The organism is Bradyrhizobium sp. MI1.4, from assembly GCF_055811315.1.
In genome coordinates this window covers 182227-227016 of record NZ_JBVVPP010000006.1, presented here as the reverse complement: position 1 = coordinate 227016, position 44790 = coordinate 182227, and the positions used below count along the sequence as shown (strand labels likewise).

50 protein-coding genes, 2 tRNA genes and 1 pseudogene are annotated in these 44790 nt (G+C 63.1%); 35 read left to right on the top strand and 18 right to left on the bottom strand.

Annotated features, from left to right (window positions below; translation table 11 throughout):
* Nucleotides 1–363: 363 nt before the first annotated feature.
* A complete protein-coding gene (locus AC0L23_RS09860) occupies nucleotides 364–537 on the bottom strand; it encodes a hypothetical protein (protein ID WP_158091562.1) in 174 nt (57 codons plus the stop codon).
* Between AC0L23_RS09860 and AC0L23_RS09855 the strand changes: the two genes are divergently transcribed.
* The gene (locus AC0L23_RS09855; RefSeq protein WP_018453086.1) at nucleotides 536–739 is read left to right on the top strand and encodes a hypothetical protein; all 204 of its coding nucleotides are present in this window, start codon (nucleotides 536–538) and stop codon (nucleotides 737–739) included. The genes AC0L23_RS09860 and AC0L23_RS09855 overlap by 2 nt on opposite strands.
* Here AC0L23_RS09855 and AC0L23_RS09850 read toward each other — a convergent pair whose 3' ends face one another.
* The 4 genes from AC0L23_RS09850 to AC0L23_RS09835 all read right to left on the bottom strand — a co-directional run bounded on the left by AC0L23_RS09850 (nucleotide 740) and on the right by AC0L23_RS09835 (nucleotide 4276).
* Complete coding sequence (locus AC0L23_RS09850; protein ID WP_085351544.1) at nucleotides 740–1243, bottom strand: DUF6496 domain-containing protein; 504 nt, start codon at nucleotides 1241–1243, stop codon at nucleotides 740–742.
* Nucleotides 1244–1311: 68 nt separating this feature from the next.
* Nucleotides 1312–2094 carry an alpha/beta fold hydrolase gene (locus AC0L23_RS09845; protein WP_085361139.1) on the bottom strand — a complete coding sequence of 261 codons (783 nt, stop codon included), beginning with the start codon at nucleotides 2092–2094 and terminating at the stop codon, nucleotides 1312–1314.
* Nucleotides 2095–2098: 4 nt separating this feature from the next.
* The gene (locus AC0L23_RS09840; RefSeq protein WP_085351542.1) at nucleotides 2099–3394 is read right to left on the bottom strand and encodes an O-acetylhomoserine aminocarboxypropyltransferase; all 1296 of its coding nucleotides are present in this window, start codon (nucleotides 3392–3394) and stop codon (nucleotides 2099–2101) included.
* 81 nt (nucleotides 3395–3475) lie between these two features.
* Nucleotides 3476–4276: an IclR family transcriptional regulator gene (locus AC0L23_RS09835; RefSeq protein WP_473356830.1), complete on the bottom strand. Its 801-nt coding sequence runs from the start codon at nucleotides 4274–4276 to the stop codon at nucleotides 3476–3478.
* Between the two features lie 132 nt (nucleotides 4277–4408).
* On the opposite strand from AC0L23_RS09835, the gene AC0L23_RS09830 reads away from it, so the two are divergent.
* From AC0L23_RS09830 to AC0L23_RS09805, 6 genes are read left to right on the top strand one after another with little or no spacing between them, the layout of a single operon-like run.
* Nucleotides 4409–5374 carry a Bug family tripartite tricarboxylate transporter substrate binding protein gene (locus AC0L23_RS09830; RefSeq protein ID WP_085351540.1) on the top strand — a complete coding sequence of 322 codons (966 nt, stop codon included), beginning with the start codon at nucleotides 4409–4411 and terminating at the stop codon, nucleotides 5372–5374.
* Between the two features lie 3 nt (nucleotides 5375–5377).
* A complete protein-coding gene (locus AC0L23_RS09825; RefSeq protein ID WP_018453091.1) occupies nucleotides 5378–5995 on the top strand; it encodes a flavin reductase family protein in 618 nt (205 codons plus the stop codon).
* Nucleotides 5996–6039: 44 nt separating this feature from the next.
* Nucleotides 6040–6900 (top strand): fumarylacetoacetate hydrolase family protein, encoded by an 861-nt coding sequence (locus tag AC0L23_RS09820; protein ID WP_018453092.1) that lies wholly within the window; start codon nucleotides 6040–6042, stop codon nucleotides 6898–6900.
* Nucleotides 6901–6903: 3 nt separating this feature from the next.
* Nucleotides 6904–7707 carry a 2-oxo-hept-4-ene-1,7-dioate hydratase gene (hpaH, locus tag AC0L23_RS09815; RefSeq protein ID WP_473356829.1) on the top strand — a complete coding sequence of 268 codons (804 nt, stop codon included), beginning with the start codon at nucleotides 6904–6906 and terminating at the stop codon, nucleotides 7705–7707.
* 25 nt (nucleotides 7708–7732) lie between these two features.
* Nucleotides 7733–8125: a RidA family protein gene (locus tag AC0L23_RS09810; RefSeq protein ID WP_018453094.1), complete on the top strand. Its 393-nt coding sequence runs from the start codon at nucleotides 7733–7735 to the stop codon at nucleotides 8123–8125.
* Between the two features lie 13 nt (nucleotides 8126–8138).
* A complete protein-coding gene (locus tag AC0L23_RS09805; RefSeq protein ID WP_085361136.1) occupies nucleotides 8139–9014 on the top strand; it encodes an amidohydrolase family protein in 876 nt (291 codons plus the stop codon).
* Nucleotides 9015–9147: 133 nt separating this feature from the next.
* On the opposite strand, the gene AC0L23_RS09800 is transcribed toward AC0L23_RS09805, so the two are convergent.
* On the bottom strand, nucleotides 9148–10143 hold the full coding sequence (locus AC0L23_RS09800) for an LLM class flavin-dependent oxidoreductase (RefSeq protein ID WP_085361187.1): 996 nt from the start codon (nucleotides 10141–10143) through the stop codon (nucleotides 9148–9150).
* A gap of 232 nt (nucleotides 10144–10375) precedes the next feature.
* On the opposite strand from AC0L23_RS09800, the gene AC0L23_RS09795 reads away from it, so the two are divergent.
* From AC0L23_RS09795 to AC0L23_RS09775, 5 genes are all read left to right on the top strand, one after another.
* Nucleotides 10376–10798, top strand: a complete 423-nt coding sequence (locus AC0L23_RS09795) for an MgtC/SapB family protein (protein ID WP_018453097.1) — start codon at nucleotides 10376–10378, stop codon at nucleotides 10796–10798.
* A gap of 135 nt (nucleotides 10799–10933) precedes the next feature.
* Nucleotides 10934–11437, top strand: coding sequence for a peptidase associated/transthyretin-like domain-containing protein (locus AC0L23_RS09790; protein ID WP_018453098.1), 504 nt, complete (start codon nucleotides 10934–10936; stop codon nucleotides 11435–11437).
* Nucleotides 11438–11448: 11 nt separating this feature from the next.
* Nucleotides 11449–12078 (top strand): ferric reductase-like transmembrane domain-containing protein, encoded by a 630-nt coding sequence (locus AC0L23_RS09785; RefSeq protein ID WP_085384265.1) that lies wholly within the window; start codon nucleotides 11449–11451, stop codon nucleotides 12076–12078.
* 191 nt (nucleotides 12079–12269) lie between these two features.
* Entirely contained in the window at nucleotides 12270–12746 is a 477-nt protein-coding gene (locus tag AC0L23_RS09780) for a Crp/Fnr family transcriptional regulator (protein ID WP_018453100.1), read from the top strand.
* A 132-nt stretch (nucleotides 12747–12878) separates the two neighbouring features.
* Nucleotides 12879–13208 (top strand): hypothetical protein, encoded by a 330-nt coding sequence (locus AC0L23_RS09775; protein ID WP_085361134.1) that lies wholly within the window; start codon nucleotides 12879–12881, stop codon nucleotides 13206–13208.
* A 212-nt stretch (nucleotides 13209–13420) separates the two neighbouring features.
* On the opposite strand, the gene AC0L23_RS09770 is transcribed toward AC0L23_RS09775, so the two are convergent.
* Nucleotides 13421–14371: a LysR family transcriptional regulator gene (locus AC0L23_RS09770; RefSeq protein ID WP_085361133.1), complete on the bottom strand. Its 951-nt coding sequence runs from the start codon at nucleotides 14369–14371 to the stop codon at nucleotides 13421–13423.
* A gap of 76 nt (nucleotides 14372–14447) precedes the next feature.
* On the opposite strand from AC0L23_RS09770, the gene AC0L23_RS09765 reads away from it, so the two are divergent.
* Nucleotides 14448–15002, top strand: a complete 555-nt coding sequence (locus AC0L23_RS09765) for a YybH family protein (RefSeq protein WP_240543314.1) — start codon at nucleotides 14448–14450, stop codon at nucleotides 15000–15002.
* A gap of 823 nt (nucleotides 15003–15825) precedes the next feature.
* Here the strand turns inward: AC0L23_RS09765 and AC0L23_RS09760 are convergent.
* Nucleotides 15826–15900, bottom strand: a tRNA-Thr gene (locus tag AC0L23_RS09760).
* Nucleotides 15901–16215: 315 nt separating this feature from the next.
* Between AC0L23_RS09760 and AC0L23_RS09755 the strand changes: the two genes are divergently transcribed.
* From AC0L23_RS09755 to AC0L23_RS09690, 14 genes are all read left to right on the top strand, one after another.
* The gene (locus AC0L23_RS09755; protein ID WP_085361131.1) at nucleotides 16216–16428 is read left to right on the top strand and encodes a hypothetical protein; all 213 of its coding nucleotides are present in this window, start codon (nucleotides 16216–16218) and stop codon (nucleotides 16426–16428) included.
* 26 nt (nucleotides 16429–16454) lie between these two features.
* The gene (locus AC0L23_RS09750; RefSeq protein ID WP_085384273.1) at nucleotides 16455–18161 is read left to right on the top strand and encodes an FAD-dependent oxidoreductase; all 1707 of its coding nucleotides are present in this window, start codon (nucleotides 16455–16457) and stop codon (nucleotides 18159–18161) included.
* Between the two features lie 237 nt (nucleotides 18162–18398).
* Nucleotides 18399–18707 carry an EthD family reductase gene (locus AC0L23_RS09745; protein ID WP_007615494.1) on the top strand — a complete coding sequence of 103 codons (309 nt, stop codon included), beginning with the start codon at nucleotides 18399–18401 and terminating at the stop codon, nucleotides 18705–18707.
* 222 nt (nucleotides 18708–18929) lie between these two features.
* On the top strand, nucleotides 18930–19439 hold the full coding sequence (locus AC0L23_RS09740) for a hypothetical protein (protein WP_085361129.1): 510 nt from the start codon (nucleotides 18930–18932) through the stop codon (nucleotides 19437–19439).
* Between the two features lie 19 nt (nucleotides 19440–19458).
* A complete protein-coding gene (locus AC0L23_RS09735; RefSeq protein WP_085348318.1) occupies nucleotides 19459–20283 on the top strand; it encodes an alpha/beta fold hydrolase in 825 nt (274 codons plus the stop codon).
* 136 nt (nucleotides 20284–20419) lie between these two features.
* On the top strand, nucleotides 20420–21079 hold the full coding sequence (locus AC0L23_RS09730) for an NAD(P)H-binding protein (protein ID WP_085384264.1): 660 nt from the start codon (nucleotides 20420–20422) through the stop codon (nucleotides 21077–21079).
* Between the two features lie 81 nt (nucleotides 21080–21160).
* Nucleotides 21161–21598 carry a DUF2948 family protein gene (locus AC0L23_RS09725; RefSeq protein WP_026232464.1) on the top strand — a complete coding sequence of 146 codons (438 nt, stop codon included), beginning with the start codon at nucleotides 21161–21163 and terminating at the stop codon, nucleotides 21596–21598.
* A gap of 152 nt (nucleotides 21599–21750) precedes the next feature.
* Nucleotides 21751–23046 carry a histidinol dehydrogenase gene (gene hisD / locus AC0L23_RS09720; RefSeq protein WP_085361127.1) on the top strand — a complete coding sequence of 432 codons (1296 nt, stop codon included), beginning with the start codon at nucleotides 21751–21753 and terminating at the stop codon, nucleotides 23044–23046.
* A complete protein-coding gene (locus tag AC0L23_RS09715) occupies nucleotides 23043–23540 on the top strand; it encodes a UPF0262 family protein (RefSeq protein WP_018453111.1) in 498 nt (165 codons plus the stop codon). The genes hisD and AC0L23_RS09715 overlap by 4 nt, the downstream gene beginning before the upstream one ends.
* 5 nt (nucleotides 23541–23545) lie before the next feature.
* Complete coding sequence (locus AC0L23_RS09710) at nucleotides 23546–24013, top strand: arsenate-mycothiol transferase ArsC (RefSeq protein ID WP_018453112.1); 468 nt, start codon at nucleotides 23546–23548, stop codon at nucleotides 24011–24013.
* Nucleotides 24014–24169: 156 nt separating this feature from the next.
* Nucleotides 24170–24799: a Maf-like protein gene (locus tag AC0L23_RS09705; RefSeq protein WP_007597557.1), complete on the top strand. Its 630-nt coding sequence runs from the start codon at nucleotides 24170–24172 to the stop codon at nucleotides 24797–24799.
* A 155-nt stretch (nucleotides 24800–24954) separates the two neighbouring features.
* Nucleotides 24955–25137 carry a DNA gyrase inhibitor YacG gene (gene yacG, locus AC0L23_RS09700; RefSeq protein WP_007597555.1) on the top strand — a complete coding sequence of 61 codons (183 nt, stop codon included), beginning with the start codon at nucleotides 24955–24957 and terminating at the stop codon, nucleotides 25135–25137.
* Between the two features lie 185 nt (nucleotides 25138–25322).
* Nucleotides 25323–25398: transfer RNA gene (locus AC0L23_RS09695), tRNA-Phe, on the top strand.
* Between the two features lie 89 nt (nucleotides 25399–25487).
* Entirely contained in the window at nucleotides 25488–26894 is a 1407-nt protein-coding gene (locus AC0L23_RS09690; protein WP_473356828.1) for a tyrosine-type recombinase/integrase, read from the top strand.
* A 15-nt stretch (nucleotides 26895–26909) separates the two neighbouring features.
* Here the strand turns inward: AC0L23_RS09690 and AC0L23_RS09685 are convergent, their stop codons facing one another.
* Nucleotides 26910–27737 (bottom strand): DUF3037 domain-containing protein, encoded by an 828-nt coding sequence (locus AC0L23_RS09685; protein ID WP_473356827.1) that lies wholly within the window; start codon nucleotides 27735–27737, stop codon nucleotides 26910–26912.
* The gene (locus AC0L23_RS09680; protein WP_473356826.1) at nucleotides 27721–28470 is read right to left on the bottom strand and encodes a hypothetical protein; all 750 of its coding nucleotides are present in this window, start codon (nucleotides 28468–28470) and stop codon (nucleotides 27721–27723) included. The genes AC0L23_RS09685 and AC0L23_RS09680 overlap by 17 nt, the downstream gene beginning before the upstream one ends.
* Nucleotides 28471–28729: 259 nt before the next feature.
* Between AC0L23_RS09680 and AC0L23_RS09675 the strand changes: the two genes are divergently transcribed.
* Nucleotides 28730–29371 carry a tyrosine-type recombinase/integrase gene (locus AC0L23_RS09675; protein WP_473356825.1) on the top strand — a complete coding sequence of 214 codons (642 nt, stop codon included), beginning with the start codon at nucleotides 28730–28732 and terminating at the stop codon, nucleotides 29369–29371.
* Between the two features lie 231 nt (nucleotides 29372–29602).
* On the opposite strand, the gene mscL is transcribed toward AC0L23_RS09675, so the two are convergent.
* From mscL to AC0L23_RS09660, 3 genes are all read right to left on the bottom strand, one after another.
* The gene (gene mscL, locus AC0L23_RS09670; RefSeq protein ID WP_473356824.1) at nucleotides 29603–30079 is read right to left on the bottom strand and encodes a large conductance mechanosensitive channel protein MscL; all 477 of its coding nucleotides are present in this window, start codon (nucleotides 30077–30079) and stop codon (nucleotides 29603–29605) included.
* 364 nt (nucleotides 30080–30443) lie between these two features.
* Nucleotides 30444–30620, bottom strand: coding sequence for a hypothetical protein (locus tag AC0L23_RS09665; protein ID WP_473356823.1), 177 nt, complete (start codon nucleotides 30618–30620; stop codon nucleotides 30444–30446).
* Between the two features lie 37 nt (nucleotides 30621–30657).
* Nucleotides 30658–32478 carry a caspase family protein gene (locus AC0L23_RS09660; protein ID WP_473356834.1) on the bottom strand — a complete coding sequence of 607 codons (1821 nt, stop codon included), beginning with the start codon at nucleotides 32476–32478 and terminating at the stop codon, nucleotides 30658–30660.
* Nucleotides 32479–32844: 366 nt separating this feature from the next.
* On the opposite strand from AC0L23_RS09660, the gene AC0L23_RS09655 reads away from it, so the two are divergent.
* The 3 genes from AC0L23_RS09655 (at nucleotide 32845) to AC0L23_RS09645 (ending at nucleotide 36174) form a co-directional block, all read left to right on the top strand.
* The gene (locus tag AC0L23_RS09655) at nucleotides 32845–33702 is read left to right on the top strand and encodes a hypothetical protein (RefSeq protein ID WP_473356822.1); all 858 of its coding nucleotides are present in this window, start codon (nucleotides 32845–32847) and stop codon (nucleotides 33700–33702) included.
* 62 nt (nucleotides 33703–33764) lie between these two features.
* A complete protein-coding gene (locus AC0L23_RS09650; RefSeq protein ID WP_473356821.1) occupies nucleotides 33765–35264 on the top strand; it encodes a hypothetical protein in 1500 nt (499 codons plus the stop codon).
* A 661-nt stretch (nucleotides 35265–35925) separates the two neighbouring features.
* The gene (locus AC0L23_RS09645) at nucleotides 35926–36174 is read left to right on the top strand and encodes a hypothetical protein (RefSeq protein WP_007615460.1); all 249 of its coding nucleotides are present in this window, start codon (nucleotides 35926–35928) and stop codon (nucleotides 36172–36174) included.
* 13 nt (nucleotides 36175–36187) lie between these two features.
* Here AC0L23_RS09645 and AC0L23_RS09640 read toward each other — a convergent pair whose 3' ends face one another.
* Nucleotides 36188–37330, bottom strand: coding sequence for a helix-turn-helix transcriptional regulator (locus AC0L23_RS09640; RefSeq protein WP_085361126.1), 1143 nt, complete (start codon nucleotides 37328–37330; stop codon nucleotides 36188–36190).
* A 652-nt stretch (nucleotides 37331–37982) separates the two neighbouring features.
* Between AC0L23_RS09640 and AC0L23_RS09635 the strand changes: the two genes are divergently transcribed.
* From AC0L23_RS09635 to AC0L23_RS09625, 3 genes are read left to right on the top strand one after another with little or no spacing between them, the layout of a single operon-like run.
* Complete coding sequence (locus AC0L23_RS09635; protein WP_085348315.1) at nucleotides 37983–38657, top strand: FABP family protein; 675 nt, start codon at nucleotides 37983–37985, stop codon at nucleotides 38655–38657.
* A gap of 19 nt (nucleotides 38658–38676) precedes the next feature.
* The gene (locus AC0L23_RS09630) at nucleotides 38677–39387 is read left to right on the top strand and encodes a RibD family protein (protein ID WP_085361186.1); all 711 of its coding nucleotides are present in this window, start codon (nucleotides 38677–38679) and stop codon (nucleotides 39385–39387) included.
* A 10-nt stretch (nucleotides 39388–39397) separates the two neighbouring features.
* The gene (locus AC0L23_RS09625; RefSeq protein WP_473356820.1) at nucleotides 39398–40669 is read left to right on the top strand and encodes a flavin monoamine oxidase family protein; all 1272 of its coding nucleotides are present in this window, start codon (nucleotides 39398–39400) and stop codon (nucleotides 40667–40669) included.
* Between the two features lie 58 nt (nucleotides 40670–40727).
* Here the strand turns inward: AC0L23_RS09625 and AC0L23_RS09620 are convergent, their stop codons facing one another.
* Nucleotides 40728–41048 carry a hypothetical protein gene (locus AC0L23_RS09620; protein WP_018453118.1) on the bottom strand — a complete coding sequence of 107 codons (321 nt, stop codon included), beginning with the start codon at nucleotides 41046–41048 and terminating at the stop codon, nucleotides 40728–40730.
* A gap of 270 nt (nucleotides 41049–41318) precedes the next feature.
* Between AC0L23_RS09620 and AC0L23_RS09615 the strand changes: the two are divergent.
* Nucleotides 41319–41446 (top strand): annotated as a pseudogene (locus AC0L23_RS09615) (oleate hydratase); the annotation flags it as partial.
* 38 nt (nucleotides 41447–41484) lie between these two features.
* On the opposite strand, the gene AC0L23_RS09610 reads toward AC0L23_RS09615, so the two are convergent.
* The 3 genes from AC0L23_RS09610 to AC0L23_RS09600 all read right to left on the bottom strand — a co-directional run bounded on the left by AC0L23_RS09610 (nucleotide 41485) and on the right by AC0L23_RS09600 (nucleotide 44610).
* Nucleotides 41485–42075: a hypothetical protein gene (locus AC0L23_RS09610; protein ID WP_018453119.1), complete on the bottom strand. Its 591-nt coding sequence runs from the start codon at nucleotides 42073–42075 to the stop codon at nucleotides 41485–41487.
* A 197-nt stretch (nucleotides 42076–42272) separates the two neighbouring features.
* The gene (locus AC0L23_RS09605; RefSeq protein ID WP_085384263.1) at nucleotides 42273–43586 is read right to left on the bottom strand and encodes a tetratricopeptide repeat protein; all 1314 of its coding nucleotides are present in this window, start codon (nucleotides 43584–43586) and stop codon (nucleotides 42273–42275) included.
* A 13-nt stretch (nucleotides 43587–43599) separates the two neighbouring features.
* Nucleotides 43600–44610: an aldo/keto reductase gene (locus AC0L23_RS09600; protein ID WP_085361124.1), complete on the bottom strand. Its 1011-nt coding sequence runs from the start codon at nucleotides 44608–44610 to the stop codon at nucleotides 43600–43602.
* Nucleotides 44611–44790 lie beyond the last annotated feature (180 nt).

Here is a 44790-nt window from a genome sequence, read left to right as displayed (position 1 = left end):
CGCGGGCGGGGGGCGGGGGGGGGGGGGGTGGGGGGGGGGCGGCCCCCCCGCGGGGGGGGGGGGGGGGGCGCCCCCCCCCCCCCCCCCCCCCACGGGTGAGGGGTCTCTCTCCGCGTGCGACTCTCTTGAGGATTCGCGGAGGCAAACCCCTCATCCGGCGCTTCGCGCCACCTTCTCCCGCAAGGGGAGAAGGAAGAACTCATCGCGAGATGAATTCGTTTGCCGGCGCTCGCACGCGGAGAAGCGCCCCTGCGCGCTCATCGCAATTACGGATAGACATTTCATTGACCGTTCGCGCTAAACGCTCGATATTCGACGCATCGACACTGCTCCTTCGAGCCGAAGCCGCGATATGAGAACCGATCACCAGCGCAGTAACAATGACATGCATGCGTGCATGACGCGCCGCTGTTTCTCGGCGGCCACCGGCGCATGTTGTTGTTGCTGACCGCCGCCTCCTAGCAGCACCTCACCCAGCAAATCCCAAGAAGCAAATCCAAAGACAGGAACGCCGAGACCCGGCGGACGAGCAGTCATGTCCCGAACTCAATCGAATGCCTACGTCATCGAGATCCACGACCGCGCCGCCGGCATCGTCACGAGGGATACGCGCGGCTTCCGCTTCTTCTCCTCCGAGCGTCTGTTCGACAGCCTCGAAGGCCGCCAGTTCCGCTCGGCGCGCGAGGCGGAGCGCGCCGCCCGTGCGGTATTCTCCGAGCGGGGCCGGCGCGCGAACTGATCAGCTCCGGCGGCGCGCCCTGGTGCGTGCCGCCTTCTTTGCGGCGGTGGAGCGGGCCTTGACGCCCTTGGTGCGGCTCGCCTTGCGCGCGGCGGCTGAACGCGACGCGGCCGTTCGCCGGCTCGCGGCGCGCTTGCCCTGCTTCGACAGTGCGCTGCGCGATGCGGTCGAGCGCGGCTCCTTCTTCAAAACCTTTTCGACTGCTTGCGACACGCGCGGCCGGCGCTTCGGGGTGCGTTTGCCCTGACCGACGTCATAGGCATATTTGGCGCTGCGGCGCGTCGCCTTCTTGACGCGACCTTTGCGCGGTGGCGGCAGATCGACGCCGGCGCGGCGCGCTTCGGACAGACCGATGGCGATGGCCTGCTTCGTCGAGCGGGCGCCATGCTTGCCCTTGCGGATCTTGTCGATCTGGTCCTTGACGAATTCACCGGCCTGCGTGCTTGCCGATTTTCCGGCACGCTTGTCTTGCCTGGCTTTGCGAATGACTTCCTGTCTTGGCATGGGTCCAGTTCCCTCTGGAATTCACGGGAATGTCTGACCGCAACGCGCAAGATGGACGATTGATCCTGTCAGTTCCGTAGCGCAGCGAGCAGTTCATCGGGGCGTTCGGCCATGATCATGTGGCCCGCGCCGGGCACCACGACGGTCTTCGCATGCGGGATCGCGGCGGCAAGTGCCTTGCCGGCCTTCACCGGCGTCATCATGTCCCGTTCGCCGAGGATGAGCGTCGTGGGCACCTTCACGCTTGCGGCTGCTTGCAGCGCATTCGCGTAAGCATTGCAGGCCGACAAATCCCGGAACAGCACGCCCGGCTCGCTGTGTTTCAATACGGCCTGCGCGCCGCCATGCATCCACAGGCCCGGTGCGAGGCTGCCGCCGAGCTCGGCGTTGAAGCCGAGGCCCCAGATCGAGACCATGTCGTTGGCATCCTGCGAATTGGCTTCGGCCGCCTTCAGCAGATCCGGGCCGACCGTCATGGTCGCGGCCGTGCCGATCAGGCTGAGCGCGGAAACCTTGTCGGGGTGACGTGCGGCCGTCTCCAGCGAGATCAGCGATCCCATGGAATGGCCGATCAGATGCGCTTTCGTCGCTCCGGCCGCATCGAGCAGGGCCGCCGTCCAGTCGGCCATTTCGGCGATGCTGCCGAGCGAAGGTCCGGGCGAGCGGCCGTGGCCGGGCAGATCCGGCGCCAGCACGCCAAAGCCGTGATGCGCGAACCAGCGGGTGTGCAGTGCCCAGGTCGAACGGTCGAAACCGGCGCCGTGGAGGAAGACGACGGCGGGCAGGGATCTGTCGAAGTCGCGGCCGCCGGTTGCGACCAGCACCTCGGCGCCGTTGACGGAGAGCTTCATGGTGTCAGACCTTTTGCGAGATGCGCAGCGCTTGGGTGAGATCGTCGATGATGTCGCTTGCGGTCTCGATGCCGACCGAGAGTCGCACCAGCTCCTCGCCGATGCCCGAGGCCTTGAGCTGCTCGGCGTCCATCTGCTGGTGCGTGGTCGAGGCGGGGTGGATCACCAGCGTCTTGGCGTCGCCGACATTGGCGAGATGACTGATCATGCGCAGCGATTCGATGAATTTGCGGCCCGCGGGCCGGCCCCCCTTGATGCCGAAGGAGACGATCGAGCCGGCGCCGCGCGGCAGTAATTGTGTTGCGAGCTGGTAGTCCGCATGATCTTCGAGCGAGGGATGCAGCACCCAATCGACCGCCTTGTTGGCTTTCAGTGCTTCCAGCACGAGGTGCGTGTTCTGCATGTGGCGGTCCATGCGCACGCCGAGCGTCTCGACGCCCTGCAACAGCTGGAAGGCGTTGGTCGGCGATAGACAAGCGCCGAAATCGCGCAGGCCTTCGGTGCGCGCGCGCATGATGAAGGCGGCGGTGCCGAACTGCTCGTCGAAGACGATCCCGTGATAGCCGCCATAGGGCTCGGTCAGCACGCCGAATTTTCCGGATGAACGCCAGTCGAAACGACCGCCGTCGACGATGGCGCCGCCGATCGCGATGCCGTGGCCGCCGATCCATTTGGTCGCCGAATGCATGACGATGTCGGCGCCGAGCTCGATCGGACGGCTGAGATAGGGCGTGGCAAAGGTGTTGTCGATCAGCAGCGGAATCTTCGCGTCATGCGCGATCGAAGCGACGTTCGGAATGTCCAGCACCTCGAGCCCGGGATTGCCGATGGTCTCGCCGATCATCAGCTTCGTGTTCGGCTTGATCGCCGCGCGGAACGCGTCGAGATCGCGCGGCTTGACGAACGTTGTGGTGATGCCGAAGCGCGGCAGCGTGTGCGCCAGCAAATTGATGGTGCCGCCATAGAGCGAGCTCGATGCCACGATATGGTCGCCGGCGTTCAGAAGCGTGGCGATGGCCAGATGCAGCGCCGCCATGCCGCTCGCGGTGCAGATCGCGCCGACGCCGCCTTCCAGCGCCGCAAGCCGTTCTTCCAGCACGCCGGTGGTCGGATTGGAGATGCGCGTATAGATGTGGCCGGCGCGTTCGAGATTGAACAGCGCGGCGGCGTGATCGGAATCCTGGAACACGTAGGACGTGGTCTGGTAGATCGGCACCGCGCGGGCGCCGGTCGCGGGATCCGGATGCTGGCCCGCATGCAGGCTCAGGGTCTCGAAGGCAGGCGGTTTTGGCGCGGGCATGCGGGGCCTCGTTGCTCGGTCGGCGGAGGCGGCTCTTGTGCCATAAAATGGCGCGCGGCGTCAGCCCATTGACAGCGTTGTCTAACCCCGGATCGCCTGCTCGATGATCCGCGCCTCCCGCAGCAGGATCTCCGCGACCTCCTGTTCGCGTCGTGGGCCGAGCCTGGTGCGAACGGCGGAGACGGTCATGGCGGCAGCGGGACGGCCGTCCGGGGTCTTGATCCAGGTCGAGATCGACTTCGTGCCCTGCACGAGACCAATTTCCCTCATGCCGTATCCCAGCCGTCTTGCGGCGGTGACCTGGCCCAGCACCGTCGCAACATCGGTCCGGTAGGCCTCCAGTCTCTTCTCGTTGGCTGCGACTTTTTTTCGCGCGTCCGGCGCCGGCAGCGGGGCGTGTAGGGCGACGCCGGCGCTGGAGACGCCGAGCGGGCGGCGCGCGCCGACCTCGATCGACAGCACCTGGATCGGATAGACGCCAATCCGGCGATCGACGCACAGCGTGTCATTGCCGGTCCGCACCGTCAGGAACAGCGTGTCGCCGATCTCGGCCGAGGCGCGTTGCAGCGACGGATTTGCCGCGATCAGCAGCCGCGACGGCCGAGGCCGTGCGAGCGCGAGCTCCGGCACCTGGTTGCCGATCGCGTAGCGGCCGGTCCGGTCATGCCGTTCGACGATGCCTTCCTCGATCAGCACGTGGACGATGCGGTGCACGGTCGGGCGGGTGAGGCCGGTCGCCCGCAATACCTCGGCCAGCAGCACGCCGTCTTCGCGGCCTGCGGCAAGGATGCGCAGCACCGCGAGCGCGCGCCGGATCGCCTGCGCGCCCTGTCGCGGTCCCGTGATGCGGCGGGTGGATTTCGCGGAAGTCGTCTTGTCCATAATATGGACGAGAACGCCACAATTCACTCGACAGGTAAAGCGCCCATCTGGAGATTGCGCTCCGAATCGACATGCCGTGTACGACGTCAGGCAAATCGACGTAAAATTTGGAAGCGCCGCCGGGAGGTTAACATGCGATTAATCTGGATTGCCCTAGCTGCCGCAGCGGCGATGTTGACGGGACCGGCGTCGGGCCAGCAATGGCCGGCGCGCAACGTCAAGCTGATCGTGCCCTATCCGGCCGGCGGCAATGTCGATAGCGCCGCGCGCATCATCGCGGACAAGCTCCAGGAAAAGCTCGGCCAGCCGTTCATCATCGAGAACAAGGCGGGCGCCGGCGGCATGATCGCGGGCGAGGCCTTCGCGAAATCCGCGCCCGACGGCTACACGCTGTTCGTCGGCGCCAACGGCCCGGTGCTGTTCGCGACCGAAATCAACAAGCGCGACGCCTACAATTGGAAGAAGGACTTCCTGCCGATCACGACGATCTCGATGACGCCGTTGGTGCTCGAGGTGCATCCGTCGGTGCAGGCGACCACCTTCAAGGAATTCATCGACCTCGCCAAGCGCGAGCCGGGCAAGCTGACGATGGCCTCGCCCGGCCCCGGCACCACCAATCATCTGCTCAGCGAGCTGATGCAGTCCAGCCTCGACCTGCAATGGGTCACCGCGCATTATCGCGGCAATGCGCCTGCCGTCAACGATCTCTTGGGCGGGCAGGTGCAGTTCGCGTTCGACCAGCTCACGGTCAGCCTGCAGCACATCAAGGCCGGTCTGTTCCGGGCGCTGGCCGTCACCAGCCCGCACCGCCTGAAGTCGCTGCCCGACGTGCCGACCTTCGCCGAGCTTGGTTACAAGGATTTTGACGGCCAGACCTTCACCGGCCTGTTCGCACCGGCAGGCACGCCGGCGCCCGTGATCGACAAGCTGCACGAGGCACTGACCGCGATCCTGAAGGACCCCGCCGTGGTCGACAAGTTCGAGAAGCTCGGCGGTGAAGCCGTCGCGATGACGCCCGACGAATTCAAGGCCTATCTCGCGCGCGAGGACGCCAAATGGATTCCGATCGTGCGCAAGGCCAACATCAAGGCGGATTGATCGATGCGGATCGACCCCAGCGAGCTCGGCGCCGAGCGCATCTACCGGCTGATGACGGGCATCGTGGTGCCGCGTCCGATCGCCTGGGTGACGAGCCTGTCGCGCGCAGGCGTGCTCAACCTCGCGCCGTTCAGCGCCTTCACCTTCGTCTCGCAGAAGCCGCCGATGCTCGCGATCAGCGTCGGCCGCAAGGGCGCGGACTACAAGGACACCGCGCATAACATCCTCGATACCGAGGAATACGTGATCCACATCGCCGATACCCCGCTGATGCAGGCGGTGCACGACTCATCGGTCGAGCATCCGCCCGAGATCAGCGAGGTCGCGGAGCTCGGCCTTGAGACGCTCCCGAGCGAGCGCATCAAGGTGCCGCGGCTCAGCGTTGCACCCGTTGCGATGGAGTGCCGCTTTCGGCAGTGCCTCGAATTCGGCGACGCCCGCAGCCGTCTCATCGTGGGCGAAGTCGTGATGTTCCACCTCCGCGACGGCCTCGTGAACGACGGCAAGGTCGAAACCGTCGCGCTCGATCCGATCGCGCGCATCGGCGGGCCGCGCTACGCCCGGCTCGGCGAGATCGTGACGCTGCACGGCGTGTTCCAGACTCCCAAATCGAAAGACTGAGCGCGCCGCCCCCGCGCGCGCCCCAAGACCATTGGAGAACGACCATGCGACTCCTAAGCTATCTCGTGGACGGAGAGCCGCGCTACGGTGCCGTCATGGAAGGCGGTGTCGTCGATCTGACCCGGCGGATCGGCCGCGACTTCTCCGACGTCAGGGCGCTGATCGCAGCCAACGCGCTGGCCGACGCGCAGGAAGCCGTCGCCGGACAAAAGCCGGACTACGCGCTGGAAGAGCTCGTGCTGCTTCCGCCGGTGCTGGCGCCGGAAAAGCTCTGGTGCATCGGAGTCAATTACGCCGAGCGCAATGCGGAGTATAAGGACAGCTCTGACCTGCCCAAATATCCCAGTCTGTTCGTGCGCAGCATGTCCTCGATGACGGGCTCAGGCCAGCCGCTGGAGAAGCCTCACGTCTCCGAGCAGCTCGACTATGAAGGCGAGCTCGTCATCGTGATCGGCCAGGGCGGCCGCCACATTCCGCGCGAAAAGGCCTGGGCGCACATCTTCGGCATGACGCTGTGCAACGAGGGCACGATCCGCGACTGGCTCCGCCACGGCAAGTTCAACGTCACGCAGGGCAAGAATTTCGACCGCTCCGGCAGCATCGGTCCGTGGATCGTCACCGCGGACGAGCTCGATCCGCGCGGGCCTCATGACATCGTCACGCGCGTCAACGGCGAGGTGCGGCAGCAGGACACCACCGAGCGGCTGATGTTCCCGTTCGATTTCCTGATCTCCTATCTCTCCACCTTCGCAACCCTCAAGCCCGGCGACATGATCGTGACGGGCACGCCGACCGGCGCCGGCGCCCGCTTCGACCCGCCGCGCTGGCTCAAAGTCGGTGACGTCGTCGAGGTCGAATCCAGCCGCATCGGCGTGCTGCGCAACACCGTCGCGGCGGAGCAATAGGTCATGCTGGATACTGCCACGATCGAACGTCTTGCCACGCGGCTCGACGAAGCCGAACGCACCAAGACGCTGATCACGATGTTTTCGAAAGACCATCCCGATTTCAGCATCGAGGATGCCTATGCCGTTCAGCGCGCCTGGACCAGACTCCAGCTCGGACGCGGCCGGGTCATCAAGGGCCACAAGATCGGCCTGACCTCGAAGGCGATGCAGAACGCGGTCGGCATTTCCGAGCCGGATTACGGCGTGCTGTTCGCCGACATGTTCTATGCCGATGCCACGCCCATCCCGTTCGACCGCTTTCACGCGCCGCGGATCGAGGTCGAGCTCGCCTTCGTGCTGAAGGCGCCGCTGCGCGGGCCCGATTGCACCATCTTCGACGTGCTCAACGCCACCGACTACGTCACGCCCGCGCTGGAGATCCTGGAGACGCGCATGCACCGCGTCGACCCCGAAACGGGCAAGGCGCGAAAGGTCATGGACACGATCTCGGACAACGCGGCGAACGCCGCGCTGGTGCTCGGCGGCCGGCCGTTCCGTCCGATCGATGCGGACATGCGCTGGATAGGCGCGCTGTTGTTCCGCAACGGCGAGGTCGAGGAAACCGGGCTTGCCGCCGGCGTGCTCAACCATCCCGCCAACGGCATCGCCTGGCTCGCCAACCGCCTCGCGCCGCACGAAGAGCACCTCGCCGCCGGCGAGGTCGTGCTGGCGGGATCGTTCACGCGTCCGGTCGACATCCGCCGCGGCGACACGTTTCATGCCGACTATGGCGCGTTCGGCTCGGTGTCGTGCCAGTTCGTCTGAACTAACACATGAAAGGGAGCGCATCATGACCGGTCACACGCGGCGCAAGAGCATCCATATCGGCGGCTTCAAGCATGCCAACCCGATTCCGAACGCCTGCCGCATCGGCAATCTCGTGATGTCGGGCGTCATCCTCGGCCGCGATGCGACTGGTGCGATGCCCGAGAGCCTGGAGGCGCAATGTGCCAACATGTTCGCGCATATGAAGGCGACGGTAGAGGCCGCCGGCGGCACCACCGACGACATCATCAAGATGACGGTGTGGCTGAAGGACCGTACGCAGCGCGGACCTGTGAATGTCGAGTGGCTCAAGATGTTTCCGGACGAGCATTCGCGCCCGGCGCGCCACGCGCTGCCGATGGACAACATGGACGGCGGCGCGCTGGTGCAGTGCGACTTCACCGCCGTAATCGACTGAGGGAGTTTTGCGCATGCCGACCTATCTGCCGTTCGACCCGAACCCGCGCCGCCCGGTCAAGGCGCCGCCGCCCAAAACCGTCGACAGCCAGTTTCACGTGCTCGGCCCCCTCGACAAATATCCGGAGCGTCCCGGTGCTGCCTATCGGATGCCGACCGCGACCTGGGAGGCGGCGCTGCGCGTGCACAAGACGCTCGGCATCGAGCGCGGCATCATCGTGCAGACCACGACGTATGGCGCCGACCATGCCGTCGTGCTCGACGGTCTCGCCGCGATGGGCCCGAACTATCGCGGCTGCGCCAACGCGCTGGTGTTCGCCGAGGCGAACGATTCGTATCTTGCCAAGCTTCATGATGCAGGTGTCCGCGGCGCGCGCTTCAGCTTCCGCCAGGAGCTCGGCGCCGTGCTGTCGGATGCCGATTTCGCCCGCGCCATTGCGCGCATCCGCGAGCTCGGCTGGTACGTCAAGATCCAGCCCGAGAAGGACGGCATCGTCTCCAGCGTCGCCAAATACGAAAATCTCGACGTGCCCGTGCTGATCGACCACATGGCGCGGCCCGATCCGGAAGCCGGCAGGAACGATCCGAACCTGCGCAAGATGCTGGAGCTGCTCGGCAAGGGCAATTTCTGGGTGATGCTGTCGCTCGGCGAGAAGACCTCGAAACTTGGCGCTCCTTACGACGACGTCATCCCGATCGCGCGTGCCTATATCGAGGCCGCAGTCGACCGGTGCGTCTGGGCCAGCGACTGGCCGCATCCGGTCTCGGTCAAGCAGCCGCCCAACGACGCCGATCTGCTGGAGTTGATGTACCGCTACGCACCCGACCAGTCGACGCTGGAGAAGATTTTGGTGCACAATCCGGCCAAGCTGTTCGGCTTTCCGGATTAGGGCGACCTGTCATTGCGAGGAGCGGAGCGACGAAGCAATCCAGACTTGCTTCCGCAGAAGCACTCTGGATTGCTTCGCTGCGCTCGCAATGACGAACGCGCCATTGCCAAGTCGACCGCGCCAGACTGCGCGCTCACCCCGCCAGCCGGTCCCTTACCCCGGCTGCGATCTCGAACGAGCGCAGCCGCGCGGCGTGGTCGTAGATCTGGCCCGTGGTCATCAATTCGTCCGCGCCGGTCTCGGCGATCAGCGCCTTCAGCTTCGCTTCGACCATGTCAGGCGAGCCGACCGCCGAGCACGACAGCGACTGGCCGACCATCGCCTTCTCGGCTGGCGACCACAGCGCGTCCATGTCGTCGACCGGCGGCGGCAGCGGGCCGGGCGTGCCGCGGCGCAGATTGATGAACTGCTGCTGCAGCGAGGAGAACATGCGCTGCGCGTCCGCGTCGCTGTCGGCGGCGAACACGTTGACGCCGACCATCGCATAGGGCTTGTCGAGCTGCGCCGATGGTTCGAACCGCGCGCGATACTCCCGCAGCGCCGGCATCATCATTTGCGGTGCGAAGTGTGAAGCGAACGCGAACGGCAGGCCGAGCATGCCTGCAAGCTGCGCGCCAAAGGTGCTGGATCCCAGGATCCACAGCGGCACCTTCGTCCCCATGCCCGGCACGGCCCGGATGGCCTGGTTCGGCTGCACGTCGCCGAGCAGCGCCTGCAACTCCAGCACGTCCTGCGGAAAGTTTTCCGAACTCGTCGCGAGGTCGCGCCGCAGGGCGCGTGCGGTAAATTGGTCGGTGCCCGGTGCCCGCCCGAGCCCGAGATCGATCCGCCCGGGATAGAGCGAAGCCAGCGTGCCGAACTGCTCGGCGATGACGAGCGGCGAATGGTTCGGCAGCATGATCCCGCCGGACCCGACCCGGATCGTCTTCGTCCCGCCCGCGATATGCCCGATCACCACCGACGTCGCCGCGCTCGCGATCCCCGTCATGTTGTGATGCTCGGCCAGCCAGAACCGCTTGTAGCCCCAGCCCTCCGCATGCTGCGCGAGATCGAGCGAATTGCGGAACGCTTGTGACGCATCGCCGCCTTGGCGGATGGGCGCGAGGTCGAGCACGGAGAAGGGGATCATGGAAGGGTCCGGATGGAGCGTGTGGTGGTAACGTGGACTCGACATGTAGGAGCCGGTCGCAGGAATACCAGCCGAAACGATCATGGTGCTGCGCCGGCGGCTCCATCGCGTGGAGACGAGGCCATCGCTGCGCTGCATGCGGCAAATTCGCCTGTATGGAAACCGCGGGCCGCATTGCCGCGTTGCCGGCCGGTTTGATCAATCGCGACGATTTTCATTTCGGGGGCTTTCTTTGGACAGATTCAACATCGGTGTTCATGTCGTTGCGCTGGCTGCGGCCTTCGCACTCGCCGTTCCCATTGGCTGGGACCGCGAGAAGCGGGCGCGAAGCGCGGGCTTGCGCACCTTTCCACTGGTCGCAATGGCAAGCTGCGGCTTCGTGCAGGCCAGCGAAAGCCTGCTCGTGCATTCGCCTGACGGAATGGCGAAGGTGATCGAGGGCCTCATCACCGGCATCGGCTTCATCGGCGGTGGCGCAATTCTCAAGCAGGGGAATTCGGTGCAGGGGACCGCGACGGCCGCGAGCCTCTGGGCGACCGGCGCCATCGGCGTCTCCGTCGGGCTCGGCGCTTTTGATGTCGCGGTGACGGTCGCCGTATTCACGTTCCTGACGCTTCGCTTGTTGACGCTGGTCAAGGAAGAAGACGATCACTGATGCATGTGCGAGCGGCCTGCACCCCGTTCACAACAACGTCATCGCGACCCGCTGCGTACCCCGGCCCAACTGTGCGTCTGGCGCGTTTTCCTGTACACTCACTGAGCCATTGGACGCTCGCCAGGAGGAACCGACATGACCACGGTCGTACTCAATCGCCGGAGCCTCCTCGCCGCGGGCGGCTCGATCCTCGCAACCGGGCTCTTGGCGACCGGCGTCCCCGGCCTGCTGTTGCCTGCACGCGCGGACGGCCTCGCACCGACCGAGACGATGTCGGGCGGGGCGAACAACTACCGCAAGGGCGCGGCGATCGTGGAGCGGATCGGAAAGGGTGGCTTCTGGATGAGCGGCACGGTGCGCCGCGCCGGCGACGGGACTCCCTTGGCCGGGCAGCGCATCCAGATCTGGGCGCACACGGTCGAAGGCCAGGAGCACGAGCCGCAGAGTCATGGCGCCACGCTCACCGACAAGGACGGCAAGTTCCGGCTCGAAATGCCGCAGATCATTCCCATCTTCGGCCAGCCGCATGGCCACCTCGCCTATGACAGCGGTGAATTCAAAACCGTCTTCCTGCGGCCGATAATGCGGAGCGCAAAGGAAACCAGCCTCGAGGCGCACTTCGTCCTGCAGCCGGCCTGATCGCATTGGAGATGAAGGGGCGGAGATCGGCCCGGGCGCCCCTGATCTGGATCGCCCTTGCCTTGGCCATCGGCGTGCCGATCGCGCTCGCTGCGGGAAGCGAACAGCTCACATGGCGCGGCCCGGTCTACATCCTCGCCGGCTTCGCTGGCATCATTGCGCTCGGTCTGGTGCTCGTTCAGCCCCTGCTGATCGGCGGATATCTGCCGGGACTGTCGGCCTATCGCGGCCGGCGCGCCCACCACCGGATCGGCGGCACGCTGGCTCTGGCGGTGGTGATCCACGTCGCCGGCCTCTGGATCACCAGCCCGCCCGACATGATCGACGCCCTGACTTATACGTCACCGACACCGTTCTCCCCCTTCGGCGTGACCGCCATGTGGGCCATCTTCATTGTTGCGCTCCTGGCTCTGCTGCGCTGGCGGCTGGGATTGCGGTTGCGCACGTGGCGCATCGTCCATATTCCCCTCGCGATCGTCATCGTCGCAGGCAGCGTCGCCCATTGCCTGCTGATCGAGGGGACGATGGAGACGATCTCGAAGGCTGCGCTTTGCGCAGCTGTGCTGGCGGCGACCGTCAAGGTGATGGTTGATCTCTGGAGAAGGCGGACGTTGCGCGATAGCAGCATTGCGCGGCCGTAAGCGTAGGGCAAAGGCGCGTAGCGCCGTGCCTACCATCTATCTATCAATGGTGGTTGGTGGGCACGCTTCGCTTCGCCCACCCTACGAGCTCCGAAACTTTCGCTGACCCCCTTGTTCCAACACGTTCGGCGTCGTTAGCGCTGGTATCGGCTCCGCTTGCCCGGGAAGGCGGTCAAGATTATCCTCGCGCGATGGCCGTCAGTGTCCCCGACCTGAGAGCATTCCTGCTCGCCACACCGTTCTTCGGCGGTATCCCGGATCAAAGTCTCGACCTCCTGATGTCGATGCTGGTTGAGTGCCGATTTGATACCGGAGCAACCGTCGTGACGGAGGGCGAGCCCGGACGCTCGCTGTTCATCGTCAAATCCGGCCGGCTGGCGGTGAGCAAGCGGGCGAATGCGGGCAACGTCATCCCGATTTCCGTTCTGGAGCCCGGCGATTTCTTCGGTGAGATGACGCTGATTGAAATGCAAAATCGATCCGCCACGGTGGTCGCGGAGAGTCCGACCGTGCTTTACGAGCTGACCGCCCAGAAGCTCTACGCTTGCTACAAGGCCGATATCCACACCTATGTGATCGTCCTGCAAAACATCAATCGCGAGCTATGCCGACGGCTGCGCCGTTCAGACGATCGGTTAGCGGGGCATCAGGTGGGTGACGAGAGTTGACATGCGTAGCATGGGTAGAGCGAAGCGAAACCCATCATGTCTCGTCACCGCGCAAATCTTCCATGGATTTTCGTTTCGCTGTACCCATCCTACGAACTCCCCGGCACCGTAGGCTTCGAATAGGAAACTAACATGGCTCAAGCCGGAGATAATGGACGGTTCGCGGCGTTCAAGCACCACGCCAAGGTGCACTCCTTCAGAGTCAGCACTGCTTTTCTGACTTGGATTCTGCTCGGCGCGACGCTCTTTTACAAGCCTGAGTGGGTCCGATGGGCCCTGCGAACCGGCACGCACGCTATTGAAGCTGTCGGCGATGCGCTTCCTGGTTATTGGGGCGCTCAGGCCGAAATTGTCTTGCGCGAACTCGGTGGTTTCCTTTGGATCCAGATCACGGCCGCGATCCTGTTTGTCCGGTTCGTGTTCTGGCTGATCGGGGCCTCGTGGCGCCGTGGTCGGCGGTAGATCCAGTCAGCTCGCGTAGGATGGGTAGAGCACTTGCGAAACCCATCATGCTTCGTCACCGAGCAATGCTATGCAATTCCTGGCCAAAACTGACTGGAGCTCTCGCTCGGGCGATGCCCGCAAGTGACCCCGAAGCGGCGGTCGCGGGGAAGTTGAGGTTCGCTAAGGCCCCACAGGCCTAAAATGTGCTCTAAGGAATATAAGAGACATCCTCAGCTGAGGGAGCCAACCTCAGCGGCGATTTCTTCCGTCAACCACGCAATGCCCGCATCCATCATTGCTGCCTTGGTCGTAATGGCCATGATTGCATCGGACTTCCGCTTCAAAGGAAGCTCAACCAATTGCAGCGCGAAACGAGCCGCGTATCTCTCGACGAGGCGGCGCGGCAATGTTGCTATCAAGTCCGAGTTTGAAATTTGCGTGAGTGCCATCATAAAGGTGGGCACGGTCAGGACAATGCGGCGCTGGAGGCCGCGCTTCTCCAGGAGTTGGTCGACAAAACCTCGCGGATCGCCGTCGAGCGACACAAGAAGATGCTGTGCTCTGCAGAATGCAGCAATCGTTGGTGCGCGGGCGAATCCGTTTCCCTTGCGCATTGCGACCACGAAACACTCATCGTAAAGCTTTCTTGCCTGGAAGCGGGTTGGCACTGTGCCCAGGGGCAGGATGGCCAAGTCGATTTCGCGCTTCTCCAGCTTCTCCAGGCTTGACCGCCAAGGGTGCTCCACAGCGCTTGCATGCCGCCCTGGCATCAGATGGATCAAGCTCAGGTCGGCACGGGGTGCCTTTCTCCTGAGCCGCCCCGCAAATGGTCCCATCACCGTGTCCATGATCGCATCAGGAGCGCCAATGGAAAAACGGCGGCTACTTGTAGTCGCGTCGAACGGCGTAGCTGAAGCAAATACGCGCCCTACGCGAGAAAGGATATCTCCTACTGGCTCGCCGAGTTCCAGCGCACGCTCCGTCGGCACAACACCCTTCGGCGTCCGTAAGAACAGGGGGTCATTAAATAGATGCCGTAGCCGCCCAAGTGAATGACTTACGGCAGAAGGGGTGATGTTCAAGCGGCTAGCCGCTCGCGCCACGTGGCTCTCCTCCAGCACAGTGTGGAAGACCAGCAGCAAGTTAAGATCGACTTTTGACAAGGAAATGTGGTTCAGCATATTGCTGAGGTTATATCACTGGATTCATGTCCCTGAAAGCTCCATGGATTGCGCAACGTTAGCCACAGGAGCTGAAATGACCAAACACCATGCAAACTGGCCAGGAACGCTGTCACGGCGGTCCGCGATCACGACAGTCGCTGCGGCATCGTTGACCCCTCGATTTTGCGCTAGTGTGGCTGCCAGTGACGACGTCGCTCACCTTATCGAGCGCGCCGCTGCGAAAAACGCGGCCTTCATGCGCGGGGACATGGATCGTTGGCTGGCCCTTGTTCGCATCGCCAGTGACTTCACGTTAATGCAACCATTCGGCGGCCCAACTAGCCACGGGTTCGACGCAAGTCCTGAACGTTTGGCGAAGCTATCCCGGTTTTTCAAGAACGGTGAGACGACCTTGGAGGTCGTGCAAACCTATGCATCGGACAAGCTGGTCGTTCTCGTCATGGTCGAGCGGCAATATGCCGAAGTCGGGAGCTTACCAAAACAAGACTGGTCGCTCCGAGTTACGGAAATCTATCGCAAGGACGGATCTGAATGGCAGTTAGTCCATCGCCACGCAGACCCGCTGGTTCATGGCGTTACGTTGCAGGAGGCGGCGACGATTGCTCGCGGCGGACGTAAGGATGAATGACCGCGGCAACTGGCGTCTTCAGAAGAAGGATCGATTGCGCCGAAGACTGCATTACATGCAGGTCCACTTCCCCTTTTGGCCCCATAGCAGAAGTCTGCTCGACGTCGGCTTGTATCCCCTTCCATAGGTGGGGCGATATACGTGCTTAGGCGCGCGCTAGGCAGGCAAATCTGACCCGTCGGGCAAAACACCTCTCTCCTGCAAAATCTCGTCAACCCTCCTCCACAAAAATATTCCACTTTACCGAAATTCGGAATCGCAGTATCAATCCGCCATCCCGGTCCAGGGAGAGGGGCGATCGTCCGTCGTAACGTACGTGGATCGGGGGGCGGTGGACGCGGCAGTGTCGGGCACGCGAAGGCGGAACCAGGGCGAGATGAACCTCGTGAGGTCCTGTTGCGTGCGGACGAACGGCGCCTGTGTCCGGCGAAGCCTTTTGGCGAAGCCGGATCGCTGCGTACGGCAAAATCGTGTGGTCCTGGCCGTCGTTGCTACGGTCAAGCCTTGCGGAGATGGATCGAGGCTCAACCGGGTCTCAATGCATCGTCAATTCGCAAGGCGACGGTGACAAAAAGGAACTCGTCGCCGGGGAGAGCGCGGCATAAGCCGTCAACCCACTGCGCAGGGAAGGCCGAGTGTTCGGCGTCACCTGTATGCTGCTGTGCGGTCTTTTTGCGCTACATTTTCGCGCAGCGGACCGCGGGTGCCAGCCGGCACCCGGTCTTCCCTGCGCCCTCTTCACAGAGGAGGGTCAAGGTAGAAGCAAAACTCGGGCATCTCATGCCGCGAGAAGGCTGTTTCATGTGTGATTTGAGCGAGGGAATGGTGCTGCCAGACAGGATTGAACTGTCGACCTCTCCATTACCAATGGAGTGCTCTACCACTGAGCTACGGCAGCATGTGCTGGGATAAGAATCGGCCGCCACGAGGGCCTACCAAGCGGGCCGATATCTGCCACAAGGCCCCCTCCTGTGCAAGCTTGCTAGCTCTGCCAAAGCGATAAAATCGGGTCAATATCGGGGCCAAAATGCCTGTTCTGGCGCGAAACGGCCGACTTTCCGCGGAATAGGTTCCGATATCCCCACCCAACTGGCCAGTTGCCCGATACGCCGGATTCGATCCATTTCGATTTTCGCACGATCGGATCGCGCAGGCCTCTTGAGCCGCCTTATTCCTCGGGCATGTTATCGCCGATCGCTGTAATGGACCGGTGATGGCAGACGAGAACGACAAGAGCACGAAGCAGGACGCCAGACAGGCGAGGGCGTCCCGCGACGACCGGCTCAAATCGGCGCTGCGCGAAAACCTGAAGCGGCGGAAGATGCAGGCGCGCGAACGCGCCGCAAGCACCGACCCCTCGCAGAATGAAGATGGTTCCCTAGATGAGGGGGCCGCCGGCGAGATAGCCGGCAAGACCGGCGACTAGAATTTTTGGAGTGCATGGACGTGGCAATGGGGCAGGACGAATCGCAACGACCCGAGAGTGACGCGCAGATGTCGCGGTTCACCCGCCCTGAACAGACCTTTCCGGCGCTGACACCAGCCGAGATCGAGCGTGTCAGGCATTTCGGCGAGGTCCGCAACTATGCCGATGGGGAATTCCTGTTCGAGACCGGTAAGCCGGGACCCGGCATGTTCGTCGTGCTCAAGGGCCACGTCGCCATCACCCAGCGCGACGGCCTCGGCCATGTCACGCCGTTGATCGATCAGGGGCCGGGGCAATTTTTGGCCGAGCTGAGCCAGCTCTCCGGACGGCCGGCGCTGGTCGACGGCCGCGCCGAAGGCGATGTCGAGACGCTGCTGTTGCCGCCGGAGCGGCTGCGCGCGCTGCTGGTCGCCGAGGCCGAACTCGGCGAGCGCATCATGCGCGCGCTGATCCTGCGCCGGGTCAATCTGCTCCAGGGCGGCGTCGGCGGCGTGGTGCTGATCGGTCCGTCGCATTCGGCAGGCGTGGTGCGGTTGCAGGGCTTCCTCACCCGCAACGGCCAGCCGCATCATCTGCTCGATCCCGCGCGCGATCGCGACGCCGCCGACGTCATCGCGCGTTATTCGCCCAAGCCGGACGACTGGCCGCTGGTCGTCACACCCGATGGTGCGGTGCTGCGCAATCCCGGCGAAACCGAGCTTGCGCGCGCGATCGGCATGATCGGCGGTCCGCGCAACGACCGTATCTACGACGTCGCGATCGTCGGCTCGGGGCCAGCCGGGCTCGCCACGGCCGTGTATGCCGCGTCCGAAGGCCTCTCCGTCGCCGTGCTCGACACCCGCGCCTTCGGCGGCCAGGCCGGCGCCAGCGCGCGCATCGAAAACTATCTGGGCTTTCCGACCGGCATTTCCGGCCAGGCCCTGACCGCGCGCGCCTTCAACCAGGCACAAAAGTTCGGCGCGGAAATCATGATCCCGGTGACGGTGAAGTCGCTCGACTGCACGCGCAAGGACGGCGCGTTCTCGGTGGCGCTTGACGGCTGCGATCCCCTGCATTCGCGCGCGGTGGTGGTCGCAAGCGGCGCACGCTATCGCCGGCCCGAGATCGAGAACCTCGACAAGTTCGAAGGCCGTGGCGTCTGGTATTGGGCCTCGCCGGTCGAGGCGAAGCTCTGCGCCGGCGAGGAAGTGGCGCTGGTCGGCGCCGGAAACTCGGCGGGGCAGGCCGCTGTGTTCCTGTCGGGGCACGCCAAAAAAGTGCTGATGATCATCCGCGGCGGCGGTCTCGGCGCCAGCATGTCGCGCTATCTCATCGAGCGCATCGAAGCCACGCCGAACATCGAACTGATGTTCAACACCGAGATCACGGCGCTCGAAGGCGACGAGGCCTCGCTGCTGCGGCGCATCCGCTGGAAGAGCCGGCTCTCGGCCGACGAGGATTTCGCCGACATCCGCAATCTCTTCCTGTTCGTCGGCGCCGATCCCGCCACCAGCTGGCTCGACGGCTGCGGCATCACGCTCGATCGCGGCGGCTTCGTCGTCACAGGCGCGCAGTCCGAGCAGAACCAGGGCCGGCTGGTTGCGCCGCTGGAGACGTCGGTGCCCGGCGTGTACGCCGTCGGCGACGTCCGCTCCGGCTCGGTCAAGCGCGTCGGCGGCGCCATCGGCGAAGGCGCCCAGGTCGTGGCCTCCCTGCACGGCTTCCTCGGCGACGCCGCAAAACCGGCGCTTTAGTCAAGGACAAGGCAAGTAAATGGCAAGTCGAATGAGGCTTGCCATCTTGCGGTGTGATGCGTGACTATCTCCTCATCCTGAGGAGCGCGCATTGCGCGCGTCTCGAAGGATGAAGGCCCAGCTGCCAAAGCCGGGCCTGCATGGTTCGCGCGGCGATGCGCAAGCATAGTCCGCAGGGGCGCTCGCGCGCCTCCTCACCATGAGGATCGACAAAGAAGCGCTTAACGGGAGGACTAAATGGCTGAAATCGTCGTGCTGTATAAAACGCCCACGGATGCTGCGGCCTTCGACAAATACTATGCCGAGACCCATATTCCGCTCGCCAAGAAACTTCCAGGCTTGAAGAAGTACGCCATCAGCAAGGGGCCGGTCGGCTCCCCCGCTGGACCTTCCGGAATCCATCTCGTCGCCATTCTCACCTTCGACAGCACGGCCGACATCCAGGCGGCATTCGCTAGCCCGGAAGGCAAGGCGACCGGTGCCGACGTGCCGAAATTCGCCAGTGGCGGCGCCGACCTGTTGATCTTCGACACCAAGGAAGTGTGAACCGCGATTCGACTTCGTCGACTCGTAGCCCCGGATTTCGCTTCGCTCCATCCGGGCTACAACTGCCGTCGTTTGTGACAGCGGTGCAAATAATTCAGCCATGCGTTTTCTATTCGCACGACGACGCATGGCTGCGCACGCATGTGTGACGCCAGCGCGTGTGGCAATTCGATGAGGACCGTAATATCAATCCCGACCTCAATATGGAGTAGGAGAGATGTCATGGTTCTTGGGTTGAGCTTGCCCGCCTTCACGCTGGTTCATGTCATCATCAGCCTGATCGGCATCGCCGCCGGCCTTGTCGTGATGTTCGGCCTGCTCGGCTCGAAGCCGATGCCGCGCCTCACCGCGATTTTCTTAGCGTTCACGATCCTCACCAGCGCCACCGGCTTCCTGTTTCCGTTCAAGGAGCTGCTGCCGTCGCATATCATCGGCATCATCTCGCTGGTGCTGCTCGCGATCGCCTGCGTCGCGCTCTACGGCATGAAGCTCGCTGGGGTGTGGCGCCCGGTCTACATCGTGACCGCGATGATCTCGCTCTATTTCAACGTCTTCGTGTTGGTGATCCAGTCGTTCCTGAAGGTGCCGGCACTCGCCGCGCTCGCTCCCGCCGTGGCGCCCGCGCCGCCCGGAGGTCCGGTGTTCGCCGTGGTGCAGGGCCTCGTGCTGGTGTTCTTCGTGGTGCTCACCGTCGGCGCCTGGCGCCGCTTCAAACCGATGGCGTTCGCCTGAACATACAAGGAGCCTGACAATGCCCACCATCACCACCAAGGACGGCGTCGAGATCTTCTACAAGGACTGGGGCTCGGGCCAGCCGATCGTGTTCAGCCATGGCTGGCCGCTGTCGGCCGACGACTGGGACGCCCAGATGATGTTCTTCGTGACGCGCGGCTATCGCGTCATCGCGCATGACCGTCGCGGCCATGGCCGTTCGTCGCAGGTCGCCGACGGCCATGACATGGATCATTATGCCGATGATCTTGCGGCGGTGACCGCCCATCTCGATCTCAAGAACGCAATCCACGTCGGCCACTCCACGGGCGGCGGCGAAGTGGTGCATTACATCGCGCGCCACGGCGAGAGCCGGGTGGCGAAGGCCGCGATCCTCTCCGCAGTGCCGCCGCTGATGGTGAAGACGGAGGCCAATCCCGGCGGCCTGCCGAAGAGCGTGTTCGACGCTTTCCAGGTGCAGCTCGCTGCCGGCCGCGCCAGCTTCTACCGCGACATCGCGGCCGGCCCCTTCTATGGCTACAACCGTCCCGGCGCAAAGCCCTCGGAAGCGGTGATCCAGAACTGGTGGCGCCAGGGCATGATGGGCGGCGCGAAAGCCCATTACGACGGCATCGTCGCGTTTTCGCAAACCGACTTCACCGAGGATCTGAAGAAGATCAATGTGCCTGTGCTGGTGATGCACGGCGACGACGACCAGATCGTGCCTTACGCCGACTCCGCGCCGCTGTCGGCCAAGCTCTTGAAGAACGGCACGCTGAAGACCTACAAGGGTTTCCCGCACGGCATGCCGACAACGCACGCCGAGACCATCAACGCGGACCTGCTTGCGTTCTTCAAGGAGTGAGCGGCCTCAGTCCACGCGCGGACCGATCTGATTTCGAACGGGCCGGGTGCGAACACGTTCCAGTCGCGTGTGAGCCGGTGGTTGCAGCTTTTCATTAGTCAGTCTGCCGCGGAAGGCGCGCTGCGGGGAGGTCCCGATGCAGATCATCATCTTCGGCGCGACCGGCATGGTCGGGCAGGGCGTTTTGCGCGAATGCCTGATCGATGCCCGCATCGATCGCGTGCTCGTGGTCGGCCGCAGCCCGACCGGCGTGCGCCACGCCAAGCTCACCGAGATCACACACGGCGAGTTCACGGACTATTCGGCGATCGAAGCGCAGCTCACCGGCTTCGATGCCTGCTTCTTCTGCCTCGGCGTCTCCTCGATCGGCATGAGCGAGGAGCGCTACCGCCATCTGACCTATGACATCACGCTCGCAGCGGCGACCGCGCTGGCACGGCTCAATCCGCAGATGACATTCGTCTATGTCACGGGCGCCGGCACTGATTCCACCGAGCAGGGTTCGCGGATGTGGGCGCGGATCAAGGGCAAGACCGAGAACGACCTGCTCAAGCTGCCATTCAAGGCGGCCTACATGTTCCGGCCCGGTGCGATCCAACCGCTCCACGGTGCCCGCTCCAAGACTGCGTGGGTGCAGGCCGTGTATGCAGCAAGTTGGCCGCTGTGGTCGGTGCTGCGCCGGCTCTCGCCGCGGCTCGTTACCTCGACCGAGCAGATCGGCCGCGCCATGATCCGGGTTGCGCGGGAGGGGTATCCGCGAAAGGTGCTGGGGATGGAGGATATCAATAGCCTCTAGTCCCGTAGGGCATTAGTTCTAGGGAAATTTCGCCGCCCGCGCGCGTTGAGCCCTATCCGCCCGAAGGAGAAAGCGCCGTCGATGTCTCCCCAGCTCAAACTGATCGCACTCGACGCCGACGACCTCTCCGTAATCTCGGCCCACGTCCAGGACGCCCGCGTGCAGCCCTCGGACATCATCTGGCGGCAAAGTGAAAAGCGGCTGGTCGTCGGCATGAGCCGGTTGGACTGGGAGCAGACGCTGGACGGCGAAGCCGAGCCGCGCAGGCTGGTGGCGGCTCTCCGGTTCGACCGCGTGCTCGCCTGCAAGTCGCGCGACATCGACCTCGACGCGCCGGACACTGTCCTGGACCTTGTCGGCATCGAATTCCACGGCCAGGACGCCCCCGGCGGGAGCGCGCTGCTGCTGTTTGCCCAAGGCGGCGCCATCCGCCTCGACGTCGAATGCCTGGAATGCGAGCTGACTGATCTGGGGGCGGATCAGCTGGGGACGGGGTTGGAGGCTGAAGGCGAGGGGTGAGGTGGCATGCCAACGCCACGCCTTCCGGTTTCGCCAGGACGACGCCGGAGGGGAGCGGCCCGGCTCAAGGGTTGACGCAGCTTCCCCGCCGCGCCATTGAGCAGGGGCCTGGTGAGCCAAACCGCGCCCCCAAAAACCAGTTAGAAGCCAAGATGCCCGTTCGTCTCGACCGCAGCAGCGCCGATTTTGACCAGCGATTCGGGGCCTTCCTCGCCGCCAAGCGCGAGGCCTCGGCCGATGTCGAGGCGGCCGCGCGTGCCATCGTCGACGACGTGGCGAAGCGGGGCGATGCCGCCTTGCTCGAGGCCACGGCAAAGTTCGACCGGTTGACGCTCGATGCATCCGACCTGCGCGTCACCGCCGCCGAGATCGAGGCCGCGGTGAAAGCCTGTGATGCAGCGACGCTGGATGCGCTCAAGCTCGCGCGCGATCGCATCGAGACCTATCACCGCCGCCAACTGCCGAAGGACGAGCGCTTCACCGATCAGCTCGGCGTCGAGCTCGGCTGGCGCTACACCGCGATCGAATCCGCCGGCCTCTACGTGCCCGGCGGCACCGCGGCCTATCCGTCCTCGGTGCTGATGAATGCGGTGCCGGCAAAGGTCGCCGGCGTGACGCGTCTCGTCATGGTGGTGCCTTCGCCCGACGGCAAGCTCAATCCGCTGGTGCTGGCGGCGGCAAAGCTTGGCGGCGTCACCGAGATCTATCGCGTCGGCGGTGCGCAGGCGGTGGCCGCGCTCGCCCATGGCACCGCGACGATCGCGCCCGTCGCCAAGATCGTCGGCCCCGGCAATGCATATGTCGCCGCGGCAAAGCGGCTGGTCTTCGGCAAGGTCGGCATCGACATGATCGCCGGTCCCTCCGAGGTGCTCGTCATCGCCGATGACACCGGCAATGCCGACTGGATTGCCGCCGACCTGCTGGCCCAGGCTGAGCACGATGCCAGCGCGCAGTCGATCCTGATTACCGATTCCGCGCGCCTTGCCGCCGATGTCGAAAAAGCCGTCGAGGCGCAGTTGAAGACGCTGCCGCGCGCCGTGATCGCCAGCGCCTCGTGGGCCGATTTCGGCGCCATCATCATGGTGAAGAACCTCAACGAGGCCATTCCGCTCGCGGATGCGATTGCCGCCGAACATCTCGAGATCATGACGCAAGATCCCGACGCGCTCGCCGCAAAAATCCGCAACGCCGGCGCCGTGTTCCTCGGGGCGCATACGCCGGAGGCGATCGGGGACTATGTCGGGGGCTCCAACCATGTGCTGCCGACGGCGCGCTCGGCACGATTCTCGTCGGGGCTCTCGGTGCACGATTTCCTCAAGCGCACCTCGATCCTGAAATGCGGCCCGGATCAGCTGCGTGCGCTGGGACCAGCCGCGATGATTCTCGGCAAGGCGGAGGGGCTAGATGCCCATTCGCGCTCGATTGGATTGCGCCTCAATTTGTCATGACCCAGCCGCCCGAACAGGACGACTCGACCAATCGCATCGTCGGCGTCACGCTCGACGAGGACTCGATCGGCCGTTCCGGGCCTGACATCGAGCATGAGCGCGCGATCGCGATCTACGATTTGATCGAGCAGAACCTGTTCGCGCCGGAGGGCGCCGACGGGAAGGGGCCGTTCACGCTGCATATCGGGATCACCGGCAGCCGGCTGATGTTCGACATCCGTCGCGAGGACGGCACGCCCGTGGTCGCGCATCTGTTGTCGCTGACGCCGTTCCGGCGGATCGTGAAGGACTATTTCATGATCTGCGACAGCTACTATCAGGCGATCCGCACAGCGACGCCGGACAAGATCGAGGCCATCGACATGGGCCGCCGCGGCATCCATGACGAGGGCTCGCGCACGCTGCAGGAGCGGCTGAAGGGCAAGGTGCGGGTCGATTTCGAGACCTCGCGCCGGCTGTTCACGCTCATTACCGTTCTGCACTGGAAGGGTTAAGCGCGATGGCGGGTCCGCCACGCGCACGCGATCCGCAATCGGTGCTGTTCGCTTGCGCCATGAACAGCGTGCGCTCGCCGATGGCCGAGAGCCTGCTGCGGCACATGTTTCCGCAAGGGCTCTACGTGAAATCGGCCGGCGCCAGGCGCGGCGAACTCGATCCGTTCGCGGTGTCCGTGATGGCCGAGCTCGGCCAGGACATCTCCGCCCACAAGCCTCAGACCTTCGAGGAACTGGAGGATTGGGAGGGGTTGAATTTCGACCTGATCATCACGCTGTCGCCGGAGGCGCATCACAAGGCGCTGGAGCTGACCCGCACGCTTGCCGCCGACGTCGAGTATTGGCCGACGCATGATCCCACCACCATGGAAGGCAGCCGCGACCAGAAGTTGGCTGCCTATCGCGACGTCTGCGACCAGCTCCTGCTGCGCATCCGCCGGCGGTTTTCGAAGGTGGGCGCGGCGAACGGGTAGCATTCGGCGCCCGTAACACCCGCGTCACAGACTGCAGGCACACGCATCCTGTACCCGTCGAATCAGTAAAGTCCGGGTTCCCGGGTTGTGAAATCAGCCCCCGTCCGATAGGTTCCGCGCGCAATTCACCCCCTGCTTCATTCCCCAAATCACCTGATGCTCGGCCGCCCCAAATTCGTTCTCGCCTCCGGTTCGCCGCGGCGCCTGTCGCTGCTCAACCAGGCCGGCATCGAGCCGGACGCGCTCCGGCCCGCCGACGTCGACGAGACGCCGAAGCGGGGCGAGCTGCCGCGCGCCTGCGCCAACCGGCTCGCGCGGGCCAAGGCGGATGCGGCGCTCAAATCGGTGCAGCTTGACGACGAGCTGCGCGGCGCCTTCATCCTCTCCGCCGACACGGTGGTGGCGGTCGGCCGCCGCATCTTGCCCAAAGCCAACCTCGTCGACGAGGCCGCGCAGTGCCTGCGGCTGCTGTCGGGTCGCAACCACCGCGTCTACACCGCGATCACCCTGGTGACGCCGCGCGAGGCCTTCCGCCAGCGCCTGGTCGAGACCCGCGTCCGCTTCAAGCGCCTCTCGGAGGACGACATTCAGGCCTATATCGGCTCCGGCGAATGGCGCGGCAAAGCCGGCGGCTACGCGGTGCAGGGCATCGCCGGCTCCTTCGTGGTCAAGATGGTGGGGTCCTACACCAACGTGGTCGGCCTGCCGCTCTACGAGACCACCACGCTGCTCGGCGGCGAAGGTTTCCCGATCCGCTTCGGCTGGCTCAACGCCACCGCCGTCTGAGCCGAAAAGCCGCTCCTGCAAAAATCGCGAAAACAACCCCATGCACAGTAGAATTGCCCCGCGGAAATCTGGCCGGGACGCCTGCGCTTCCGCCGGGGGAACCCCTTTGGCGACGGGCTCTTGAACTCTCTCACCTCGTGTAAGCTGAGCACCCTATGGACGACCAGGTGAAAAAGCCCGCAAGCCCCCTCAAAACCTGTCCGATCTGCGGCAAGCCGCAGTCCGAGGCCACCCGCCCGTTCTGCTCCTCGCGCTGCCGCGACGTCGATCTGAACCGCTGGCTGAAAGGCTCCTATGTCATTCCCGGCCGGGATGACGAGGCAGACGGAGAGGAATAACCCTGTTCTATCAAGCATTTAAATTGTCGATGCACCGCTACGCGGCGTTGCCTCCGAGCCACGTCCTGCCTTGTGCACAGCCGGGCCACGCCCCGCGAAGCCATCGGCGAAGCGTGGGTGGACAGGCAGCCTTCAGCCCACTATAAACCGCCCGCTCGATGGGCTTTGGCCCCTCTTTGGAGCACGCCCAGGTAGCTCAGTTGGTAGAGCATGCGACTGAAAATCGCAGTGTCGGTGGTTCGATTCCGCCCCTGGGCACCATCAGCCTTAGGTAACCTCTTGAGTGCCTGAAGTTATTGCGTTTTTCAGAGTGCATCGGTACACAGCCCCCTCCACGATGCACTACACGAATGCCCACTCTCAACCTTCCATACCTCACCACCACCAAGACCGGCATCCACGGTTATCGCAGACGTGTGCCGGAGGGCATCCGCGATGCACTTGGGAAGACGGAGATCGTCAAGAGCTTTGAGAGTTCAGATGCGAGGGTAGTGAGGCTGCGCCATGCGGAGTTCCATGCTGGCGTGGAGCGCATGTTCGCCCAAGCCAAGACCGACGCGGGCGTTAGCAGCGATCTGGTCTTTGAAGCTGCCGTCCGCTCGCTGAGGGCGCGGGGCCTGCCTTCCATCGGAGCGGAGAGCGATTGGACTGCCGATGAACGTTCTGATGCGGTGGACATCGTGTTGGCCGATGCTGGGATGCAAGACATCGACGAGCTTGAGGAGGCGTTTGAAGTTGCCACCAACGGTCAGCGGGCCAAGTTGCAGAGGGTGTCCACCGAGATTGCCATCGTGCAGGGAACGATGTCCCGGCCCAAGCCGAAACTGAGCTACTGCCTGCGACTGCTGTTGGAGGATCGAGGACGGGGACGCGACACACAGCGCGAGGATTGGCTTCGCTACGAACGCGAGCGGAAGCGCATCGTCACTGAGCTTATCCGCAAGATCGGCGACAAGGTGATCACCACTGTTTCAAGAGCGGATGCGAGGTCATTCCGTACCCATTTGGAAAATGACGGCTACAGCGCTGGATCGGTGAAGAAGCAGATTGCCTTCTTGAAGGCGATGTTCGATTTCAGCTTTCATGAGCTTGAACATGCTGGCGTCAATCCATGGGGGAAGCTCAAGGTTCTCGTCCCTGAAGGCGACGATGATAACGGCGTGTCGTTTGACTATGCCGAAGTGCGCACTCTTCTGTCGGAGGTCGCCAGCATCAATGATGAGCTTCAGGACATCGTTCGCTTGCTTGCCTGCACGGGTGCGCGGCTTGGCGAAATCTGCGGGCTGGAACTGGGTGATGTTAACCTCGCAGATGGCACCCTCTCGCTGCGCTACAACTCGATCAGGCGGCTAAAGAACAGGAAGTCCGTCCGTGTTATCCCAGTCGTTGATGCTCAAGCACTTGCCGCCCTTCTTGGGCGGATGGCTCGGCTGGAGGCTGCTGGACCGCAAACCCCTGTGTTCCCTCGATACGGACGACCGAACGGCAGTGGCTCGGCATCAGCGGCGCTGGGCAAATGGTTGACCAAGATCAAACTGCGCGACCCGAACGCAGAGAAGCCTAAGACCACGCACAGCCTTCGCCATACCTTCAAAGATGCTCTGCGTGAACTGGGCGTTCACCGTGACCTCGCCAACATGCTTCAGGGTCACACCGCTGGGGACGTGGCCAGCAACTACGGGTCAAGCGAGTTGATAGATGCCAAGCGGGGCGCAGCGCAGAAGGCGTGGTCACTCATCTTGGCCAGCAAGAGCTAGAAGAAGGCCGTTCGTTTACGACGACAGGTGTCTGCCGTGCGCAGCAGAAATCCATTCGTGCAAGAAGGTCTCTCGTTCTGAGGGAGCGTCCCAGTTCACCAAGTCAGTTGCATGTAACCGAGCGATTGCCAGAGCCTCATCGATCCTCGCGCTGGGGCCGGACGCTTGGTACGCAAGTACGGTCTGCTCCGCCGCCACTTCTTTGTGAGCCACATCCAACGTCACAACCCCTTCGAACAGGGCGGCTGGAGACTTGCCCTCGTCCAGCTTCAACTCCACAATCTCGCAAACCCGCATGATCCTGTTTCGTAGAGCAAGGTCGGCCCTCAAGCTGGGGCGGTTTGGGATTGGCCAGTCTGGTACGATCTTGTGTTCTTGTATCGCTCCAGCATCGCCTACCGGTGCAAGCACTCGCTCGTCCCGAAATACTTTGCGGATTTGAGTCTGGAGGCGGCTTGACGTTTTCGGCTTGGCTATCCGCTTTGGCTTTGCTGCGTACAAATCCATCAGCAGCGCAACGTGCGCTTCATAGCTGTCTCGTCCATCATCTTCGACTGTGAAGTGTCCTAGTTCACCGAGCGAAAACACACCGAGCCTGCTCAGGGTTCGGTGGCGCTCGCTGGCGGACAACGAGACAGCACCAAGGCGCTTCAATAGGTTCACGCCCTCCCGCAACGCATCCGGTGTTGCGGCGGGATACAGAGCCCGCGCCCGACTGAGTACTTCTCCAGTACGGACATCGACACCACCCTCCAAAAAAATCACAACGCCAAGGTTGACAGCCTCGCCCCGGAGAAGGTCGGGAGCTAAGCGCAGCACGGCGAAATCAAATGAGCGTGCCATTCTGCAATCCCTGTTTAAGTGTAGCCACCCTTGTCGATCGGGAGGGGCCGTTCCACCAGTTTGATACCCCAGCTTTCTCGGCCGGGCTGAGCCAATCATTTGGCATCGCAGTTAAGATCATGTCTACTGCTGTCACCGGCAAGGCGTCGATCCGGTCAGCAATGGAGATGGCCGCGCTCACATCCGGTCCGTATGGCGCGACTACAACCGGAAAGTACTGACGTGTCGCGGTCTGTACGGATGCAAGCGGGTCTGTGACCGGGTCAGCAAGCCCCGGATGGACCTTTACGTGTGAGAAGTCTATGGCAAACGCCGCCAGTAGTCCCGCTCCATCATCGAGCACTAGGTAGTTACCTGGATGCCGATCCCAGTTGGCGGAGAACAAATCGAACGCATAGATGCGGCTCAGATGCACCCCGCCGTGGTTGACATGGCCGGTTAAGAAAGCGGCCAACGCATTCGGGTTGCTGGTGTGTTCGTGTCTGGTGCCGACCAATGGCCTGCCTTGCTCATCGTTGATGACCTCGACGACGGGGGCGGGCAGACCTACAGCTTTGGCCAAAGAAAGCCAAAGAAACTCAGAAGCTCGGACGGTGAGCGGCGGGCTTGGCACCTCATCCTTGACCACGTAGGTGAGCCCATCGTCGGCTCTAATGAAGTGTGGTGCGGTTACCCCGACACCAAATACTCCCAAACGGTCAACAATGCACCGCGTAAAGAGCGATACCTGCATCTGCTTCCCCCGACCACAGCCATACATTGCCGGTAAACAGTGAGGCAATCAACACGGCTCGCGGTAAGCCAGATTTTTCGACAAACTTTTGAAGGCATTGAGCGGAGAGGAGGGCTGGTGTTTCCCCCCGCCCGGCCTCCCTACTCCGTTGAGAAGCCCTTTCGCTTCGGCAAAGCTGGCGTCGGGGATCACATGGCGCCACCATAGCCTTCCACTTGCACACTGTTCGTATTTCGACTATTATACGAACAGTCATCTCATGGAAACGCGGCAGATCATGGCCAAATCGCAACTCAAGCTCGTCACCCCAGCCACCGAAAAACGAACAGTCACGCCCAAGCGGCGCACCAACGCCGAGCTACGCAGCCGCGAGCATCTGACAGAGACCGAAGTGGACAAGCTTATCCAGGCGGCGAAGCGCAACCGTTGGGGCCAGCGTGACAGCACCATGATCCTCGTCGCGTGGCGGCATGGCCTGCGGGTGTCCGAACTGGTGGACCTTCGGTGGGACCAGATCGACTTCGCCAGCGCCACCCTGCACGTCCGTCGGGTCAAGCAAGGCACACCCAGCACCCACCCGATCACGGGGGATGAGCTACGGGCCTTGCGGCGGTTGCAGCGCGAGCAGGAGCCGAAGTCGCCCTTCGTGTTCACCAGCGAGAGGGCTGGCCCGTTCACCACTGCCGGCTTCGCTCGCATGATGGAGCGGGCTGGCGTGGAGGCCGGGATGCCGTTCAAGGTACATCCGCACATGCTGCGTCACGCTTGCGGGTTCGCTCTCGCGAATAAAGGCCACGACACGCGAGCCTTGCAAGCCTATCTGGGCCACCGGAACATTCAGCATACTGTGAGATATACCGAGCTGTCGCCGACCCGGTTCAAAGACTTCTGGAGGAGCTGAGGCAGGCGTAGGTGCCGCTGCATAGTCAAGCACCTCGACTATTTTGCTGCGCCCACCAAATCAACGTGGCTCTACTGTTTCGGCGCTCCGATCTCCCGGACCGTGATTTCGGCCAGCGCGACGGCATCAGTAACGTCGCGCTTGTGAATGTCCATCATCCGCTTGGCGAAAAGAATTGCACAGTGGAGGTTGGGTCGGCGTCACCAGCCCCGCTGGAGCACTGGTGCGTAACTACGGCCCGACACGTTTCGTCAGCCCCTCCGACGCGCCCGTCAGACCGCGATTTAAAAGCGTCATCTGATCCCTTATTTCGGCGAGTAGCTTCACGTCTGCGGGGAGTTCGGCGGGGGTTGGCTCAGCGACCTTCGCATCCTCCTTGCGCTGCAAGCGGCTCATCGCCCGGATCACTAAGAACAGCACGAAGGCCACGATCAGGAAGTTCAGAGCGACAGTGAGAAACTGCCCATAACCAAGGACCGCCCCTGCCTTCTTGGCGTCGGCGTAGGATGCCCCAGCCTGCACCTTAGATGACAGCGGAATGTAATAGTTCGAGAAGTCCAGCCCTCCAGTGATGGCGCCGATAATCGGCATGATGATGTCGGCGACCAGAGATGTGACGATTGCGCCGAAGGCAACACCGATAACCACGCCAACCGCTAAGTCCACCACATTGCCTCTAAGGGCGAACTTTTTGAAGTCTTCCAACATGATCGCCTCTTTTCAATGGACGAGATAATCGCTCGGTCAGTGTGACATATCTTCGCGTTCCTAGACAGGCTCGCCCATTCCGTTGTTCCGGATAAGGATACCGCTCCAGGCGCCTGCCGCCGCATGGTGTTTGTGGACGCGATGCAAATGGCAGTGCGTGACGCGCTGATTGGCTTCATGGCCGCGACTGCACCAAGCAAGACAGCTCAAGTGGGGCGTTGGCTGGGGCGACGTCTCGGCGGGCTTCTGGAAGGATGGAGCAGGAGACTGCGGGTGCGGAGTGGCGACCGGCTGCTGATCGCCACGGACACACGTCCCAACGATAGCTCAACAGCCGCTTGGCCTCAATGTCGCGGGCCTTCCTTTAGTCTCTGCGCCGGTCGATCCGTGCCGCAGCCATCCGATCCCACGCCTCGAAGGCATCGGCATAGTGATGCCGCATCTGCTCCTCAGCGGCGAGACAATCGCTGAACTTGTCGAACGCCAGATCGGTGTTGACGGGCGAGACGCCGCCGACCAAGACCACCAGCATCCATTTCATAGCGTCTACCTACGTTCGCGGGGCCGCTCTGGGGCCATCAATCGCAGACTTCAAGCCCGTTGTTAGGCTCCCCGGCCCTCCGAGCAGTTTGCACTAGTCTGCATCCCGGCTTAACTGGACGGCAGCCTCCGATGTTGCAGGTTATCTGTCCTGAACTCTGAGCTTTTGGTGGAGCTTGTTCAACCCTTCTGCGCTCCTCGTCTCGCTTTTTGGCGTCGTTCTCTCGCTGACCAAGTGGCCTCTTATCTTGCACCTTCTCGCATTCGTTAGCATCGTTCACCCGATAGCCAGCGCGACATGCGATCCTCACGCAGGCATCTCCGTCGGCCTTGAAACCATGATCGCAGACCAGCGGGCAGACGCGGCCTGACCGAGCCTTGATCGTGTCCAGCGCATCTGAGCTTGCGAGCGCCGTGTTGAGCTTCGTTCCAGCATACCTGTTGAACAATGTCAGTGAACGCTGCGACTTGGCGCTCCAGTCGCCGCTCTCCGCATCGGCAAGACAGCCGACCCGGCGAAGTTCGGACTGGACTGACTTGGCGAGTTCTTGGGGCGACCGCGCGGGTTCAGGCGAAGGTGCTTGCGGTGGGAGGGCAGCAACCTTTTGCGCGGTATCGATCGCCTGCTTCTCGGCAGCGGCCTTTTCGTTCGTCATCCTGTCGGCAAGCGACTTCTCGACGGCTTGCTTGTCGGCCAGCGCCTTGGCGAGAGCGGCCTCAGTCTCCTTGCGGCGTTGTTCGGCGGCTGCTGCCTTTGCTTCCTCAACCTGTTTGACCTTTTCAGCGGCGAGCCGCGCATCCTCAGCGGCCTTGGCGGTGGCGGCAGCTTTGGCCTGTTCAGCCATCTTGGCGCGATCTGCGGCAAGCCGAGCCTTTTCTTCTTCGGCATGTCGAGCCTTCTCGGTCGCGGCGGCGCGGGTCTCCTCAGCAGCAATCCGATTGAGTTGGGCCTTTGCCAGATCGGTGTAGAAGCCACTCGGATAGCGATTGAGAAAAGCAGCCCATACGTCACGGGTGCCAAGCTGGAGCGCCAGTTCATAGTCGCGCCGGATTTCGCTGTCCGGGCTGGCCTGAGGCCCGGTTGCGGTCGGCTTCGCGGCGACCAGCGCCACGTCATCGCCGCCAAGGGAGCCGTATACATAGGGTTCTTGCTTGTAGCTTGTGTTTTTCAACACATCGTCACGCACGAACCCGAACGCCTTGCGCAGATCAAGGCCGGGTGTCGGTAGCCGCTCGACAAGCGCTGCGGCGAATGGGCTGTTCTTGCTGTCGCCATCGGATGCCGTGGACCCGGCTTTCGCTGCGAACGCGATCATGGTGTTCGGGCTGGTCGGCTCGACCTTGGCAAGGCCGCGTCCTATGGCACGGGCGGCAACCGTGCGCTTCATGCTTTTGGCGAACGGATTGTCCCGGCAAGCATCGAGGATAATCAGCCGAAGCTGCTTCGCAGGCTCGACCGCGAACAGCGCCCGATCTAGCGCCACGGTCTCATCGAGAACGTCGCTATCGGTCTCAAGAGCAGCATCAGTGGGGATGAGGTAGTTGGTGCCGTCAAGTTCAATGCCGTGACCGGCGTAGTAGATGACGGCTACCTCAGCATCTCGCGCCCGACCACCAAAGTCACGCAGAGCCTTGCGCATCTCGGAAGCGTTGAGATCGGTCCTGATGTCGATCCAGTCGAACCCGGCCTTCTTGAACATGCTCCCGACCAGGGCGGCATCGTTGGCCGGGTTGGAGAGCTTGGGAACGCTCTTGTAGGCGGAGTTGCCGATGACAAGCGCAATACGGCGCTCAGCGTGAGCAGTGCCGCATACGAGCCAGATGGAAACGAAAAAAGAGAGCCAACGAAGAGCGCCCATCACAATCCCCGAAATATGTGCGCAGCCTATGCAGAGTTTGCTCAAAGGCAAGCATCGGCTCTGTGCTGTCGATCACCAAAGGTCCGCACTGGCCCGTTCGGATGAGTGGCAGGATGCGCCCTGATCCTCACCTGAGTGTTGCCGGGGCTGGCGTGGAGATCAAGGCAACCAAGGTGGGTATATTCCCAACCATTCTACTATGGATGCCTATCCACACGTGGATAGATTTCGCAGTTCTGCCAATGACTTAGCTGCCATAATGCAGCCGTATACCATACCCATACGAAGCCCCGCGTCCGGGCCTGAACACGCTTGTCTCTCAGGTTCCGGGATGGGAACACACACATCCTAATACGTACTTACCCGATGCGTCAGATCACCACCGACACCCGTCTCTCCGCAGCAGAACGGAACGCCATTGTGGCTGCTGCGGGCCTCCCGTGTCAGGCGCTCGGATGCCGGAACAAGGCTACCCGGTGGTCGAACCTTTGCGGTCTATGTGAACGGCAGTTCCTTGAGGACATGAAGCCCGTCTTCGGCAAGCCGAGCAAGGAGCAGCTTGCCATTGCTGAGGCCGTCGTCCGGGAGCACTTCGCAGACAAGATCGCCAGCGGCGTCTTTGATGATTGGGCCTCTCAGATCGCCAAGACGTTCTCCCGTCCGCTGGCGAGGTTGCCTGCTCCGCTCTCTATGAAGCGGCTCCGACACCCAAAGCAACGGTATGACGCCCTACTGGCCTTGAGGACACGGGATCGAGGATTGCTGACCCGGCGAGGCGTGGTCAACCTGCTCGCATTCGCGCTCGCCATTGACGCCCTCATCACCCCGACGATCCCGCAGCCGGTGCGCAACGATTACATGATCGCGCTGCTCGGCCAGCGCTTCATGCGGAGGGAAGTCTATTCGCGAACCGTGACGCGTTACCGCAGCCGCCGCGAGAAGACGGGCGTCATCCGTTACGGCCCCAACGGGCCAGAGGAACTGACTCGCCGCGTTGAGGAGGAAGTTCCCACCAAGGAATACTGCCGCATCCGCCGCGCTGACCTGCGATACGTCGGCAGACGGCTCTGGAAGGCGATGGAGAAGATGCTCCTGTCGGGTGGCAGGAAGGGCGCTACCTGGTCAGCCATGCAGGAGAAGGTTGCCATGGCTGCACATGCTCCACATGGGCCAGAGAGAGTCACACAGAGCGATAGCGCCAAACCGGCACTGCACCAGCGCTGATCCATTGAGCGCACCAGCGACTCCCGTAACACCGTATGAAGCCTAATCGACAAGCCAACACCATGGATGAGGATGGGCAGGAGGCCCAACGGGAGGCAGAGGCGCTGGATTTCTCCCGCCCACTCGACGTGCATCGGTCGTCGGACTTTCCTGAGGCCAATACCTTCGTTGATGACGTGTACGCCCGGTGTCAGAACCGCATGAACACCAACATCGAGCGGAAGCACTTCAAGGTGGTCCTGCTCGACCTGTACGTCGCATGGCTGATGCACCCGGACCTGAAGATCGCTGTGGCGATGGGCGCGAGCGCCTACAAGCCCAAGAGCCGGTACAACGCCCTGCGCATCTCGAAGAAGATAACGGATGTGGTCTGGCTGCTTCATGATGCAGGTCTGATCCATGTCAAGCGCGGCTTCCACGTCAGAAGCGAGGCTGGCGGCCCGGGGCGGCTCACCCGCATCTGGCCCACGTCGGAACTGATTGTCCTGTTCAAGGGCTGCAATCTCGATGCCTATCAGATCGGCGTATCGCGGGACGAGGAAGTCATCATCCTCAAGGACGATGAGGGTGATCGGATCGAGTACGAGGACACAGCGGAAACCTGCCAGATGCGACAGGTTGTCCGGGACTACAACGATCTGCTGGCTCGCCACTTCATTGACATCAGGCAGCTTAATGAGCCGTGGATACCCCTGAGCAACGGATCACGCTTGGTCATCGGGCCCGCGAGGCAACGGGTTCACCGGGTGTTCAACCGCGCCAGCTTCTCCAATGGAGGCAGGTTCTACGGGGCTTGGTGGCAGGAATGCCCCAAGTCATGGCGGGGTGAAATCTTCATCAATGATGCCCCGACGATTGAGCAGGACTATTCCTCGCTGCACATCGCACTGCTGTATGCCCGGAAGGCCATCAACTACTACAAGGAACATAAGGGAGACGCCTACCAACTGGACATCCCGGCGTTCCTGACCACACAGCAAGAGACAAGGAAGTACACCAAGGCCCTGATGCTGACCGCCATCAATGCCAAGGACGACAGAGCGACCTTCAACGCATTTCGGAGCCAGCGGAGGAAGGAGGGCGATCAGCAGGGTGGTAGCTTCACCAACACGGAGTTGTCGCTGCTGTTGGACGGACTCAGGCGCAAGCATCCCGCTATCGCGAATGACCTCGCCTCTGACGCTGGCATCGGGCTAATGAATGACGACAGCAGGATCACCGAGCATGTGATCAGGAGGTTCACCGAGCGAGGGCTACCTGTCCTGACCATTCACGATAGCTACATCGTCTATTGGCAGGCTCATGACCTGTTAGAGGAAGTGCTGAATGAAGCGTTCTCGATGGTCACAGGCATGACAGGGATCAGGGCTGAACGAACCGGAGTGGCTGGTGATCTGACATCATGGGAGACGGACAAGCTTCCTCAGGAAGCAATGACGATGAGCAGCGGCTATCTCGCTCGCTTGCTGAATTGGATGATCAACGGCAATCACGGGAACATGGGTCAGAGGCTCATAGGCGAGAGCCTGATGCCTCTCCTGAGAGAGATGGTAGACGAGTAGGCTGGCTCACCATTCTTACAGGTTCCATCATGATCATGATCCATTGATGTAGGCGGGAGTTCACCCCGTTAGACCTAGTAGACTGGCTCTCACAGGCTCTCACTTCCTCCTCCATTACTAGAACCTTTTTGCTTGCGACCAGTCCGCCCCGTGGATGTCACGGTTCCAATTTCAGGATCATCGGTATCTTGCAGCCACCCCTGACTATTGCCGTGGTCATCACAGGTCAGACCGGCCACGCTGACAGCCTCTCAGAGGGCCAGCGGGGGCCGTGGAGTCTCCGCGTCAGAAAAGAGGGCAGACGAGCGGCAAAAGGAAAAGCGCACGGGTGGACTCGATAAAGAGGCCCAGCACCATCCTATACACAAAACACCACCGAGCCCTATACACAGCGGCTTGTTGCCTCGACTAATTCTCTTGTCTTCTCAACTACTTATCGATTGCTCTCGCCGAATGCTGTTCCGCCCCTGGGCACCATTTTCGCTCTCCACGGGCAACATCTTGCCCAGCGCCAAGCCTTGAGCGCCAAGCCTTGACCAGCCGGCTCGCGCAGCAATCCGTTCCGGAACCAGATCGCGCCCGCCGTTGCTGGCACTCTGCTTGCTCAGCCAGGACCAAAGTCTGGCCTTGGAAGAGAGGCCGTTTCAGGTTGAGGCAAGTGATGCAAGAAATGTCCCGTTCTGGTGCTGCCGGCGAACTCCGGCTCGATGCGTTGGTCGCCGATTTGTGGTGGCGCGTTAGACTCATCAACACCGACATTCTCGAGGAAGAGGCGAGAGCAGGGGTGTTTGACGTGCTTCAGCCGACCTATCCGCTTCTTGCGCTGAATCTTCGCGCGCGACGCGACAATTTGGTCTCGACGATCGGCGTGCTCGAGCAGCGTGCGCGATCAACGTCGGAAGCGGCTTGAGCGCGGTCTTCTGTTACACCGGGAACGTCAGCGATTTCGCGAGCCTGACCAGATCGACCTGGCGCCGGCAGCCCGTCTTTTCGAAGACGTGAATGAGGTGGCTCTTCACGGTGCTGACGGAAACGCCGAGCAAGGCCGAGATCGCGTCTCGCGTGTGTCCCTCGCAAATGAGCTCGAAGATGCGAATCTCGGCCGGCGTCAGGTCATAGAGCTGGTTGAGCGCATCGTGAGGCAATCGCGGCGGCCCGGAGGCTGACGTCACGAACACGGCGGCAGCGGCGCTCTGGATCAGACCGGATCGTGTGTGGCTGCGTCGCAGCGGCAGAACGTGGACGACGAGAGGCTCACCGCTTTGGCGAGGGATCGGGATGCCGATGCCTTTTTGCCCGAGCGTTGCCTCGTCCTTTGCCGCCTGCGCGACGGCTGATTGCAATGTGGCCGTGCTCGCCGCGGATTGAACCGCGATCCTGCCATGCCTTGCCACGATCGGATCGCCGGCCGCGAGCATCGCCGCGGCTGCGGCGTTGGTGTGAACGATCTTCGAATCCTCGTCGGCCAGGACGACGCCCACCGTCAGGGCCTCCACCGTCGCCGCGAATGTGTTGGCTTCCACCCCCTTCATGTCGAACAGATTGCTGATCGTCACGGCGCGGCGGATGTGAGGCGCCAGAAGGCGCAATCCGTCGACCTGCGCATCGTCGATCCGGCCTGCCGACTCATGCTGGCTGAATATCGCATTTCCAACCATCGTCCTGTCGCGAACGAGGCCGACGGCAACGGCGTCGAACAAGCCCTTGGGCATGGCCCATTCGCGATAGTAGCGGTTGCTGGAAATAACGTCCGGCCGGACGGCTTGGGATTGAACGATCGGCTCGCCGAGCGGGTATTGCCGAATGCGTTCGGCGCCGCCCCAGAGCTCGATGATGTCGGGGCCGTAGCCGACCGCGTTCTGGGCCATCTGGGCCAGGTCAGACCCGGAGACCGCATTGACGACGGCCTTCATGTTGGTGAGGCTGGCGACCGAGAGCGCGCCGGTGGCAAAGCCGAACTCGGCGCAGATCTGATCCAGAACTTCGGTCCAGCCTTCCGGCGCGATCACACAATCATAGATACTGCCGATGAGATCCGAGAACTTCTCGACCGAAGCCTGCTGCATTCCAAACCACTCAATTGAAAATAACCGACGTCACGTGAACGCTAGTTTAGGAGTGGCTTCATCGCCTATGGTGTATTTCACAATCCTGAGGTGATCTTATCATCGTGATTCCGTGGCGCAAACGGGAACACCGAACACAAATGCTTATGACGCTCTCCTGGGCAGCTGCCATGATTTTCACGAATTACGGAACGTCAACGCCTTGGCTGCATAAAGCCGACGCTCGGGTGTCTGATTAAAACTGCGGCAGATTCGACGTCGATTGCAAAATCTACCTTGTTGTCAGGTAGCTCGCAGTGATCCACCAAGCGAAAGGCATAACTCCATGCACAACTCCATCCAGCGATCGCATTGGCGACGTGGTGACACCCTCGAGCGCGACGACGCATCGTCTGCGACCATCGCGACCAGCCCATCGTGCGCGACCATCGCAATCAACCCATCGTCCGGGACCACCGCAATCAACCTAAGGTCCGCGACCGCCGCCACTAAGCGCACTGGCGACGGAGCCGAACTGAGGAGGTTCGGCTCCGCTTCGCGTGATGGATCGTCTGCGCGTGACGCCTATGTCCATTCGCGATTGTGAGGCTGGAGAACGAGCCACGCCCGCGCTCTCATGCTATTGCTGCCTCGCAACGACACGAGGACACCCATGCTCCCCCTTCCCGCCGATATCTTCACCGAGCCCGAGGACGTCTCGCCCGACGGGCTTGCCAATCTCGGCCCGCTCCGCCGTCTCGCCGGTGTCTGGCAGGCCGACAAGGGTATCGACATCAATCCGAAGGCCGAGGGGCCGGAGCGGCGGACCTTCATCGAGCGCATCCGGATGGACCCGATCGATCCGCAGGCCAACGGGCCGCAGCTGCTCTATGGGCTGCGTTATCACATCCACATCAACACGCCCGAGGAAGACATCACCTTCCACGACCAGGTCGGCTACTGGTTGTGGGAGCCCGCGACCGGGTTGATCATGCAGACGCTGGCGATCCCGCGCGGGCAGGTGCTGCTGGCGTCGGGCAAGGCCGGGCCGGGCGACAAGGAGATCTCCGTGACCGCCAAGCGCGGCGACACCGCTTACGGGATCTGCTCGACTGATTTTCTGGAACAAGCGTTCCGCACCGATGCTTACCGCTGCGACATCACCTTCAACGACGACGGCAGTTGGACCTATCTGATCCAGACCGAGTTGTTCGTGCGCGGCGCGCCGTTCAACCATCGCGACACCAACACGCTGAAACTCATCGCGCCGCCAAAGCTCAATCCCCTCGCTTTGATCGTGAACGATCGCGCCACTGGGAATGAGAAGGGCAATGAGCCGGCTGCCTGAGCGCGGCCCGGAGATACGCATGAAGCCTTACGTCATCTGCCTGATGCATTCGAGTCTGGACGGCCGCACCCATCCGAGCCGCTGGCGCCCGAAGGGGGCAGGAACGGACTGGTTCGAGAAGATCCACGACGAGCTCGGCGGCGACGCCTGGGTGATCGGCCGCATCACCGGCTCGGAGTTCGCCAAGGGCGAGCCCTATCCCACGACGGCGGACGCGAAATTTCCGCGCGAAAACTGGTTCGCGCGACGCGACGCGAAAACCTATGGCGTCGTGCTCGATGCGCAGGGCAAGATCGGCTGGGGCCGCTCCGATATCGGCGGCGATCCGATCGTCGTCGTGTTGACCGAGAGCGTCGCAGATTCGCATCTCGCGGGGCTCCGCGGCGAGGGCGTGTCCTATATCTTTGCCGGCAAGTCCGAGATCGACCTCGCGCTGACGCTGGACATCCTCAACCGCGAGCTCGGCGTGAAGCGCCTGCTGGTGGAGGGCGGCGGCGTCGCCAACGGCGCGTTCCTGCGTGCCGGCCTGATCGACGAGTTCAACCTGATCCTCAGTCCCGCGATCGACGGCGCCAAGGGCGCGCCATTCGTGTTCGATTCCATGGACTCCGACGGCGACCGGCGCGCACCACTGAGCGCGATGACGCTGGAGAGCACGCGGGATGTCGGTGGCGGCGTCCTGCTGCTGCGCTATCTGATCCAGAACGATCCGCAGGCCATGGGCAAGTAACAGCACCGAGATGTCGGCAACATCAGAGCATATCGTCATTGTCGGTGCCGGCGCGGCCGGCCTGATGGCGGCGCGCGAGCTGGCGCGCGCGGGCAGGACCGTGACAATCCTGGAGGCGCGCGAGCGCTGCGGCGGCCGCATCCATCCGCTGCCTGCTTCGGAGTTCGGCTACCCCGCCGACGGCGGCGCCGAATTCGTCCACGGCGAGGCGCCGGTCACGCGCGCGTTGCTGCGTGAAGCCGGGCTGTCCCTTCAGGAGATCGAGGGCGAGCGATGGGGCTTTGACGGCGCTGACATCGTGCGCGAGGATCGCCACGATCCGCATCAGGCTGAGCTGCACGCCGTGGTTCGGGAATTGAACGACGACCTCACCGTCGCCGATTTCCTGCGCCGGCATTTTGCCGGGGATGAGCATGCGCGGCTGCGCCATTCGATCGAGCGGATGGTCGAGGGCTATGATGCGGCCGATCCCGAGTCCGCCTCCACGCTGGCGCTGCGCGAGGAATGGATGGCTGGCGGGCACTCTCCGCAGGCGCGCATCAAGGGCGGCTATGGTGGGATGATCGACTTCCTGGCAGCCGAGTGCCGCAAGCTTGGCGTGACGTTTCGCTTCGGCTGCATGGTGTTGGCGATCGAGGAGGAGGGCGGCGCGATCGCCGTTCGCTGTGTCGGCGGCGACGTGCAGGGCTGCGATCGCGTGATCATCACCGTTCCGTTGCCGTTGTTGCGCGAGATCGGGCTGCCGAGCCGCGCGCGCGCGAAGGCGGCGGCGGCCGACGATATCGGCTTCGGTAACGTGATAAAAATCCTGCTGCGCTTCAGGCGGCCATGGTGGCGTGAGCGCAAGGAAGAGCTCGCGGACATGGCCTTCCTTTTGTCCGACCAGGCCATCCCGGTGTGGTGGACGCAATATCCGAACCGGCATCCCGTGCTGACCGGATGGTTCGGCGGCCCGCGCACGGCAGCGCTGTCGCGTCTCGACCCGCAAGCGCTGATCGATACCGGGCTCGATTCGCTTGCGATCGTCTTTGGCCTGTCGCGCGAGGACCTCGCACGCGAACTCGTCATCGCGGTCGCGACAAACTGGGCGCACGATGCCTACGCCCGCGGCGCTTATTCCTGGGCGACGCCGCGAACGCGCGAGGCGCAAACGATCCTTGCGCGCGCCGACGGTCCGGTGCTGTTCTCCGGCGAGGCGCTCTATCGCGGAGCCGACATGGGTACAGTCGAAGCGGCGCTGGCGAGCGGTCAACAGACGGCGGGGATAATCTTGCGGGAATAGGCTGACGAGCAAAGAAAGGCCCGCGTTTCGCGAGCCTTTCGTCTTGCTGCCTTTCGTCTTACCAGCGGCTGCCGCCGAAGCCGAACGTCACGCTGGGACCGCCGCCGCCGTAATATCCGTACGGTCCACCGCCGTAATAGCCGTGGTGCCGCGGATAATAGCCGTAGCTCCGGTAGTGCGGACGATGAAATCCGTGATGGTGGTGAGGACGCCAGTGATGGCGATAGCCGTGATGGTGGTGCCTGTGCTGCGCGCTGATGTCGGTTGACTGGGCGGCTGGCGCGTTCTGTTTCGCACTTGAATGATTGGCCGCGTTCGCCGCGGATCCGCCGACAAGCGCCGCAGCACCGACGGCCATCGCGACAAAGAGATACTTCATGTCATCACTCCGGTTGAATGTCGTGTGACAACACATGGTCATCCGGCACGTTCCGGCCAGTGCGGGCGTCGAAACGACGCAGTTACATTGGTCCGGTTCGCGCGGCTGCTTGCGTCTCGTGAGATCTATTGTCGCATCACCGGCGTGATCGCAACTCTGCCATCACTCTGCCGCGAATGACGCAATCACGTCATCGGTGGTGACGATGCGCGCGAATTCGTCGGTGAGCAATCTCGGCTTCGACACACAGCTGGTGCGCGGCCATCTGAATTCGACCCTGGCGTCTTCGAGGATGCGATCTGCATTCCCTGCCGCATGCCCTACATCACCAGCATGTTCATGCCGCGCAGCGCGGCCGACCGCTGCCGGTGCCCAGGAACTCCGTCAATCTCGCCTTCTTCGCGACGCTGGAAAGGCGTTCACGTAACGGATGGAGCTATTTGAACGGATCCTGGATCGACGGCGCCGACTGCCTGATGCGGCGCACGCTCACCGGCGTGCCGTCGGAGACGAACAGGAGTTCGTACTTCCGGCCCTCGCTGTCGGTCGCGGAGCAGGTGACGTCGTTCACCTTCTTGGCGGCGAAATTGCCGGTCTGGCGGCAGAGGCCGGTGGAGGTCTGCTCGGCCGGCACCGGCAGCCCGTCGACCTTGGGGCGGTCCTTGGAGTTGAGCAGCATGCGGTCGATCGGCAGCTCGTAGGAATTGTCGTCGGCGCGCTTGCCGTTCTCGCCGGAGAACGACACGACGTGATTGTCATCAGCGGGATCGTCGACCGCGACCGTGAAATTGACCCGGCCCTTGTCACCATGAGCGTAGGCGACCGTCTTGCAGGGGAAGGTGCGGCCGGCAACCTTCAACGTCTTGCAGTGGCCGGACATCAGCGCCAGCAAGTCGATAAAGGCGGTCTGTTGCCCGGGCGGATTGTTGACGGGAATCGGCGCGGAAGACTCGGCAAAACAAGGGCTTGCCAAGAGGACCAAGGTGGCGACGAGGGCAGCAGCGAGGATGGGGCGGCAGAGGCGCATCGGAAGGCTCACATGCCAGGGAACGACCGAAAAGTCCCGTCGGATAACCAGCGAACCGTAAATTGGTTGCGATCCCGTTTGTTCTGCCGGACTCGTCTGAAATACCACCGCGCCACCCCAACGGCAATTCGCCCATATCGCCCAACCCATTCCCGGCCAGCACTTGCCGTCAGGCCGGTGTTTTTTTCGTGGCGGGACTACCCCATAGCCGCCCGCCAGCGCGTATCGCGCAAGGATGGGCGGCGGTGCAGGCGGGCGTCGAGCAGGGCGCGGGCGCGCGGCAGGTCGCCGCTGCGCATGAGGGCAACGACAAAAGTGTCCTCGATCAACTCGCGCTGGGCGTGGCTGCCGCCGAGACGCACGACCTCGTCGAGGACCGGCGCGAGCATTTGCACGCATGCCGCGTAATCCTCGTCCGCAAAGGCTGCCAGCGCGCGGCAGACCGCCGGCACGACGGGGCCGGCCGGCAGCTTGCCATTGGCGAGCCGCTGCTCGATCGCGGTCAACCGCGCGACAAGCGCCTCGCGATTTTGCGTTGCGGCTGCGAACAGTGCCATGTGGATATCGGCGAAGGGCAGGCTCGATTTCGGAAACAGTCTTTGCGCGGTGGCATCGGCTTCGACCCAGAGCGCTCTCGGCACGGCGTGGCCGTAAGCCGACAGGCGCCAGAGCAGTGACGCACCGTCGGTGACGAGATTGAGCGGCGGCGCCTGTGTGGCCTTTGGCTGCAGCACATCGGCATAGATCGCGAGCGCCCGCGCGGCATCGCCATGCTCCAGCGCGCCGAGCGCCTGATGCCAGCGGATGTGGCCGTGCAAGATCCCGGCGCGGTCGTAAGAGGGGATCCAGTCGTCGACGAGCCGGTCGGCCGCTTCGATCGAACCGTCCTCGAACATCGCATGCAGCACGGCGTGCACAGCATGGGCATTCTGCCGGCGCAGCTCGAAGCCGCGCTCGGTGACACCGCGGCCGCGACCGACATTGCCGTTCTCGGTCATCGCCCAGCCGTACATGGTGAGGAACCACCAATCCTCGCCATAGTCATGCGCGACGCGCTCGCACAGCTCCTGCCGCGCGCGGTCGTGATCGGCCATGCCGGAGAACGCGAACAGGCCGAAGGCGCCGAGCGGCAGCGACAGCACCAATGCATCGCGCGGCCACGCCTCGACGTGCTTCATCGTTGCCGCGATCGCCTCCGGCAGCCGGCCCTCGATTGCGAGCGCCAGCGTCTCGACATGCGAACGCTCGCGTTCCGTGCCGCGTGTCGCCACGAGCTCACGCGCGAGGGCCGCCTTCTGACGTGCCAGGTCGCCTTGCTGATAGAAGCCATGCAGGCGGGCGCGGGCGATATGGGCCAGCGCAAAATCCGGATCGGCCGCAGTCGCGCGCTCCAGCGTTTCCGCCGTGCCGGTCCAGCCCGCGAGCATGAGGTCGACGCCCTCACGATAAGCGGATGCCGCCTCGGGCGAAGAGGTGGAGATCGGCAGGCCATAGCGATCTTCGAGGGCCATCCTTGTCTCCGGCTCAGGCCGTCCGCGCGCGACGTCCTTCGATCGGATAGGCCGGGTCGTTGTAGCCTGGCGTCGAAGGATGACCCGGCACGACCAGTCTGTCGATCAGCGCCTCGTCCTCGGCGGTGAACCGATAGTCGAGCGCGCCGATGTAGCCGTCCCATTGCTCCTCGGTGCGCGGGCCGGCAACGGTCGAGGAGACAAAGGCGGAGTTCAGCACCCAGGCGACCGCGAACTGGCCGCCGGTGATGCCCTTCTTTTCGGCGTGAACCTTGATCTCTTGCGCCAGCTGGAGCGATTCCGGCCGCCATTCGGTCTGCATCATGCGGGTGTCATTGCGGCCCGCGCGCGTCTCCTTGTCGGGAGCCGCGTCGGGCGTGTATTTGCCGGTCAGCACGCCGCGCGCCAGGGGGCTATAGGGCACGATGCCGAGGCCGTAATAGGAGCAGGCCGGGAAGTGCTCGACTTCGGGCATGCGATTCATGGCGTTGTAATAGGGTTGGCTCACCGCGGGCCGGTCGATGCCGAGCCGGTCGCAGATGTTGCAGATTTCGGCGACGCGCCAGGCGCGGTAGTTCGAGACGCCGAAATAGCGCACCTTGCCGGCGCGGATCAAATCGCCCATCGCGCGCACCGTCTCCTCCAGCGGCGTCGAATGGTCTTCCTTGTGCAGATAATAGATGTCGATGTGGTCGGTGCCGAGCCGCTTCAGGCTCTCATCCGCCGCTTGCAAGACCCAGCGTCGCGACAGGCCGACACGGTTGGGATCGTCGCCCATGGGATTGGCGAGTTTCGTGGCCAGCACCCAGGCGTGACGGTTGTTGCCGATGGCGCGTCCCACGACCTGTTCGGATGCGCCCTTGGAATAGGCGTCGGCGGTGTCGATGAAATTGACCCCGGCCTCGTGCGCCTTCGCGATGATCCGCTTTGAGGTGGCTTCATCGGTCGGCCCGCCGAACATCATGGTGCCCAAGCAGATCGGCGACACTTTCAGGCCGCTGCGGCCGAGTTGGCGGTATTGCATGGGCGCGTCCTTGCTGCTTCTTCTGGCGACAGCATAACCGTCTCACTCCGTCATTGCGAGCGCAGCGAAGCAATCCAGGAATCCCTCTGCGGAGGCAGCCTGGATTGCTTCGCTGCGCTCGCAATGAACCGGGTTGGGGGGGTGGGTTGTAACCGCAGAGCGGTAAAAGCCCCCGGGTGG

Excerpts from the sequence above, each read along its gene's own strand:
- AC0L23_RS09660 (WP_473356834.1), bottom strand. The coding sequence starts at position 32,478 with ATGGGCGCTCTTCGTTGGCTCTCTTTTTTCGTTTCCATCTGGCTCGTA.
- AC0L23_RS09610 (WP_018453119.1), bottom strand. The coding sequence starts at position 42,075 with ATGCGCCTCTGCCGCCCCATCCTCGCTGCTGCCCTCGTCGCCACCTTG.
- AC0L23_RS09600 (WP_085361124.1), bottom strand. The coding sequence starts at position 44,610 with ATGCAATACCGCCAACTCGGCCGCAGCGGCCTGAAAGTGTCGCCGATC.
- AC0L23_RS09835 (WP_473356830.1), bottom strand. The coding sequence starts at position 4,276 with ATGGACAAGACGACTTCCGCGAAATCCACCCGCCGCATCACGGGACCG.
- AC0L23_RS09650 (WP_473356821.1), top strand. The coding sequence starts at position 33,765 with ATGGATGAGGATGGGCAGGAGGCCCAACGGGAGGCAGAGGCGCTGGAT.
- AC0L23_RS09625 (WP_473356820.1), top strand. The coding sequence starts at position 39,398 with ATGTCGGCAACATCAGAGCATATCGTCATTGTCGGTGCCGGCGCGGCC.
- AC0L23_RS09640 (WP_085361126.1), bottom strand. The coding sequence starts at position 37,330 with ATGCAGCAGGCTTCGGTCGAGAAGTTCTCGGATCTCATCGGCAGTATC.
- AC0L23_RS09770 (WP_085361133.1), bottom strand. The coding sequence starts at position 14,371 with ATGCTGAACCACATTTCCTTGTCAAAAGTCGATCTTAACTTGCTGCTG.
- AC0L23_RS09675 (WP_473356825.1), top strand. The coding sequence starts at position 28,730 with ATGGAAACGCGGCAGATCATGGCCAAATCGCAACTCAAGCTCGTCACC.
- AC0L23_RS09765 (WP_240543314.1), top strand. The coding sequence starts at position 14,448 with ATGACCAAACACCATGCAAACTGGCCAGGAACGCTGTCACGGCGGTCC.
- AC0L23_RS09755 (WP_085361131.1), top strand. The coding sequence starts at position 16,216 with ATGGCAGACGAGAACGACAAGAGCACGAAGCAGGACGCCAGACAGGCG.
- hisD (WP_085361127.1), top strand. The coding sequence starts at position 21,751 with ATGCCCGTTCGTCTCGACCGCAGCAGCGCCGATTTTGACCAGCGATTC.
- hpaH (WP_473356829.1), top strand. The coding sequence starts at position 6,904 with ATGCTGGATACTGCCACGATCGAACGTCTTGCCACGCGGCTCGACGAA.
- AC0L23_RS09840 (WP_085351542.1), bottom strand. The coding sequence starts at position 3,394 with ATGCCCGCGCCAAAACCGCCTGCCTTCGAGACCCTGAGCCTGCATGCG.
- AC0L23_RS09725 (WP_026232464.1), top strand. The coding sequence starts at position 21,161 with ATGTCTCCCCAGCTCAAACTGATCGCACTCGACGCCGACGACCTCTCC.
- AC0L23_RS09780 (WP_018453100.1), top strand. The coding sequence starts at position 12,270 with ATGGCCGTCAGTGTCCCCGACCTGAGAGCATTCCTGCTCGCCACACCG.
- yacG (WP_007597555.1), top strand. The coding sequence starts at position 24,955 with ATGGACGACCAGGTGAAAAAGCCCGCAAGCCCCCTCAAAACCTGTCCG.
- AC0L23_RS09665 (WP_473356823.1), bottom strand. The coding sequence starts at position 30,620 with ATGAAATGGATGCTGGTGGTCTTGGTCGGCGGCGTCTCGCCCGTCAAC.
- AC0L23_RS09735 (WP_085348318.1), top strand. The coding sequence starts at position 19,459 with ATGCCCACCATCACCACCAAGGACGGCGTCGAGATCTTCTACAAGGAC.
- AC0L23_RS09740 (WP_085361129.1), top strand. The coding sequence starts at position 18,930 with ATGGTTCTTGGGTTGAGCTTGCCCGCCTTCACGCTGGTTCATGTCATC.
- AC0L23_RS09605 (WP_085384263.1), bottom strand. The coding sequence starts at position 43,586 with ATGGCCCTCGAAGATCGCTATGGCCTGCCGATCTCCACCTCTTCGCCC.
- AC0L23_RS09790 (WP_018453098.1), top strand. The coding sequence starts at position 10,934 with ATGACCACGGTCGTACTCAATCGCCGGAGCCTCCTCGCCGCGGGCGGC.
- AC0L23_RS09850 (WP_085351544.1), bottom strand. The coding sequence starts at position 1,243 with ATGCCAAGACAGGAAGTCATTCGCAAAGCCAGGCAAGACAAGCGTGCC.
- AC0L23_RS09810 (WP_018453094.1), top strand. The coding sequence starts at position 7,733 with ATGACCGGTCACACGCGGCGCAAGAGCATCCATATCGGCGGCTTCAAG.
- AC0L23_RS09785 (WP_085384265.1), top strand. The coding sequence starts at position 11,449 with ATGAAGGGGCGGAGATCGGCCCGGGCGCCCCTGATCTGGATCGCCCTT.
- AC0L23_RS09715 (WP_018453111.1), top strand. The coding sequence starts at position 23,043 with ATGACCCAGCCGCCCGAACAGGACGACTCGACCAATCGCATCGTCGGC.
- AC0L23_RS09730 (WP_085384264.1), top strand. The coding sequence starts at position 20,420 with ATGCAGATCATCATCTTCGGCGCGACCGGCATGGTCGGGCAGGGCGTT.
- AC0L23_RS09655 (WP_473356822.1), top strand. The coding sequence starts at position 32,845 with ATGCGTCAGATCACCACCGACACCCGTCTCTCCGCAGCAGAACGGAAC.
- AC0L23_RS09620 (WP_018453118.1), bottom strand. The coding sequence starts at position 41,048 with ATGAAGTATCTCTTTGTCGCGATGGCCGTCGGTGCTGCGGCGCTTGTC.
- AC0L23_RS09745 (WP_007615494.1), top strand. The coding sequence starts at position 18,399 with ATGGCTGAAATCGTCGTGCTGTATAAAACGCCCACGGATGCTGCGGCC.
- AC0L23_RS09750 (WP_085384273.1), top strand. The coding sequence starts at position 16,455 with ATGGGGCAGGACGAATCGCAACGACCCGAGAGTGACGCGCAGATGTCG.
- AC0L23_RS09680 (WP_473356826.1), bottom strand. The coding sequence starts at position 28,470 with ATGCAGGTATCGCTCTTTACGCGGTGCATTGTTGACCGTTTGGGAGTA.
- AC0L23_RS09845 (WP_085361139.1), bottom strand. The coding sequence starts at position 2,094 with ATGAAGCTCTCCGTCAACGGCGCCGAGGTGCTGGTCGCAACCGGCGGC.
- AC0L23_RS09690 (WP_473356828.1), top strand. The coding sequence starts at position 25,488 with ATGCCCACTCTCAACCTTCCATACCTCACCACCACCAAGACCGGCATC.
- AC0L23_RS09710 (WP_018453112.1), top strand. The coding sequence starts at position 23,546 with ATGGCGGGTCCGCCACGCGCACGCGATCCGCAATCGGTGCTGTTCGCT.
- AC0L23_RS09820 (WP_018453092.1), top strand. The coding sequence starts at position 6,040 with ATGCGACTCCTAAGCTATCTCGTGGACGGAGAGCCGCGCTACGGTGCC.
- AC0L23_RS09685 (WP_473356827.1), bottom strand. The coding sequence starts at position 27,737 with ATGGCACGCTCATTTGATTTCGCCGTGCTGCGCTTAGCTCCCGACCTT.
- AC0L23_RS09630 (WP_085361186.1), top strand. The coding sequence starts at position 38,677 with ATGAAGCCTTACGTCATCTGCCTGATGCATTCGAGTCTGGACGGCCGC.
- AC0L23_RS09800 (WP_085361187.1), bottom strand. The coding sequence starts at position 10,143 with ATGATCCCCTTCTCCGTGCTCGACCTCGCGCCCATCCGCCAAGGCGGC.
- AC0L23_RS09860 (WP_158091562.1), bottom strand. The coding sequence starts at position 537 with ATGACTGCTCGTCCGCCGGGTCTCGGCGTTCCTGTCTTTGGATTTGCT.
- AC0L23_RS09825 (WP_018453091.1), top strand. The coding sequence starts at position 5,378 with ATGCGGATCGACCCCAGCGAGCTCGGCGCCGAGCGCATCTACCGGCTG.
- mscL (WP_473356824.1), bottom strand. The coding sequence starts at position 30,079 with ATGTTGGAAGACTTCAAAAAGTTCGCCCTTAGAGGCAATGTGGTGGAC.
- AC0L23_RS09645 (WP_007615460.1), top strand. The coding sequence starts at position 35,926 with ATGCAAGAAATGTCCCGTTCTGGTGCTGCCGGCGAACTCCGGCTCGAT.
- AC0L23_RS09705 (WP_007597557.1), top strand. The coding sequence starts at position 24,170 with ATGCTCGGCCGCCCCAAATTCGTTCTCGCCTCCGGTTCGCCGCGGCGC.
- AC0L23_RS09635 (WP_085348315.1), top strand. The coding sequence starts at position 37,983 with ATGCTCCCCCTTCCCGCCGATATCTTCACCGAGCCCGAGGACGTCTCG.
- AC0L23_RS09855 (WP_018453086.1), top strand. The coding sequence starts at position 536 with ATGTCCCGAACTCAATCGAATGCCTACGTCATCGAGATCCACGACCGC.
- AC0L23_RS09805 (WP_085361136.1), top strand. The coding sequence starts at position 8,139 with ATGCCGACCTATCTGCCGTTCGACCCGAACCCGCGCCGCCCGGTCAAG.
- AC0L23_RS09830 (WP_085351540.1), top strand. The coding sequence starts at position 4,409 with ATGCGATTAATCTGGATTGCCCTAGCTGCCGCAGCGGCGATGTTGACG.
- AC0L23_RS09775 (WP_085361134.1), top strand. The coding sequence starts at position 12,879 with ATGGCTCAAGCCGGAGATAATGGACGGTTCGCGGCGTTCAAGCACCAC.